Source organism: Flavobacterium ustbae, from assembly GCF_003946915.1.
Classification (GTDB): Bacteria; Bacteroidota; Bacteroidia; order Flavobacteriales; family Flavobacteriaceae; genus Flavobacterium; species Flavobacterium ustbae.
Window position 1 is genome coordinate 1 of the sequence record NZ_RPOC01000013.1, and the last position, 57,671, is coordinate 57,671.

A 57,671-nucleotide genomic window follows, 5' to 3' on the forward strand; every position below is an offset into this window, starting at 1 on the left:
ATATGTTTCTTTGAACTATTTAGACGCGAATGTACTCTCATCCCTTTTCACTTTAATACTGTAAATTTACAAATTGTAAAAACTTATAAAACAACATTACAAACATAGGAGTGCGCTAAGTTTTTTTGTTTTATGTTTAAATAAAGTTCGCAAAGCTTTATCAATACAAAGCTTTGCGAACTTTGCTTTTTTCAATTAATTTATTTTAGAGCAAAAACATTGCGTGCTTTGCGGTTAAATTTTTACTCCAGTTTAAGGCTTTCTTTGTTTTTAATATCGAGATTTCTTTTAGTTGTCTAGCTGAGCGCCCTTCGACTCCGTTTAGGGTGATATTTCGTTGTCTTAAGTTTCAGGTTGGTTTCACGTTCCAACAACTTGAAACTTGAAACTTGAAACTTGAAACAAAAAGAAACTAAACTTTACATTTCGCCAATATCTCTTTAACTTCTGTTTTACAGCTTCCGCAGCCTAATCCGGCACCTGTATTTTTGCATAAATCGGTAAAATCGCAAACCCCGCTTTTAATCGTTTCCTCAATATTTCCAGCTCCGACTTGACTGCAGGAACAAACCAGTTTTCCTAAAACCGGTTTTGCATTTGAGCTTCCTCTGAGCAGTGTATTTCGTTTGTCGGATAATTCGATTTTGCTTTCGATCATGGTTTTGAATTCGGCAAACTCGTTTTTATCTCCCATTAAAATAGCTCCCACTAATAAATCATTTTTGACAATGCATTTTTTATAATAGCGCTGTTTTAAATCGGTAAAAACAATTTCTTCGTAAGAATCATCATTTTCAGGGATTTCGATATCACCAATGCTGCACAAATTAATGTCTTCTAGTTTTAGAATATTCATTAAAATAGAACCTTTGTAATAGCTGCTGATATCTCCGGCTAGAAAATTGGCGAGAATATCGGCTTGTTCTTCAGCAGCAGAAGTGATTCCGAATAGTTTATTGTTGAATTCTGCTATTTCGCCAATAGCAAAAATATCAGGGTTAGAAGTTTGCAAATACTGATTTACTTTAACGCCTCGTCCGCAGGCTAAACCGCTTTCGCGCGCAATTTCGATATTAGGAATCGTTCCAATTGTATAAACAATTGCGTTTGCCGTAATAATTTTTCCACTTTTTAAAGCAATTTCAATTTCATTTGGGTTATCGGTGTCAAAAACCGTACTGACTTCATTATCAAAATAAATTTGAATATCTCTTAATTGTACTTCTTCAGCCAATAGTTTACTCGAAATTCGATCCAATTGACGTTCCATTAAACGAGACGCTCGCTGAATAATAGTCGTTTTTACTTTTTTATGTTTTAATGCGGCCGCCAATTCCAAGCCTAGTAAACCGCCTCCAATGATAACCACATGCTGTTCTTCTGGCGGAAGATTTGTATTATCTAAATGTTTCTTTAATCGGTCGGCATCTTCTTTTTTTCGAACAGTGAAACGACCTGGAAGGTGTAGTTGTGCATTTTCTGGTACAAAAGGACGGCTTCCGGTAGCCAAAATTAAAGAATCGTAAGTGTGTTTTTCGCCATTACTGTCTGTAACAATTTTTTGTTCTGCGTCGATTTTGTTAATCGCAACGCCTACTTTCATTGTTATTTTTAATTTTTGAAGTGATTCACCATCTTTTACCTTTAGTAATTGTTCCCAGCTGAATTCGCCGGTCATATATTCTGGAAGTAAAACACGATTGTAGAACGGATTTATTTCATTAGAAAAAACAATAATTTCGTCTGTAGAATTAAATTCTCGATAGTTCTGAATAAATCGGAAAGAAGCTGCGCCCGCACCGACAACTGCAATTTTTTGAAACGGTTTTACATATTTTTTAATCGAAACGGTTGTGAACTTAAAATCGGGTTCTTTTGAAATTGGATCGACAACAGTATTCGTTAAATTATTGGTTCGGTTTAAGTCATTTTCGAGTTGTTTTCCCCAATGCATGGGCAGGAAAAGTACCTTTTCTTTTATAGTATCTGTAACTTTTGCTTTAACACGGACTTCACCATTTTTGCTGGAAACGACTACGATATCACCGTTTTTAATGTCATTTTTAAAAGCATCAATCGGATTGATTTCTAAAACTGGACTCGGAATATGGGTTAATAATCGTGATACTTTTCCGGTTTTTGTCATCGTATGCCACTGATCGCGAATTCTTCCTGTTGTTAGTATAAAAGGAAATTCGGCATTGGGCTGAACCGATGTGTTTTCTATAGAAACAGGAAGATTAAAAATCGCTTTTCCTGAAGGTGTATAGAATTTTTTATCGGTGAACAATCTCGGCGTTCCGGGATGATTATAATCTGGAACTGGCCATTGGAAAGTGCCTTCGTTTTTTAAACGATTATAGTTTAAAAAAGAAATGTCAATATTGGTATTTTTAGTAAGCGCGCAATGTTCTTTGTAGATTTCTTCGGCACTGTTGAAATTGAATCCGTTGAAATTCATTTTCTTAGCAAAGCGAATTAAAATTTCAATATCTGGCAAAGCTTCTCCTGGGGCATTTATTCCCTTTGGCAAATAAGAAATACGGCGTTCCGAATTGGTCATCGTTCCTTCTTTTTCCAGCCATCCTGCGGCAGGTAATAATAAATCGGCAAATTTTGCTGTATCAGCATTATGCGAAATATCCTGAACAACTACGAATTTGGCATTTTGAAGCGCTTTTTCCACACGACGTGAATCGGGTAAACTAACTAACGGATTAGTGCAGATAATCCAAACGGCTTTCATTTTTCCAGATTCTAAGGCTTCGAACATTTCTGTAGCGGTTAAGCCGGGTTTGTCAGAAATGGCGTCTACGCCCCAGAAATCGGCCACTTCTTTGCGATGTGCAGGATTGGCAATGTCTTTATGCGCAGCTAGAAGTGTTGCCATGCCACCAACTTCACGTCCGCCCATAGCGTTGGGCTGACCCGTTAAAGAAAATGGCCCTGAACCTGGTTTTCCAATTTGTCCCGTTAATAGAGATAAATTCAGTAAAGCCGTATTTTTATCAACACCAACAGCACTTTGATTCAATCCCATTGCCCAAAGCGAAATAAATCCTTTTGCTTTTCCGATAAGGTCGGCGGCAAGTTTGATGTCAGGAACAGAAATACCGCAAAGTTTAGAGGCTTTTTCAAGCGAAGTTCCTAAAACTAAATCTTTATATTGTTTAAAGTTTTCGGCATTATTTTTCACAAAATCATGATCTACATATCCTTTTTCTATAATTCGTTTGGCAATGGCATGATAGAGAATAATGTCTGAGCCAGGAATAATCTGTAAGTGTAAATCGGTAAAAGCAGCTGTGTCTGTTCGTCTCGGATCTATACAAATGATTTTTGTCTTCGGATTTTTTTCTTTGTGTTTTTCAAGTCTTCTGAATAGAATAGGGTGGCACCATGCAGGATTTGCTCCTGTAATTAGAAAAGTATCTGCCAATTCAATATCATCGTAAGCAATTGGGACAGAATCTTCTCCAAAAGTCTTTTTGTATCCTACTACTGCAGAACTCATGCAAAGTCTGGAATTGGTATCGATATTGTTGGTTTTCAAAAACCCTTTAACCAGTTTGTTGACTAAATAATATTCTTCCGTTAAACATTGACCCGAAATATAAAAACCAACGCTGTCTGGACCGTGCTTTTTAATTATTGAAGCAAAAACAGCTGCGGCGCGGTCTAGAGCTGTGTCCCAGCTTACGCGTTCCAGCGGATAAGATTTACTTCCTCGCATTTCAGGATATAAAATCCTATCAGAAGTGTCGTTAACTACGTAGTGTAGGTTCATTCCTTTAGAACACAACATTCCCTTATTTACAGGATGATCTTTGTCGCCTTCGACCATTACACCGTTTTTAGCATCGTTGGTTACTATTATACCACAGCCAACGCCACAGTAGGAACAGGTAGTTTTGATCTTCGTAGTTTGCATTTCGTGTTCTATTTTGTGATACTACTTTTATTGAATGGTCTGACTTTAGAAAAGTACTTACGCAAAAATAAGTATTTTTACGTATTAATACGTATTTTTTGAATTTATTTTTTTATTTTTGATGAAAATAAATGAGGAACAACAACTTAGTTTTTAATGTGCTAAAATTAGAACTCATGAAAGAAGAACAAACCATCTGTTATTCCTGTACCAACGAAAATTGTTTTATTAAGAAGCATCTGCATTTAGAGAAGATGACAAGTTATATTTCTAAAAAACAAAATATTACCTGCAAAAAAACACATCGTTTTATTACAGAAGGAGCACCTCTTAACGGACTTTATTTTATTTGTAAAGGAAAAGCAAAAACGGTTAAAACAGGAATTAACGGTCGTGAACAAATAGTGCGTTTGACAAAAAATGGCGATATCATAGGTTTTCGCGGATTTGGAACCAGTAAACGGTATTTAATTGGGGCATATGCTCTGGAAGATACTGTTTTGTGCAATTTTAGCAACGAAATTATGCTGGAAATTCTACAGCAGATTCCTGAATTTACATATGCGTTGATGTTATTTTATGCTGAAGAATTAAACAAAAGTGAAAATAATATCCGCAAGATCGCCCATATGAATGTTCGCGAACGTGTGATAGACTTATTACTTTACATTCATCGCAAATTTGGACAAGTAAATGGTTTAATCGATATTGAGCTTTCGCGAAAGGAAATTGCCGACTTTGCGGGAACTACAGAAGAACAAGCGATTCGTATTTTATCAAGTCTTAAAAAAGAAGCTTTGATTAAAACGGAAGGTAAGCGCGTTGGGATTCTGGGAATTTCAGAATTACGATCTGAAATTATGGAGCATAAGTATTTTTGATTTTTAGAGGTAGAGGTTTAAAAGGGCAAATGGAAAAGGGGTTTGATTATTATATTTTTAAAATTTTCTTATTTGTATTTTTTTAAAAGCTGTGAAGTTGTTTTATATCTTCCATTTTTGAAATCTTCTTCAGATTTAGTTATTCTTTTATTTAACTCTTCAATTGAAATTGTTTTTTCTGTACTTCTAAATTTTGCTTCCGTTATATTTATTGTCTTTTTAATGCTTTTCATTTTCTAATATTTTTTCAAAAACTAAAACTCTATTTCTTAGCTTTTCCTTATTTCTTATCGGATTATACAAAACGGAATTTTTTAGCATGGCTATCAAACTTAATAATTCCGTCTTATTTAATTGATTAATGTTTTTCTTGAAATAAAACTTTGACGCATTTTCAATCCCTTTATTATCATATCCAAAATCATAGTGTAATAACAAGAATTTTAAACATTCTTCGTGAGTAAAATCTTTTTTTATTTTGAAATGATACAAAGCTTTTTTAAATAATGATGAATGGGAATTTGTCGGTATATTATTAGAAACAAATTGACATGGACAATCATTTTCTTCGATTCTTTCATATATTTTATTATGAATCTCAACGATATGATTTAAATTTTCTTTTTGAGAATTCTTGACCTCTTTAGTGATGAATCTAAAATCTTCATTTTGATAAAGAGGATTAAAATCACTTAGTAAATAAAGAATTAACAATACCAAAAGGATTATTACGCCAAGAAAAATTCTAATTGATTTTTTGATCATAAATAAAAAATATTACTTTTTCTTTCCCACAAATCGAATCACAGAACCAGTTCCATTATGAAATAAACCTTCGTTGAGTTCGATTTCTGTCTCTTCTAATTCGATGATTTCGTAATCAGGAAAATCGGCTTTTATTTCTTCGATTGAAAATAATGATTCAATGTCTTTTGGACCGCCAACTTTATCGTTTATTGCTAGGTATTCTAAATGTTTTTTGCTGAAAGCTTCAAAAATGATAATGCCGTCTTTCTTTAGAAGTTTATCCAATTCTTTGTGCATTTTAGATTTAATTGTTGCGGGAAAATGCGCATAGATTAAAGCAATTGCATCAAATTGTGCGGAATGAAAATCTAAAGTTTTCAATTCTCCAACCTGATAATCAATAGATACATTATTGTTTTTGGCGAGAAGAAGTGCTTTATTTCTGCCTTCTTCGCTAATATCAAATGCCGAAACTTGCCAGCCTAATTTTGCTGCAAAAATGGCATTTCGTCCTTCGCCTTCAGCAGGAAAAAGAATAGTGCCTGCATTTAGTTTTTCGATTTGTTCTTTTAGGAAATTGTTGGGTGCTGTGCCGTACGCAAATTCTTCGCTTTTATAGCGATCGTCCCATCTTTGAGTCCAGGTGTTGTTCATTGTATTTATATATTGAATTTGATTATTAAAGGTTTATGATCACTGTACATTGTCCAGTCATGATAACTCCCAATTTCGACATTTTCTAAAGTTTCAATAAAATCATTTGAAGCAAAACAATAATCAAGATGATAGGGCTTATTTTCATGTCTATATAAGTACCATGTTGGATGTTCTTCTTTGCCTTGAATTTGATTAAAGTATCTATGATAAGTGCTGATAATATTTTTTTCTCCCAATTTATTTACGACTGTAGTATGATTTCCTTCTCTTCGTGGTTTGTCCCAAATGGTATTGCTATTAAAATCCCCAATCAAAATGGTTTTGGTTTCTTTAATTAAATTTTCATAGAAATTTATTGCTTTCCAAACTTGAGTTACATAAGCGCCGTCTTTATCTCCTGGATTATTTGCCCAGATGGCAAACAAGGTAAAATCAATTTTTCCACCTGTTACGGCTATTGGAAGAATATTTTTAAAATCAGGATTGTGGCAATCCATTAATTTAAAACGATAATCTCCGTATGAAAAAATACCAAGTCCTTTATTCGCATTTGTACCGTACCAGAGAATATCTGATGGTAATTTGGTGTTGCTCGTAAATTTGAGTTTTTCAGGACTTTCACACTCAGAAATTACGGCAATATCAGGATTAAAAGCTTGAATAAAAGAAGCTTTTTTTCTAAAGGCCATATTGCAATTCCAAGCGATGAGTTTCATACCTATTAATTAAAAAAATAATTATAAGTGAAATCAAATATACTATTTATAAATTTTTAAAAGGTTCTATTTTATAACAAAAAGCCCTTTTTCAAAAACTGAAAAAGGGCAATATCATTTGATTAATATCGCTTTGTAATTTTAGCCAACTAATGTTGTCAAACCACTATTTACGTCAATTTCTGCAAAGTGATGTTTTCCCATAACGATAAGTAGTTTGTCAGAATTATAGCCAACATATCTTATTTCAGGATGCCCATTTTTTGGTTTTCCGCAAACAGAAATGACATTGGTTTGCCATTTCAATTTCTTCCTTTTGTAGGCAGAGATTGTTTGTAAATCATTTTCAACATAGTAAACAATGTTGTTTTTTTTAATGCCTCTTTTTTGCGTTTTCGCAAAATTTATTTCTGAGCCTTTTGAAATCAAGGCATCATTAAATTTTTGGGCAATACCAGTTTGGGTAACCAAAAAGGTTAACATAGATAATTTTAGAAATGGTTTCATTAGGATAGAATTTGGGGTTCTTAATCGGCTCAAATATAAATAATTAAATCATATAATAAATTATTATATCATCAAAAAAAATACCCTTTTCCGATTTTGGAAAAGGGTAAAATTTATAAGTTAATTTTGTGAAAAATTTATTTTTTCCAGCTAAAAATTTTCGGATCAACAGAAATCATTAACCACGCCCAATTGTTGGTATGGCTGGTATCTCCGCCTTTAACAAATTCCATTGTTTTAGATCCAAACATTTGAGAATAACCTCCAGTTACGGTTATATTTTTCTTGAAATTATATCCAAAAGTTGCATCGATCTCAGTTCCTAAGTACGAATCTAATTTTTCATCTACAGGCGTAACAACATCAGCAGCAGTTAAAAATACATGCGGAATTAAAGCAAACTGCCATTTGTTTACATTATAATTTAGTTTGATAAAAGCATCCTGTAAGCCATAGCTATTGGCGTAATTTCCAACATAAAAATAATCCATATAACCGTTAAATCCGTGGTTGGTTCCAAAAAGTGGATTAAAAGATTTGATTACTGTACTTCCTTCATTTAAAGTTTTTCCAGATAAAAATTCGTAACCTAAATCTACTTTAAAAGCTTCTGTTATGTTGTATCCTAAATTTGCCGCAGCATTCCAAGCGCTTACTTGCTTATCGTTACTTTTTCCAGTTTGTCCATACAGCCAAAAGCTAGTATCTAATTTGTCTTTTTTATAAGTCAGGTAAGATCCAAAAGTTTGTTTGTAATTTACCAGAATTTTACTCTCGGGAGTATTTGCATTACGAGTAAATTCGTAACCTGTATTCAATACTAAAAAGCTTGCACCTAAATTTTCGCTAAATTGATTATGGTACCAAGCATATTGCATGTTTTTATACATATTAGGTACTGTATAAGCGGTTTGAGCAAGATTTTCTGCATCTGAATTGTATGCGCCTCCGAAATCTAACTTTTGAGTTTTATCATGATAAGACACCGTTAATGCATCGTGGCTTTGTCCTTGTTGTGCCCAATCCAATCCTCCAAGGATACGTTGATTATCATAAGAAAGCACTTGACGTCCCATTCTGGCACTCCATTTTTCAGTAAAATTATATTGTGCCCAAGCCTCAAAAACTGCTACTCCGTTTTTATCTGCAGAAGCTGTCGTTGGTACATCACCCCAAGTTCTGGTATTTTGTAAAGTCAGTTTTACAATAAAATCGTCTTGTTTGTAATTAATGCCTAAGCGAGAACGCTGTGAAATTTGCGATGTTCCTTCTTGACCATAATTCAGCGGTTGTTTAAATCCGTTTCTATACTCAAAACGTGGCCTTATTTGTAAATTAACATCTAGTTCCTGTGCTTGGATTTCGAAACTTAATCCTACGATAAGTATTAAAATTAGTTTAAGTTTTTTCATAAAATTTTTTGTTTTTTATCGAAGGTAAAACTATAAGAAAAAGATTTCATTTAACATGATTTTAGTCATGTTTTTAATTTTTTTTTAATCTGATTCTAATAAGCTGGCTCCAATTTTATCTTACTTAACTTAATTTCTTTATTCTTAATTATTTGTTTTATAGCATAATGCATCCAAATTAAGCAAAAAGTTGAGAATATTAAAATAAAAATCCATGAACTTGACCAAATTCCAGTTGCAGTTAATAAATACCCGAAGATAATTGGTCCAAAAAATCCTCCTAATCCGCCAATCATTCCGACCATGCCACCGACAACGCCAATTTCATTTGGAAAATATTCAGGGATATGTTTGTAAACAGCGGCTTTCCCAATTCCCCACGAGATTCCGATTAGAATTACTAAAACTAAGAATACCCACATATTTGCATCAAATTTTATTACTGTAATGCCTTTTGCAATTAATTCTTTTTTAGCAACACTTTGATTGTGCGATACTACAACATTCTGCCAGCTCGTAGAAGTGGGGAAAATTGCATTTTCGCTTGTAGTAGCGGTTTTTTGTGCAATTGGATACTCTTTATCTCCTATTTTTACGGTTTGACTATTTATTTGATTTACAACTCCTTTTTTTGCAGCCAATATTCCTGGGCCCGAAGTCGTAATTTCCATTTTAGGAATTGATAATAAAGCACTTAAAATTACTGAAGTTCCCAAGACCCAATACATTACTTTTCTGGCGCCAAATTTATCAGACAAATAACCTCCAAAAGCTCTAATTACACCAGAAGGCAAACTGAACATTGTAGCAAATAATCCGCCCATTACTAGACTGGTTTGATATACGTTCATGAAATTGGGTAATAACCATTGTGAGTACGCAACAAAACAACCAAATACTAAAAAGTAATAGGCACCAAAACGCCAAACTCGTTGTGATTTTAAAGGTGTAAGCATTTGCGAAATTGTTTTTCCGCTACTTTCTATCTTTTTGTTTTTGGCGAAAATTAAAAAGGCGATTCCGATTATTACTAATGAAACAGCATAAATAATAGGAAGCGTTTTCCAGCCATTTTGCGGATCGGCTACAGAAAAATGATTTAATAAAGAAGGAGCTAAGAATGTTGTAATAGCGGCTCCGGCATTTCCCATTCCGAAGATTCCGAGTGCGCGGCCTTGCCATTCTTTCGGGTACCAGATTGAGGTATAGCCAATTCCAACTGCAAAACTGGTTCCTACCATTCCGAATAAGAAACTCAATAAAGCAAACATAGCAAAGCTGTCAGCGTAGGGAAGGAGAAATAGTGGAATTGAACATAGTAATAGCAAAAGAGAATAAACATATTTTCCGCCAAATTTATCCGTCAGGATTCCGATTGGCAGACGCATGATCGAGCCTGTTAAAATCGGAATGCCAAGTAGCCATCCGACCTGAACTACGCTCCAGTTGAAAATTCCGTTATCGACCAAAAAGGTTACTAAAACGCCGTTTAAAGTCCAGCAGGCAAAACACACTGTAAAAGCCAATGTGTTTAAAAATAAAATTTTGTGTGATTGCGATAGTGAGTTTGTATTTTTCATAGCACTTATATTTTTATGTAAAAATAAGTACTATAACTTAGTTAAAACCTGCTAAAACGCAGTTTTAGAAAAATAATTACGTATTTATACGTATTTTTTTAAATTAAAGAATATTCTGTGGCTTTATTAGAAAGTTCCATTAAGTTTTTTACTTTTAGTTTTTTCATCAAATTGAAACGGTGTACTTCTGCAGTTCTTTTACTAATTTCTAATGCTTCGGCGATTTCTTTGTTTCCTTTTCCAGATAATAAAAGTGTAAGTATTTCTTTTTCTCTTTTGGTAATCATCATTTCTTCGCCCAATGCTTGTTTAGGTTCTAATGATGTAGTAGAATTTGTTAATTGGCTAATCAAAATAGACGAAATGTCACCGCTGAAATATTTTCCCCCAGAAGAAACAGCATGAAGTGCTTTTAAGAATTCTTCTTTGCTTGAACCTTTAAGTAAGTATCCGTCAGCTCCAGCTTTAATGGATTTTAATACGTATTCTTCAGACTCATGCATAGAAAGCATAATAATTTTTACATTATTGTTTTCGCTTCTAAGTTTTTCTACTACCTCAATTCCAGTTAAGTTTGGCATACGAATATCTACTATAAGTAAGTCGGGTTTGGTTTCTGCAACTACTTCTAGCGCATCTGCACCATCAATTGCTTCGCCGACAACCTCAATGTTTGCTTCGTTTTCTAGTAAAGATTTGATTCCGTCTCTTACAAAAACGTGATCATCTGCTAAAACAACTCTTATGGTATTACTCATGGCTTACTTACTTTTTAATCTATTTTTTTACGTATATTCATCTACAGCGAAGACGCTAATATACGTACTTTTTTAAAAATAAATTCCATTTTTTTTAAATTCCAAATTACAAGATTAAAAAATCATTAGAAATTTAAATTCCAAACTTTAAAATTCCAAATTCCAATTTCTCATAGTTTTGTCAGGCTGAGCTTCTCCCGATCCTGAAACTTCGGGACGGGACGCTCAGCCTAACAAACGTTGTACAATTGGAATTTGGAATTTAAAAATTGGAATTTTACTTAAGTATTGGAATATTAAAAGTAATCCTCGTTCCTTCGCCAGGGATGGAATTCATAAAGACGCGGCCGTTGATGTATTGAATTCTTTCTTTCATGAACAAAAGTCCCATTCCAGATTCGCTGTTGCGTTTTTTGTCGACGGCATTGACGTCGAAACCTTTACCGTTGTCGTCTACTATTATACTTAAAAGTGTTTCACTGTGAGAAAGTTGTACTATAATATGCGAAGATTCGGCATATTTGATAGCATTGTTAATCGCTTCTTGCGTGAGACGGTAAATGTTGATTTCTATTAACGAATCTAAACGCTTGTCAAAATCGGTTTTGTTGTAGAAAAGGATTTCTTTTCCGGTTAATTTAGAAAGTTCCTGTGTGAGTTTTGAAAGTGACGAAACGATTCCGTGATCACTTAATTCGGGAGGCATCAGGTTGAAAGTTGCCGTGCGTACACCTTTTATAATATCAAGAGAAAGTTTTTTTAAATACTCAATTTTTTGTTCTGATTTTTCTCTGTCGTCCAGATTAATGCTTTCTAAACTGAATTTTAATCCCGTAAGCATTTGACCAATTCCGTCATGAATTTCTTTGGCGATTCGGTTTTGTTCGTTTTCCTGATTTTCAACAATTTTACTTGAAATAATCTTTTGCTGATTGATTTTTTCGGTTGTATTTTCAAGGTTTAAGCGTTCTACTTCGCGCTGGGCTTTTTTGCGCTCGGTAATGTCAAAACATACGATTAAAAGTTCGAGTTCGTCTTTTTTGATCATAACGGGAACCATCGATAAATCGAGCCAGATTTCTTTTCCGTCTTTGTTGATTATTTTGAGTTCGCCTTGCCAGCCGCTTCGTTGTTTTTCGAAAATAAGACGATCAAAATTAACCTGTTCTTTTTCGTCTTCCGTTAAGACTTCTGAGAATTTTTTGTTGGATGAAAATTTGGTGTAATTAAGCAATTTTGCGAACTTTTCTCCGATATGAATAATCGAGCCATCAGGCGCAATTCGGCAATAGAGCAATGTATTTTCCATCGCATAATTGAGCGATTTAAGTTCTTTTACCGAATTTTCTTTGATTTCGCTGATAATTTCGGTGTCGTATGCGAGTTTTAAAGCTTTTTTTTCTGAGGATAAAAGTTGGGCAATTAACCGTTCTATTTTCTTGTTGGTTGGCTTAAAGATAAAGAAGAATTCGAGAAGTAAAACCAATAACGTAAAACCGAAAATCCAATACTCTATTCGGCGCTGTTCGGTTACTTTTTCGTGCGCTTCGAGATCGTATTGTGTTACAATCTCGTTCATTTTAGAAAGGAAAAGACCTTCGTTTTTTAAAATGGTCTGAACGAATTTTTGATTTTCGGCAGCTGATTTTTTCTGTTGTAGATTGAGCAGAAAAGAATCTGTTGTTTGCGCAATTTTATTGAAAATCGGATTGATTTCAAGATATAAAGTAGAGAGTGTTGCAGATTTTTCTTTTGGAAAAGCCAAACTGTCATTTCCATTTTGCAATGCATTTTGGTTTTTTTTCCAAAGATCTAAAACCTCTTTTAAATGCGATATTTGATTTGCTGTCGCGGTTTCAGAAACGTAATGTAAAATCAGAACTTCTTTGACGATTTTCTGACTTAACATTCTTTGTTTTCCCGAAAAGTTTATGATTTTGGAATCACTCAATTGCTGATTCAAATTATATTGAACCAAAAATTGACTGATAATTATGGTTAAGGCAATAGTAAGAAGCGCAAAAAAATACAGTCGTCGTAAATTTTTGAAAGTGATTTTTTCTGCAGCTTCCTGATTGCTTTTTTTCATTTAAATCTTTTTACAACCCTAAAGAAGCTTTTATAAGGTTTAAATTTTCTTCAGAATAGTTGATTTTTAGCGCTTCGGCATGTCCTTTCTCCGACATTTTATCCCAGGTTTTTTTAATGATGTTTTTTAATTTTTCTTCATCATGTTTTTGTACGAAAGGTTCTAAATAATAATCTAAAAACACCAAACAGATTACATCTTCAAGCAATTGGGTTTCGGCGTCTTTTTTGAGCAGTTTTTTTTCAATTAAGAAAGAAACGCGATCTATAAAAGTTTGATCGTAACCTGCTTTTTCAAGAATTTCAGCGGTAGTTTTGGCGTGGAATTTTTTTAATTCTTCTCTCCATTTTAAATATCCAACGCGATCCATCGGGTAAGATTCGCGCGCTACTTTCCATCGACAGATGTGCTGTGCCTTTGAAGCAAGCTGAACTTCTTCTGAAGCGTTTGGTTCAAAATGCATCAGTTTTTCGTACATCCTGTTGGAATACAGTAATTCTTTGGGATATTCTTTGTTTTGATCGATTTCGATATTTGGATCTTGCGCATTTTCAGCATCAATCCATTCGCTTGCTTTTTGGAAAGGTGTTGTCATTTTTTGGTTTAGTAATAGATTTCAAAGATACGGAATTATGAATTTTTTTCTGCCACGAATTTGCGGATGAATGTTTTTTTGCCACAGATTATGTAGATTAAAAGGATTTTTCCGCCACGAATTCACGAATTATTTTTTCTCCCGCAGATTTAGCAGATAATGCAGATTTTTTAAGTGAGTAAAGATTTACACAGATTTTGAAAAATAATCTGCATTATCTGCTAAATCTGCGGGAGACTTTTTAATCCTTATCGATTGTGATTAAACTAATCCGCAAAGCCAACAAAAACTTCGTCCTCCACAATCTTTACAGGATAAGTTGCAATTTGGTAATCGTCGCCGTTTAAATTTGAGCCGTCAACAAGAGAAAAAGTTTTTTTGTGCATTGGGCAAGCAATTTTTGGAATCTCGTCTGCAGAGCCCGTCATTCCTCTTGAAAGCACCATTTCCATTTTGTGAGGACAGGCGTTTTGGCACGCGTACCATGCGTTACGGCGTGCAAAATTGAAAATCGCAATCTGTTTGTTTTTGTATTTAATGCATCCGCCTCGGTTGGTTGGAAAATCTTCTACTTTACCCGCTTTGAACCAAATGGTAGCATCGCTTGCGTGCACTGTTTCGTATAAGTTTAAAATTTCTTCCATAATATTTTTTGTTTTATTTCCTGTTTCTTAGCCCTCTTTTTACAATCATGAGAGTTATGATGGCGCAGTAAAAAAGAGGGTAAGAAGGACAGCAAACGTTTAATTTATTTTTTTTTTTTGAGCTTATTGTTTTTGCTACAAATGCGCAAAGTTTTTTTTCTATTCTATGTCTTTTTAATCTCGCAAAGACGCAAGGGCGCAAAGTTTTTTTTTCTTAAGCTTTGCAATTAGCTTTGCGACTTTGCGTCTTTGCGAGATTATTCTTTTCTAAGACCAGGCTTTTGGCGCTTTTTGATCTCTTAACGGAACAAAAACAGCATTGTCGTCTTTTTCGTCTGAGTTCACAAAATGATTGAAACGTTTCAATAATCTTGGTTTTTCGAGCACTTGTTTCCATTCGCATTCGAAGGTATTTACCATTGTCTGCATTTCTGCTTCTAGCGTTTCGCAGATTCCTAAGCTGTCTTCTATGATTACTTCCTTTAGATATTCTAAACCTCCGTCTAGTTTTTCTAACCAAGTTGAAGTTCGAATCAGCGGACCTGCAGTTCTTATGTAATACATTAAGAAACGGTCCATATATTTTATTACAGTTTCTTTGTCGATCTTTTCGGCTAATAATACCGCGTGTTTTGGATTTGCACCACCGTTTCCTGCGATGTATAAATTCCATCCGCCTTCAACTGCGATAAGACCGAAATCTTTTCCTCGGGCTTCTGCGCATTCGCGAATGCAGGCCGAAACGCCGCCTTTTAATTTATGCGGCGAACGGATTCCTTTATAACGGTTTTCAAGTTCGATGGCAAATCCAGCGCTGTCGTCCATTCCGTAACGGCACCAAGCATTTCCGACACAGCTTTTTACGGCACGAAGTGATTTTCCGTAAGCGTGACCGCTCTCAAAACCATTTTCGATTAAGATTTTCCAGATTTTTGGCAAATCGCTCAGATGTGCTCCGAATAAATCGACTCTTTGTGCTCCAGTAATTTTGGTGTATAAATCGAACTGTTTGGCTACTTCGCCAATTACAATTAGTTTCTCAGCAGTGATTTCGCCTCCCGCTACTCTTGGAACCACAGAGTAGGTTCCGTTTCTTTGAATATTAGCCAAAAATCTATCGTTTGTATCTTGAGTAGTTACATGTTTATTTGCGGTGTCATTGTAAATACTCGAGAAAATAGAAGCGATAACTGGTTTGCAGACTTCGCATCCGTCGCCTTTTCCGTGATGATCGAGAACATCATAAAAGTTTTCGTATTTATTGATTTTTACCAAATCAAATAATTCTTGACGCGTATAGCTGAAATGCTCACAAATAACTTCTTTTACTTCTTTTCCTAAAGATTTTTGAGCCGCTTTTACTAAATCTGAAACCATTGGTTTACAGCCTCCACAGCCTGAAGTAGCTTTGGTTTCTTTTACAATATCTGAAAAAGTTGCACAACTTTCGTCTAAAATTTTACAGCAGATTGCGCCTTTTGTAACATTTTCACAAGAACAGATTACCGCAGTATCCGGCAGATCCATAACACTTCCTAAAGAAGAACCTTCAGAGCCATCGCGCGAACCCAGAATCAAATCTTCCGGATTTTTGGGCAATGCCATTTCGTTAATATAAATCTGAAAAAGTGAATTGTAATCGCTGGAATCACCAACTAAAATTCCTCCTAAAAGCTTTTTAGAGTCTTTGGTAACATTGATTCTTTTATAAACGCCACTTAATTTATTTTCATAAATGATGGCGGTTACGTCATTATTTTCAATAAAAGGGTCGCCAAAACTTGCTACTTCTACACCAATTAATTTCAATTGAGTCGACATGTCAATGGTTTCTCTCATGGTTTTGTCGCCATTTAAGATTTGCTCCGCCGCTACATCGGCCATTTCGTAACCTGGAGCAACCAACCCGTAAATGTTGTGATTGTAAAGCGCAGCTTCACCAATAGCAAAAATGGAAGGATCTGATGTTTGCATTTGATTGTTGACCACGATTCCGCCTCTTACGCCGACTTCCAATCCAGAAACTCTTGCCAGTTCGTCGCGGGGTTTGATTCCGGCAGAAATCACCAGCATGTCAACTTTAAGTAATTCGTCGTTGGCGAACATCATTCCGGTGATACATTCTTTTCCGTCAATGTATTGTGTTACTTTATTAAGATGAATTCCGATATTTAATTCCTCAATTTTAGACTGAAGCATATCACTCGCTCCCTGATCCAATTGTCTCGGCATCAAGCGCGGAGCAAATTCCACCACATGCGGATTCAATCCTAAATCGCGAACCGCTTTTGCGGCTTCTAAACCTAATAATCCGCCTCCTAAAACAGCAGCTTCTGTAGCGCCTTTTTGTTTTATTTTTTTAGCATAAGCCATAATCGCGTCCAGATCTTCAATAGTTCTGTATACGAAGACACCTTCTTTTTCTACACCATCAATTGGTGGAACAAATGCAGAAGAACCTGTGGCTAAAACTAAGTAATCGTACGTATATGTCTTGCCAAGATGCGTATGTATTGTTTTGGCTTCACGATTAATATCTGTAATTAACTCTGAGGTATTTAAAGTAATATTGTTTTCTGCGTACCATTCTGTTGTAGATAATGATAAATCGTCTGCCGTCTTTCCTCCAAAGTATTCACTTAAGTGTACTCTGTCATAGGCGCGTCTTGGCTCTTCGCCAAAAACGGTAACCTGATACTTTTCCTGTCCTGATTTTGCAGCAAACTTTTCGCAAAATTTATAACCAACCATGCCGTTTCCAACTACTATTACTTTACTCATGATTTCTTTAATTAAGTATTACTACGCAAATATAAGTATTTATACTTATAAAAATACGTATTTAATTTATTTTTTAATGAAACAAAAAGAATGTTTACTACGTATTTTGTTCTAGGTCTCTGATTTTACAAGGGATTTTGTGAAATTTGAATTTTAAGTTTTATTCAAATTTGAATACATTCTAAATAAGAATTTCAGAAAAATGTTGTAAATTCATAAGAATTTTACATGTTTTTTAGTCGAAATGAATATTCTAAAATAGGAACCTCATGAAAAATATATTCGCAATCTTGCTATTATTAGTTGTGCTAACGAGCTGTAAATCGACAGCAGGCAAGGATTCTAACACAGCTTCTTCTGGAATTTCTACAGAAGAAGATTTACAATATTATTTTAAAGCCACTGGAAATGAACCGTTTTGGGGAATTAAAATTGGCAGAGATCAAATTGTTTTTACATCTTTAATTCCTGGAAAAGAAAGTATAACTTTTTCTCATACAGAGCCTATTAAAGCAATGGATGCGAATGTGAAGATGTATAAATTAAGTAACGAAAAAACTACTGCAACGGTTTCGATTCAGCAGTTGGAATGTCAGGATTCTATGTCGGGCGCGATTTTTCCATATAGTGTTAAAGCGGAGATTAAAAATAATTCGGAGCTGGACACTCAAAAATTGAGCGGATGCGGTAAATATTATACCGATTACCGTTTGCATGATATTTGGGTGCTGGAAGAATTAAACGGCTATAAAGTTTTTGCAACTGATTTTCAGAAGGAAATGCCTAGAATCGAAATTAATTCAGCAGAAAATAGATTTATGGGATACGGGGGCTGTAATTCAATTACAGGGCAAATTTTTTACGAGAAAGATTTACTGCGTTTTAGCAAAGTGGTTTCGACTTTAATGGCTTGTCCGCAAGGAAATAAAGAAGGTGAATTTTTGAAGGCATTGCAAAGCAGTACAACTTATAGTTTGGAGAACAATCAATTGATACTTTCTAATCCATCAAGTAGATTGATTGTTTTTAAGAAAGTCGATTAATTCTACCTTTTAATATGTCTTATTATGGCTTAAATTTGGCTTCTAGTAGCCTGTAGCGCATTGCCCTTGAGATATTTTTGTAAAATAAAACTTATATTATTTATTTTACATGAAAAAGATTTTAATGTTGTTTATTGCAGTATCATTAGCATATAGCTGCAAATCAGGCAAGGGGACAAATTCGACAGCTACTGTTAGCGAAAATTCGGCAGAAAAGAAATTACAGCAAACTTGGATTTTAGAGAATTTAAACGGGAAAGTGATTACAGAAAAAGATTTTTCAAGTTCGCCTAAGGTAGAAATGACTTCATCAAGTTTTTCTGGTACTACAGGATGTAATGCAATTAAAGGAAATTTGCTTTCATCAGGCGCTGGAAAACTTCAGTTTCAGAATATTACTTCGGAAACTAAAAAATGTGATGCAAAAAAAGAAGCTGAATTTATTCAATTATTGAGAACCACTTCTGGTTACTCTATTGAAAATAATAAGCTTTTCCTTTCTAATCAGTTTGGATTGACAATGTCTTTCAAAAAAGGATAATTGTTCAAAAGGTTATTTAAAAAAAATTGTAATAAAAATGGGATCTTATGATCCCATTTTTTTGTTTTATTACCTCAGTTTTCTTTTTTTTGTCATTTCGACGAAGGAGAAATGATAAGATCAAATGGTTATTCAAACAATTCCTTAGGTTCCTCATTCTCTTCATCATCACTTTCAATAAAATCCAGTTCCAAAGCTTTTACGCTCTGAACCGCATTTCCGGCAATTCCTCGAATAGAACCATACATTCCTAAAGTATTATGAACCACTTTTTCGATTTGTTTTTCGCGTTGTTTCCAGATTCGCTGCATTGCTCTTTTTTCAGATTCTAGATCGTTTTGCATTTGAGTAAAACCTTCTACAATACCTTCAATCTGCAAACGGAATTCGTTGCTTGTAAGGAAATCATACAACATAGACATTTTGTCCCCTTTATTTTCCTGTGCCTGAACGGCCTGATTAATCTGAATTAACGACTGACGTAAAACAGCACTCAATCCTTTAAATTCTTCATAAGTACAAATCCAGATTCCGTCGCGCATTCCCATACGTTCCATTCCGGCAGGCATAACTTCAGTAACCAAAACCCCAATATTGGCTCTTTTGGTTCTAATATCGTTTTTGAACTTCTCAATCCAAGAAGGCTGAAATGCTTTTGTTCTTTTGCTTTCGTAATAAATAGAACCGCAGTTTTGGTGTTCGCGTGTATTTACAATCTGAAGACAATCTGCACCATTGGCACCTTTTTTAACCTCGTCAATGCTATCTAATGGAAAATTATTCGCCAGCCATTCTTCAATAGCCAATTCCATTACTTCGCCTTGTAGCTGCATAGAACCTTGTTCTTGCTTGCGTTTCATTTCTTCCGTTAGCTTTTTTTGCTCTTCAAGCTGTTTCTGAAGTTCTTTAAATTTCAGCTCGTTTTTATCGTCTTCCTGTTTTCTAATTTTTTCGCGTTCCAAAGCCAGTTGTGCATTCAACTGCTTTTCGGCTTCGGCTTGAATCGCTTCTTTCATTTCCAGTTTCTCGCGTTGTAATTTGGCGATTTCACCTTCCATCTTATTCAATTCTCTGATTTTTTCTGATTTTTCAGAGAGTTCTTTTTCCATCAAAAGCAAGCGGTCTTTGTTTTCTTCTTCGAGTTTGGCTTTTAGTTTTTCGCCAATTTCTTTTTCAGCCGTTTTTTTCTCGCGTTCCAAACGTTCAGCAAAAAGTTCATTTTCCTGTTTTTTTTTGGCTTCAAATTCCAATCTGGCTTTCTCCAATTGTTCGTTTTTAAGTTCTAATTCCTTATTTTGAACATTAGCTTTTTGTTGAAATTCTTTACGAATGCTATCTTCCAACTGATGTTTTAAAACATCATTGACATCGATAGGAGTTCCGCAGTTTGGACACTGAATTGAAGATTGCTCAGCCATTTTTATTGAATTGTATTATTGTAGAATTATAATTTGCTAAGATATTTAAAAGTTCTCTTTTTCTAATGTGGATTTCTGTACTAAATTGTAACGAATTTTTGTTATAGCCACGAATCTCACGAATTGGCATTATTTTTTTTTATGCCACAGATTAAAAGGATTTTATGGATTAATTTGCAAAGTTGGGGAGACGCAAAGTTTTGTTTCACGAAGATTTTATAGGATTTAAGCAGATCAATAGAGGATTTATTCGATTTATTAAAAATGAAATTTGCTAAATCTGCGTAAAAAAAATCCTTAAAATCTTTTTAATCTGAGGCAAGAACCACTTTGAGCCTTAGCGTCTTTGTGGCAACAAAAACGCAACAGCAGATTGCGTAATTTTTGAATGATCATCTTTTAAGGTTATTAAAGAAACATTTGTAAACAGATTTACCCTTTTTAATTCTATAAATCCAATTTCCGAATCGGGATTATTTTGGGCAATATTCGAAGGTACAATCGAAATTCCTAAGCCATTTTTAACCAATTGTACAATCGAATTGATATTATTCGCCTCATGAATGATTTTTGGCGTAAAGCCATAAAACGCACAAAGTTCTAATAAAACTTCATGATAATGAGGAGCGTAATCTTTATTAAAGAAAACAAAAGTTTCGTCTTTCAATTTTAAAATCTCGTTTTCAGATTTTATCTGAACCGATTTTTTATTGTAAACTAAAGAAAAACCATCTTTAAACCATAAATGCGATTTAATTTTTGGTGAATGAATGGGCGATCTGATAATTCCCATTTCGATTTTTCCTTGTTCTAAAGCATCGATTTGTTTAGAGGTTGAGATTTCGAAAAGTTTGAAATTTACATACGGAAACTGCGCCTTCAAATGTTTGATCAAATCTGAAATAACAGAAGAATAAATCGAACTGATGTAAGCGATTCTGAATTCGCCCGAAACGTTTTCTGCGATCTTTTTGGTTTTTACTGAAATGTGTTCTAGATTTTGAAAAAGTGCTTTTACTTCTTTTTCAAAATATTTCCCTGCTTCGGTAAGTTCTACTTTTTTGTTGTTTCTAATGAAAAGTTTTGCCTGAAGCTCTTCTTCCAATTCGGCTATTTGTCGGCTTAACGGCGGTTGCGAAATAAAAAGTTTTTCTGAGGCTTTGGTGAAGTTCAGTTCTTCGGCTACAGCCAGAAAATATTTTAGGTGACGTAATTCCATGATACTTTTAAAGTATTATTAATTGATAAAAATAGTATTTTTAAAGTATATATTGAAGTGCTAGTTTTGAAGTTAAGAGTTAGGAGTTAAACGTTAAGCGTTAAACGAACAAGACTCATAACTTCTAACCAATAACTTTTAACCTAAAAATAAAAATGAAAAAATCAACTATTGAAGAAATCAGAGAACGTTTTGACCATGATGTCGAGCGATTTGCCAATTTAGAGACAGGTCAAGTTGCAACTATCGATGCGACAATTTCATTGGAATTAATTACAGAAGCCTGCAAAAGAATTAAGCCGAATGCCGAAAATGTTTTGGATATTGGTTGTGGAGCAGGAAATTATACCTTGAAAATGCTTTCGAAAGTTCCGAACTTGAATTGCACTTTGGTCGATTTAAGTAAACCGATGTTGGATAAGGCTTTAGAAAGAGTTTCGGCAGAAACGTCGGGTAGAGTTGAAGTGAAGCAGGGAGATATACGCGAAGTAGATTTACCAGAAAATCATTTTGATTTTATTTTGGCGGGAGCGGTTTTGCATCATTTAAGAGATTACGAGGATTGGGAAACAACTTTTGCTAAATTGTTTAAATTGTTAAAACCAGAAGGTTGTCTAATGATTTCTGACTTGATTACGCAGGAAACTGAAATATTAAACGATTACACTTGGAAAATCTACGGTGATTATTTAGAAGGAATTGGCGGAGCTGAATACAGACAAAAAGTTTTGGATTATATAGAAAAAGAAGATTCGCCAAGATCAATGAATTACCAATTAGATTTGATGAAAAAAGTGGGTTTTTCTAAAGTCGAAATTTTACACAAAAATATGTGTTTCGGTGCTTTCGGAGGAATTAAGTAAAAAAAATAGCCACGAATTCACGAATTATTTTAAATGCTATGCGTATAGATTTTAAAAAATGAAATTCGTGAATTCGTGGCTATAAAAAATCTAAGCATCAACGGGCATTGGAAATTTGGTTCTTAAATCGAAAACCAATTCTGACGGGCCGTTTTTCTGCAAGTAATCTAATTTTTCAACTGCTTCTTCCATTGTTGGAATTTGTCCTTTCGGAATCCACCACATGGCGGTGTGCGCTTTTCCGAATTTTTGAAACCACTCTTTTCTGCGTTTGAGAAATTCGCTGTGGAATGTTTTATACATATAATATTCCAGAGTTTCGATACTTTCCCAAACAGAAACATTGATGATAATCTGCTCATCATTATACGGATTCAAACTTGTAGCATTGTAACTGTCGGTATCGTCTTTTAGTCTCCAGACAAAACCTTCGCTTTGTTCGGCTAAAGCATTTACAGTATCTAAATTGTCTACAAATTCTTTCATGATTGGGTCATTTATGTCGACGCCTTTCATTTTGGCAATATTAATTTCAGCAAGATGGTAGTTGCTCATAATTGATATAGTTCTGATTTTGTGGTAAGTTAGTTTTTTATTCGCCACGAATTCACGAATTATTTTAAAAACTTTGCGTATAGATTTTAAAAAATAAAATTCGTGAATTCTTGGCGGAAAAACTTATAAAATCTGAGCTGTTTTGTAAACCTGAATTGGGCTTGAAACTAAGTTTTCTGTTTTTTGAATAAACTCTTTTAAATAATGCTGTTCATTATGTAAATCTAAACCAATCTGATCTTTCCATTCTTCCCAAAGAATAAAAACATTTTCTGAAGTATGTAAATCGTAACGAATACAAGCGGCTTCTTTTCTCGTTTCGGTTACCAGATGCGTCAGCATATTTTGAACTTCAATTAAGTTCTCAGGCTTGCTTTTTAAGATGGCAGTAATTGAAATCATAATTATAAGTATTTAAAAGTTTCTTCTAAATGTTTCGTGTAATTCTCCTTAAAGATAACGATATTTTCTGGGGTAGCGCCTTTTTCGACATCATGAAAATGAAATCCGTTTATGCGTTCCATTCCGGTGAATTTGTTCATTTTGTGGAAACCAAACATTACGCCGTCATCAACAGAAGTTTCGTCGAAGAATTCTCCCGGAAGCGTAAAAGCTGTTGCGGGTGCGTTCCAGCTTGTGGTCAGCATGTATTTGCGTCCGTGCAGTAATCCGCCGGTTCCGTAGTTGATGTCGGGATTTACACGGCTTCTTCCGTCGCTTTTGTAGATTCCGTTGTTGTGTCCTTGTGTGAAAACGTCGTCGATGTATTTTTTGAAAAGGTTGGGTACTTGAAACCACCAAACTGGTGTGTGATAGATAATTAAATCTGCCCAAACGAATTTTTCGACCTCTTTTTGAAGATCGATTTCGTCTTCTATGTGGGTTGTTTTTATTTCGTAATTGTTGTTTTTAGAAAGGAATTCAACTGTCCAATCCTGAACGGTTTTATTGAATTGTCCTCCTGAATGGGCAAATTTCTGCCCGCCGTTTATAATAAATATCTTTTTCATTTTTAACTGTTACTTCTTTTGAAAACGGATGTGTGAGGGATAGAAGTGGAAATCCTTTTGTGGCGGGGTTCGCCACAAAAGATTGTAACGGATAGCCCGACCCTTGGGACACACCCAAATTATTTTAATTGTTTGAGATTTTTTTAAACACATAGAAACATAGATTTTTTTCTCCCTCAAAAAAAAGGGAATTGAAAGAAACTAGTTTCTAACACATAGTCCCGAAGCTTCGGGATGAATTGATGCAAGTGAAACGCCTTTAAGCGCAAAGCAAACCTATGTTTCTATGTGTTTAAAATATTAAAGAAAAGTATTATTTTACTTTTGAAATTGCCTGATTGATGAAGTCTAATTCTGAAGCGGAAAGATCAAAATCTAATGCTTTGGCGTTTGAAATAGCTTGTTCTGCGTTTCTGGCTCCGGCTAAAACTATCGAAATTCCTTTTTGTAAAGTTGTCCAGCGCAGCACCAGTTGGGAAATCGAAATGTGTTTGTCGTTGGCTAAAGAACTCAATTCTTCGATTAAAGTTTTTACCTGTTGCAAATCGAATTTTCCGAAGTAGCCGTTTCTATGATCGTTTTCTTTTAGTTTGCTATCGGTGAAATATTTCCCGGTTAATAAACCTCTTTCCATCGGACTGTAAGCAATGATTCCGATGTTTTCTGCAACTGTAAACGGAATTAAATCGGTTTCGATTGAACGGTTTAGCATGCTGTACGCCACTTGATTTGAAGCAATTTGAACTGTTTTTTGCGCTTCCTTAATTTGGTCAATATTGTAATTACTAACTCCAAAAGCTTTGATCTTTCCTTGTTGAATTAGTTTTTCTACCGCTTCCATAGTTTCAGAAATTGGTGTTGTAGCGTCTGGCCAGTGAATTTGCAGTAAGTCGATATAATCGGTTTGAAGGCGTTTTAAGCTGTCTTCGATTTCTTTGATTACATTTTCTTTGGATGAATATTTATAAATCGGAACTTTTTTACCGTTGTCGTCGGCGTCGAAAAAGAAATCGCCTTTCCCGTTATTGCTTCCGTCCCAAACTAAACCGAATTTAGTTAATAACTGCACTTTAGAACGATCTACGCTTTTAATGGCTTCGCCAATCATTTCTTCGCTTAAACCAAATCCGTAAAAAGGAGCGGTGTCGATTGTGGTAACGCCATTGTCGATAGAAGCGTGAATTGAGTCGATTGAATCTTTCTTTTCGGTTCCGCCCCACATGGTTCCGCCAATGGCAAATGCGCCATATGTTATAGCTGATAATTCTAGTTCTGAGTTGCCTAATTTTCTATATTCCATGATTGTGATTTTTTCTGTTAAAAATTGATAGGGCAAAATTATACCGTTTTTATGAGTTGTATTTGGTATATATTTGTCTCTTTTAGGTATATTTGCATCTTCAAATAATTTCGACATGAAAAAAGAAAATTTATATGAGCCTTTTACGGTTTCGTTTGAAACGCTGAGTGAATATCCAGATGTTGGGGATCGTCATAATTTTTTTGAACTGGTTTATATTTTAGAAGGAACTGGTTCTCAATGTATCAATAAAAATATTTTTACGTATGATCCAGGTCATTTGTTTTTATTGACGCCAGAGGATTGCCATAATTTTACGATTGAAACGAAAACGAAATTTTTCTTTTTAAGATTTAATGATATTTATTTGAAAAATTCGAGTCTGCAGAATGAAAATATTCAGCGATTAGAATATATTCTTCAAAATGCGAATCATCAGCCGGGCTGTATTTTAAAAAATGATCCTGATAAATGTCTGGTAAAAGTGATGGTTGAAGCCATTTGTCGTGAACATCAGGATAAAGATGTTTACAATCAGGAATTGATTCAGCAGTTGGTGAATACGCTGATTATTATTGTGGCGAGAAATATTGCTAAATATCTTCCGGAGCAGGTTTCTATTAGTACGGAAGCTAAAGCGATGGATATTCTGCAGTATATTCAGAACAATATTTATTATCCTGAAAAGATTAAAGCGGAATCAATAAGTGATTATTTCGGGATTTCGAATACGTATTTAGGACGTTATTTTAAGAAACATGCGAGCGAAACGATGCAGCAATATATCAGTAATTATAAAACGAAACTGATTGAACATCGACTGCAGTTTAGCGATAAGCGAATTAATGAAATTGCGTATGAATTTGGTTTTACGGATGAAAGCCATTTTAATAAATTCTTTAGAAAACAAAAGGGATATAGTCCTTCTGAATTTAGGAAAACGATTCGGTTGAGTGCTTGATTTTTTATTCGCCACGAATTGCTCGAATTTCACTAATTTTTTTGCCACAGATTAAATTAATTATAGAGGATTTTCTTGTGACTTGATAATTTTTTCTCCCGCAGATTTAGCAGATTGTGCGGATTTATTCTAAAAAAATCTGTTTAATCTGCTAAATCTGCGGAAGAAAAAAAAAAATCAGTAAAATCCGCCTCTTAGCGAAAGCTAATTCGTTTTATCAGCGTACTTTATCTTTCTTTTCCAATAATAAAATCAAAATGTTCGGTTTTGCCGTTTTTAAGATTGTTAATTTCGTTTTGAATTAATTCTTCTAGAGAATTGGCTACGATTTCTCTTGACCAAGATTCGTTTTGTAGTTCGATGATTTGGCCGTATTTTCCTTTTGAAGCGGGATCTGTATCAAAAACCAGATAATCGCCGTTTCTTCCTGTAGCAAAAGGAATCCATTTTGGGTTGGCGTAATTGTCGGTGTTGATTTTTTCGAAATCTATTTCTTGTTCTGGAAGATCGTCTTCGTCAAATTGTAAATCTTGTATCGAAATCCATTCTTCTGCAATGTCTTCAAACGGAATTAAATCATAACTCCAATTATTAACTCCAAATTGAAAAACGGCAGTTACAGCATCGTAATCGACATTTTGAACTTTATAAAAATTTAATAGAGCAGGAGGGATGACTATTTCGTCTTCGATAACCGAATGATTTTTTATATCCTCTTCTGAAATTCCTTTTGCAAGATTATAATAATCATTGTTTTCAGAAACAATTTTATTGATTTCAGAAATCCATTCTTTCCAAAGAGGCTGAAAGAATTGGAATGTTGGATCTACAGGAGCAGGGATTTTTTTCTCTTCTTCTTTTTCTTCTTCGCGAGGAGAAATACTCAAACTTGTGATTTTACCATTTTCTTTATCAAACCAAACGCTGATTCCATTTAGGATAAAAGCACCGCTTCTGTCACCTTTAAATAGTTTGACAAGCTGTTTTTTATTGTTTTCGTAGTAGTGAAATAATTCTTCTCCGTCGAAAATAAATTCTCCACTAAAAATGCTTTTTGCGCAATAATCATATTCCCTAACTTCAAATTCGACAGCAAGACTTTCTATTTGATCTCCTTCTTTAGAAAAAGCCATAATGCCTTGATTGTCCCAAGTGTAAACGTGATTATACTTTTTTTGAATGTGTCTAGAATCTCCTAAAGCTTGTTTTAAAACTGTGATATCAATTGGGAATTCGATGTTTATATTGTTAATCTGAAAGCCGGTTTTGGATAATTCAATTTTTGTCATTGCTGCTTTTTTGAGGAGTTTAAACTAGATGATTTTCTTAATTACGCGTAGATTATGTGTGTGTTTATTTAATTCAGGATTGTAAATTCCGGAGTGATCCAAACGGTCAATACGAACTTTTCCGCTTGCATGAATGATGTAATTATTTTCCATAATGATGCCGACGTGAATGATATTTCCTTCGGCATTATCAAAAAAAGCTAAATCACCTGGTTCGCATTCTTCAATAAAACTTAAAGGTTCGCCTTCAAGTGCCTGCTGTGACGCATCACGATGAATTTTATAGCCGTTTAATTTGTAAACCATTTGAGTAAAACCAGAACAATCGATTCCGAAAGGCGTTTTTCCACCCCATAAATAGGGTGCGTTTAAGTACATAAAGGCAGTTTTGATGAGCGCGCTTTTAGGTTTTATGCCACTTGTTTTGGTTCCTTCAAAATCAAAACTAGAAGTGTTTATCTCGTTATTGTTTAGAAAAGACAACGAAGCTCCCAACGGAATTGGAAGTAAAAGATTATTTGGAGCTGTTATATAATCAATTAAATCGGCATTTAAGATTATGGCCTCTTTGCTTAATTGATCAAACTGCTCTTTTGAGATTACCTGATATTGTTTAGAATCGACCCAGCCTTCGTAGTCGTCAAACTGAATCCGAATTTTAGCCCATTGGTTATGGCGTTCTAAAATTTCGATGTGTTCTCCAAACAAAAGCTGTGTTACGATTTCGCTTCTATCACTAGCTTCAGCTCGAACGGGTACTATGGCAAGATTGCAGATTCCGAACATGTATGGAAATTTATAAGTTGAAAATCAGGAATTATATAGTATAACTCCTGATTTTTATTGATATTGTTTTAAGCTCTTTCGATAACAATTGCTGATGCTCCACCGCCACCGTTGCAGATCGCTGCAGCTCCAGTTTTAGCATTGTTTTGTTCTAAAACGTTTAACAAAGTAACAATGATTCTTGCTCCAGAAGCTCCAAGAGGATGTCCAAGAGAAACAGCGCCACCGTTTACGTTTACTTTATCGTTATCAAGATTTAATATTTTTGCATTAGCTAATCCAACAACAGAGAAAGCCTCGTTGAATTCGAAATAATCCACATCTGAAATTGAAATTCCGGCTTTGTCTAATGCTTTTGGTAATGCTTTTGCCGGGCTTGTAGTAAACCATTTTGGTTCCTGAGCAGCATCGGCATAGCCTTTTATGTAAGCTAAAGGTTTTAATCCTAAAGCATTTGCTTTTTCTTCAGACATTAAAACTAAAGCAGCGGCTCCGTCATTGATCGTTGAAGCGTTTGCGGCAGTAACAGTTCCGTCTTTTGTGAAAACTGCACTTAAAGAAGGAATTTTATCTAGTTTAACGTTGGTATATTCTTCGTCTTTCGAAAAGATAATCGGTTCACCGCGTCTTTGCGGTACTTCAACAGGAACAACTTCGTTGTCAAATTTTCCGGCATCCCAGGCTTTTGCACTTCTTTCGTAAGACTGGATGGCGAAAGCATCTTGTTCTTCACGGCTGATTTTATATTCAGTTGCACATAAATCAGCGCAAACTCCCATTGCGTTGTTATCGTAAGCATCTGTCAAACCATCTTTCTGCATTCCGTCAAGCATTGTAGCTGGGCCAAATTTGTTTCCGGCACGCATTTGCACGTAATGCGGAATCAAACTCATGCTCTCCATTCCTCCAGCAACCACAATTTCTGCGTCTCCGCAAGCAATTGCCTGAGCAGCGAACATTACAGCTTTCATTCCAGATGCACAAACTTTGTTTACTGTTGTAGCAGCAACTTCTTCAGATAATCCGGCAAAAAGAGCTGCCTGACGCGCTGGAGCTTGTCCTACACCTGCCTGAATTACGTTACCCATAAAAACTTCATCAACTAATTTTGGGTCTAGGTTAATTTTTTGAAGTGCGCCTTTAATAGCAGCAGCTCCTAATTTTGGTGCGGGTACGGTAGATAACCCTCCCATGAAACTTCCGATAGGTGTTCTAACGGCAGAAACGATAACAACTCTTTTGCTCATGTTCTGTGTAATATTAGTTAATATAGTTAATAAGCAAATTTACGGTTTATTTGAATAAATTCAAATTTTGGTTGAATTGGAACAAATTTTAAATTAACATGAAATTTTTATTAATTCTATTTGTTTGATTGTGAACTCTTTTTGAAAAAAGATGAAAAAAAGTTTAAAAAAAGCGCAAAAATACTTGTGAGATATGGAATGTTGTCTTACATTTGCAACCGCAAAACAGAACACGTTTCTTGAGCTTGGAGAGGTGCCAGAGCGGTAATGGAGCAGATTGCTAATCTGTCGACGGGTAACCGTCGCCAGGGTTCGAGTCCCTGTCTCTCCGCTTAAATTTTGCCTCGGGGTGTAGCGTAGCCCGGTTATCGCGCCTGCTTTGGGAGCAGGAGGCCGCAGGTTCGAATCCTGCCACCCCGACAGAAACTTTGCCATAAGTTTTAAAACAAATGGTTCCATAGCTCAGCTGGATAGAGCAACGCACTTCTAATGCGTAGGTCGAAGGTTCGAATCCTTCTGGGATCACAACAAAAGCCACTCAATTTGAGTGGCTTTTTTGTTTTAACAAATAAAAAAAAACTCAATGTTTACGGGTGTTTCTGGCTTTTTAAAAGTATTTTGCAGTAAATTGCATCTTCATTTAATTCTAATAACAAATAAAAAATTTTACTGCGACCCATGAATGAAGAAACAAATTTGTACAGAAATGTTAAGAAGACCAGAAGCTTACTTTTGTATGCTAGCGGAATCAGTGTTTTATTAGCGATCACAGTTTTATACGGCATCGGGACTTTTGATGGAATATTTAAAATAAAGCTATCGATTGCCTCTGGCGCAATTCTTTTGATAATGCTTCTTTTGACATTTAAAATGCTTGCAAGCGTAAAAGATAAATCTCCATTAATTCATATAGATCCAAGTGGCTTTTCTGGAAGAACGACTCCAGTGGCTAAAGCTTTTGGAAGAATAGAATGGCAAGATGTTACGGATGTGCAATTACAGAAAGTAGGAGGTGACACTTTGGTTGCTGTTACAATTGACAATGTAGCAAAGTATGATGGTCGTGTTTCTAAGTTTTTTTGGAAAATGGCTTATGATGAGCAAAATTCTAAATTGAATATAATGTACTCCGCTTCAGAAATTGATATTGATGCAAAAGCTTTGTATGATCTATTTTTAAACTATTGGAAAAAATAAAAAAGTAAAGCGCCACTATATTAAGTGGCGTTTTTTTATGCATTTTATCTATGTTTTTTATTACTTTTTTTCGGCAGTCCAAAAAATAGAATTTCGAAGCAGAGTAGTGTAAGCTTCGTTTTCAAATAATTCTGGCGAGTGTCCCATAAAAATATAAATATTTCGAGAAGCAAAATTATTGTTTGTCCATACTACAGGGTGATCTCCCATTTTTATTTTCGAATCCGGCACGTAACTAGATTCGTCTACCGAAGCTAGAACATGAACATTCGGACGCGGACTTTTATCATAAATATACCATTCTTCTTTTTTGATGAGAAAATCAGATGGAAGACCTTGCGTCACGGCATGCGATTTATCTTCAATAGTAACTTTACCACTTGCAAAATCTGGAATGTAATTCTTAAATTTGATTCCACCCATAAAATCAGAAAACCATTTCCACATTGGATATCCGTCAAACTCTCCGAGTAAAGTTGCATGGTGTAAGCCAATCCAGCCGCCTTGCCCGCTACTCATGTATTCCTGAAAAGCCTGCATCGATTCTTCGCTCCAAGTGTAAGGAGGATAATCTAATTGTATCAAGACTTTGTATTGTTTTAGAAGCGCTTTATTTATTGTTTTTGTACTTTCAATATAATCAATGGTAAAACTGCTGTCGATTGCGAGTTTGTTAAGCCATGGTTTTGCTGCTTTTGTAAAATCAAGATGATGTCCGCCATTTTCATATAAAACCAAAGCTTTAAAACGTGATTTTGTTTGTTTTTGAGCCAGACAATCCTTTGTCAAAATACAGCTCGAAACAAGTAGAATATAAAATAGGGAGTTTTTCATGAAAAGCTTTTTTAAACTCATAGTAATGCAAATTACAAAAAAGAGAAATTTTCTTAAGCTAAATAGTTTGAGATAAAAATTATTGATGTACTAGATTGGGTTTTTGTTAGTAAACCCAATCTAAGTGATTATTTTTTTTACATATTTCATTTGATTGAAACATTTGGAATGGATCTCAAGACCCTCTTTATATTGCTCTAAACTCATTCCGTATTTGAAAGGTGAGTTTTCTAAATTAGTTTTGTTTAAAGGTGAAATTTCAAATTGCTTTTGAATGGAATCTGATTGGCTGGTTTCTTTTCTATTGGCGTTTTGAGTTGTCATAAATTAAAACTTGAGTTGAATGGTTTTACACTATTTATCGGTTTATGAGGTCAAAAGTTTTATTTTTTCAATTGCCTGCTTGTTTTCATTTGCCACTTCTACCAATGCAAGTAAAATATCGTTTCTGGATATTGTTTTATTTCTAACGTTTCTAATTAATGCTTTGCTTGGAGCTGGTTTGCCATTTTTGACAATACAAGCAATAGTAAGATCTACATAGGTTGCTGGTAAATGCTTATCTATAAATTCATAAGCTTTTTTATTGTGAGAATTATCTTCTTTAAAATTGCTATTATTGATTAATTTTGACATATATTTGTTAATTATTATTTACATAAATTTGGTTTGGATAAATGTAAGATTATTATTATATTTATTATTCTTTTTAATGTTAAAAAATATATTTTAGCTATATTTTGTTTGAATTTTAATGATGATGTATAACGAGAAACTAAGCAAATTCTTTAAGGATAAAGGATTAAAGCAAAAAGAAGTGGGGGCAATCTTAGGATTTAGCCCTGCAATGATTGGAAGATATTTACATGGAACGGCTAATATTGGCTCTGAATTTATTATTAGCCTAAGTAAAAATTTTCCAGATGTGGATTTGAATGATCTTTTTGCTCCCGATGAGCAGAATATGGTTAATGAAGCTGAAGCAGTTTATGAAAAGCAGACTATTTTGAATGATTTACAAGAGATAGAAAACCGTATTCATAATATAAGATTGCGTTTGGCAGACAAAAAGTTTGAGGAATAGTCCAAATTAGATTCCAAGAATATCTAACAATTCTAATTTTACAGTATTAATTAAACCACTTTATTAGAGTGGTTTTTTCGTTTAAACAAGCTGATTTTTAACTAAGTCATTGCTAAGATGTTAAGCTTTTTTTTATTAAATTTGGTTAACAATTTCTAGCAGTAACCAATATGGAAAAATTAAAACGACCGGTTTATGTTAAACCAGAAGCGGATGATTTTTTTAAAAAGATGCGTTTAGAAGTGAATGAAACGGTCTTAAAAAACTCGTCCTTGTACATGTTAAATGTTGTGAAGTCTTTAGGGCTTCTGGCAGTGTTTTTTTTGTTCTACGCCTGTATTTTAATTTTCGGGAACCAGACTCCCTTATTATTTCTTTTTTACATCTTGTCTGGCATTACAATGATTGTTTTATTTATAAATGCTTTTCATGATGCTGCACACGGAGCTTTGTTTAAAAAACCAAAGCATAATGAATGGTTCCTATATGTTTTAGAACTCTTTGGGAGCAATCATTGGCTATGGATGCGCCGTCATATAAGCCTGCATCATGCCTATCCAAACGTACCCGATTGGGATGTCGATATCAAGCAAAGTGATATTATTCGAATATTTCCCAACAGTCCACTGTTTAATTATCACAAATACCAACATATTTACATGTGGTTTATTTATCCCCTTTATAGTCTAAACTGGCTTTATATAAGAGATTTTAAAGACTTCTTTGGTAAAAAAGATAATTATGTGAGAAAAGTGGTAGATAAGATTCCAAGGCAGGAAGTTTACAGGCTTTTTGTGGCTAAAATTGTGAATCTTATTTATTTACTATTTATTCCGATGATGCTTTTAAACCAGCCTTGGCATATGGTTTTGTTTGCTTGGCTGTCTATGCATATGTGTGGCAGTGCAATTGGTGTGGTGGCATTGGTTTCGACTCATGTCGATGAAGATGCTCATTTTCCGAATACAGATGAAGAAGGAAATCTTTCTGATACTTGGGTTGTGCATCAAATGATTGTTACAAAAGACTTTAGTACAGAAAGTAAGCTTGCTAATTTTTTATACGGTGGGTTTACCCATCACGTTGCACATCATCTTTTTCCAGCTGTTGGACATACTTATTATCCGTATATAACGCCAATTATAAGACGCTATGCAGAAGAATATAATTTGCCTTATACCTCCTATCCGTTTTATCAGGCTGTTCGTTCTCATTTTAGAATGCTGAAAAACAAAGGAGTGAAAGAAAATATATTAGTTACAGGTGAAATATAATCATAAAAAAAGCGGTTTTTTAAACCGCTTTTTTTATGATTATACTATTTTTTAATTTCAGCATTTTGCTTTTTTCTCTTCAGATCTTTTAAAAACGTATCTTTAATTTCAATATCAAAATTATCTTCTTTAAAAACCGTCAATTTAGATTCTGAAAATTTATAGACATTAATTTTATTGTTTTTTACAGGAATCGGTTTTTAATATTTTTTGTTTAACTTCAATTTTTTAAATCATATGGCAATGAATCGCACATTAAAAACTTTACTATTTTTTATTTTAGGAATTAGCTCTCTGCAAGCTCAAAACGAAACTTATACAGCTCCAGCAGAAATCAAAATCTCAGATACTACATTTGTAAACCTACGAGATTATAGCAATGATTTTGTATATGATATGAAATATGCGACCGAAGATAATTTTCTAAAAACTAAAGTTTACGATTGTGCTGAATGCATGCTTCGTTTAAAAACTGTGAAAGCATTAATTGCTGCCAATAAAGATTTTTTGAAAAAAGGCTACAGAATCAAAATATTTGATTGTTATAGACCTTTAGATATTCAGAAAAAAATGTGGGAAATCGTTTCGAATCCTATTTATGTAGCAGATCCAAAAAAAGGCTCCATCCATAATAGAGGAGGAGCCGTAGATATTTCTTTAGTTGATATAACAGGAAAAGAAGTGGATATGGGAACTTCTTTTGATTTTTTTGGAATCAGAGCCAGTCATAATTTTAAACAGCTTTCCAAAGAGATTCTTTCGCAAAGAGCGTATCTAAAAAAGACAATGATTAAAAATGGCTTCAATTCGTTTGATTCGGAGTGGTGGCATTATAATTTAAAAACAGGTTTAAAAGATAAAGTGTCCAACCAGAAATGGAAATGCGATTAATTATTCAATGCATCGAATGTTTTCCATGAAATAGGTGTTAGGATTTGTAACCTTTCCAGTTAACTCAGAGGTAAGTTCTCTTTTAACAATGTAATCTTCAATATTGGTTAGATATTTTACACGCATAATTGAGATAGGCGACTTTTTTAGTTCCTCGTAATTATCTTTCATAAACATAAAAATTCCTGTATTTACACGATTGTTAAACCCTTCTTTTTCATCACGAATTAAAGTTCCGCAGTTTTCTTGATCAATATGCATCAAGGTTACAATTTTTCCGTTTTCTAATTGTAGAAAGATTTTCGAATTTTTATCAAAACAATTGGCTTTAATAAAATCTTTACTTTTTTGAATGCTCTGTAAGTTTAAAGTAGGCAGTCCATCAGTTTGGGCTAATGAAAAGAAGATATAATTAAAGTTTCCTCCAAAATATTTCTCGCTCATAAGATACTCATTGGTTACTTTATAGCTTCCAATTGAGTCATTTACATTTGCACTATATTCACATGGTTTTTGTGCAAATGCGGTAAAAGTCAATAAAAAAAGAGTTAGTGTAATTAGTTGTTTCATTGTATTAGTTTATTTTGGTGCAAATTAAAACTATTTTGTTATCTTTTAAATCAGTTGTAAAAAAACAATACAAATTACCTCCATTTTTTATTTTCCACTTTTTTCTAATGTTTTCTACCGTTTCGGGAAAATTTCGAGTGGTAATATTCGCCTGTTTATTGGCCAATTCGTTTTTCATTTCATTTTTATTGTACGAAATGACTTTTTGAATTTCAAATTTTCTTCCGGGAAAATCAATTAAATCATCTGAAGTATATAAATGCGAATGTCTGTGAAGTTTATCAATTTGAAAAGTGCTGCTTACTTCGTCAAAACCTCCCGATTTCATAATAGCAGCATTTGGCTCGTACAGATATTTTTTAGGTAAGCCATACGATAAAGACGAGGTTTCTCCGCCTAAAACAAACTCAAAAGTTTCTGTTTTTTCTTTTAAAATATTAGCGGTTTTTAAAGTTATTTCGCCAGAATAATTTTTGTGAATTTCAAAAAGCAGTTCTTTAACTTCATTTTCTAAAGCGACAATATGAATGTTTTTTACATTTTTTAATTCTGATAATCCTGCTGAAATATCTAATAAAGGAGCTGTTTTAATTAAAATTTGATCTGACTTTTCGAAATAAAAATCAAGCAATTCAGGAACATTTGGCAGACAGTCTTTCAGCATGAAAACTTTGCCTTTGCTGTCATTTCTTCGCGAAGGATCAATATAAACCCAATCAAATTTCTGATTTTCTTTTTCTAATAAATGAATAGAATCGCCAGCAAAAAAGGTGCAATTTTCAACTTCTAACTGTTTAAAATTGTGCGAGACAATTGCTGATAAATCTTCATTTATTTCACAATGTGTTATCGATTTAAATTGCTTCGAAAAATAATAATCATCAACACCAAAACCGCCTGTTAAGTCAATTAAGGTTTGTCCAGAAATTAAAGATGCTTTGTAAGCTGCCGTCTTTTCTGAAGAAGTTTGTTCTACAGAAATTTTACTTGGATACATAACGTTTTCTGTAGCAAACCAAGTCGGGAGTTTTTCCTTTGCTTTTGTTCGGGCTTCAATTTGATTTAAAATCAAAATCCAATCCACTTCTGGAAACGGATTTTTTTGGAGCGCCAATTTTGTTATATCTGCATCAGTATTTTTTTTAATAAATTCCTGTATATCTTGATGCAAAATAGAAGTATTCAATTTTTAGATTCTTTCGGTTAATACGGATACAATTTTATTGTTTGGAAAAAATTCTTTTAAAATCACTTTAATCATCGTAAAAGCCGGAACTGCGATGATCATACCGACAATGCCGAATGTAATACCGCTAATTAAAATAATCAAGAATATTTCTAACGGATGCGAATTTACGCTTTTTGATGAAATTATCGGCTGACTTACATTATTGTCAATCGCTTGAACTACCAAAAAGCCAATAACCACATAAATTGTTTTAGGCAATATTTCAGACTGAAAATCTTGTCCAATCATACTGATCATGGTTAAAATTCCAGCCAGAGTTGTTCCAATAATTGGTCCTAGATAAGGTATAATATTTAGAATAGCACATAAAAAAGCAATTACAAAAGCGTTTTTATTTCCGAAGATTAGCAATACAATAAGATATAGAATGAATACAACAATAAGCTGTAATAACAAACCAATAAAATATCGAGTCAGTAAATGATTAATTTTTGTAATAGAATTCAAAATTTTATCTTCATTTGAATCTGGAAGTATTCTTCTCGCTTGATCTTTAAAAATATCCTGGTCTTTAATAAAAAAGAATGTGATAAAAAACACCGACACCAATCCCATTCCCATATCGGCCATAAAATTGATAATCGAATTTATAAATCTGGTAAAATAGCTAAAATCTAGAACAGACGTAAGTTTAGAATCTTTTATAACTTTATTTAAGTCAATATGTTGAATATTAAAGTATTCTTCAAGATGTTTTTCGGTCTCTATAAATTTATCCTGTAAATGAGCAGTGTCCAAAAGGGCTAAATTATTGGCTTGTGAAATAATTAAAGGAACAAACAATAAGATAAAACCTACTATCAGGAAAATAAACAATATAATTGTACACGTGGCCGCCAGAGAATTGCTGAATTTAAGTTTGTTTTTTAAAAATAAAACCAGCGGATTGGCAATTAAACATAAAATTAAAGAAATACATAAGTATACAATTACAGTTTGAATTTCATATAAAAAATATAAAACGATACCAATTATTAAGATTGTAGCTAAAGCTCTTAAAATTCCGTTCGAAATAGTTTTAGACGTGATCATGTTTAAAATTTAGACTATAAATATAGAAAAAAGCATTTTAAAATTTAGGGTTAAACAAAAAAAGCGAGATCAAATTCATCTCGCTTTATAATTGTATTTTGTTAACAATTATTGTGCAAATGAGGCTCTAGCTCCTCCAGTTGTAAAAATTGCTGAAATTCTGTTTTTCTGCCCTGTTGAAAACATGTACATCGCTGCATCATCAACATAGTCCATATAGTTCATTGTCATTTCTACAGGCGTGCCAGAACAAGTGCTGTAATGTGGGTAAGAAGGAACACCATAGTTTGCAGTATTGTGAGTTGGAGTGTCTGAAACTAAATCACTTCCGCAAGTTGCATCTCCCCAGATGTGACGTAAATTCATCCAGTGTCCTACTTCGTGTGTTGCCGTTCTTCCTAAGTTAAATGGAGCATTTGCAGATCCAGATAAACCGAAATAACGAGAGTCAATTACTACTCCGTCAGTTGAAGAAGCGCCGCCAGGAAATTGAGCATATCCGAGAATTCCGCCTCCAATTGCGCAAGACCACATGTTTAATTTTGTAGTTGGAGAAGTAGGAGCAATTCCGCCTTGAGCAGTTTTTTTCATCGCATCATTTGTTCCCCAAGAAGTTTTAGTCGTCGATTTTCTAATAACTTGATCTAAAACAAATGTAATTCCGATGTTGGCCTTAACTCCTGAAAACAATGCTGGTACATTATTGTAATCTGAGTTTAAAGCATTAAAATCTTTGTTTAAAACATCAATCTGCGATTGAATTTGTGCATTCGAAATATTTTGTGCAGTTGTTCTATACAGAACATTTACTACAACTGGAATTTCGATTTTTCCATTTACCAAACGGCCCGTAAAAGTAGAACCTGCATGATTTACTGTAAAAGTCTCAATCTCGTTCATTCTAATAGCCAATGAAGGATCAGCTTTTAATTGAGCTTCGAGAACTTCTTGTGTTGCACAGCCTCTACGAGAAGCAACAGTTGCATCTGCATCAGCAGATTCTGATTGTTCGTTTTGACAAGCAAATAGCATTAATGCGGCAAATGTGGTAATAATAACTTTTTTCATAATAATTTGGGTTTTTTGTTATAAAAATGTTGATTAGTTAAATATCGTTGCAATTTTATAACAAAAATGAATTGTAGAAAAATATTACAAAGAATAATTTGTGAGAAATTTTACGACACCTTACAAACATTGATTCCTACAAAAATTGAGTTAAAAATATTATGATGTATTTTCTTATTTTGTGTTTTGAAAGAAGTATTTTGACGATGAAATTTGCTTTTCATCGAATTAATAATCAGTAATATGCATTCTCATTTTTAGTATTTGAGAAAAAAGAAAAGATTTTCTATGATAAAAACTAAAGTGAAGTAATCTCGTAAAGCGCAATACTTGCTGCTTGTACTACATTCATGCTGCTATTTTTGCCAAACATATTGATATGCACAATTTGATGCGAAAGTTGTAGAAGTTCATCTGAAATTCCGTTAATCTCGCTTCCGATCAAAAGGGCAATTTTTTTGTTTTCAGGAAGATTAACTTTTTTTAAAGGTTTACTGTTTGAAGCAATTTCTAAAGAAATGATTTCAAAGTTATGATCAATCAAATAAGAGCGAAGTTCGCTAAAGTCTTCAATGACTGAATGCTGCACATGAAGATGGGTGCTGCGAGAAGTCTTATTTATTTTACGAGGCGTAAGCGGAATATCTTTTCCGAAAAAGATAATATTTTCAACTCCAAAAGCTTCAGAAATTCTAAATAAAGAACCAATATTCTGCTGAAAGTAAATATGATCGCATACTAAAGTAATTGGAAATGTTTTTCTTTCAAATTGATTTTCTTCGTGAGTTAACTGCACTTTCTAAAATTTAATTGGTAAAAATATAATTGATGATGTTGGCGCCCATTTTTAGCGCTTTGTCTCTTACGTTCGTAGGATCGTTGTGCACTTCGGCATCTTCCCATCCATCGCCCAAATCACATTCGTAAGTATATAATAACACGAGTTTATTGTCTATAAAAATTCCAAATGCTTGCGGACGCGTTCCATCGTGTTCGTGAATTTTTGGCAATCCGCCAGGAAAAGGAAATGGTTTCTGAAAAATAGGATGATTGGCAGGAATTTCCATTAAATTATTATTCGGGAAAATCTTTTTGATTTCTTTTCGAATAAACTGATCCATTCCGTAATTGTCATCAATATGCAGAAAACCTCCAGCAGTCAGGTAATTTCTCAAATTGGTTACGTCTGCATCGCTAAAAACAACATTTCCGTGACCCGTCATGTGCACAAACGGATACGAAAGCAAATCTGGATTGCTTGGTTCTACAGTCGAAGGTTTGCTTTTGATACGCGTATAAATATTAGCATTGCAAAAAGCGATCAAATTAGGTAATGAAGTCGGATTAGAATACCAGTCACCGCCGCCGCTGTATTTAAGCAAAGCAATTTCTTGTGAGAAAGAGACAGTTGAAAAAAGTAATAATAAGTAAAATATTTTTTTCATTTAATTATATTTTTTGCTTCATTTTCCTTGAGATGCTTTTTGTCATCCTGAGGAACGAAGGATCACACAAGAAACTCCGTACAGAATTTGCCAATCTTTGTCTATTTACGTGTGTGATCCTTCGTTCCTCAGGATGACAAACCTAAATTTTTAATTTTTATTCATTAAAGAAAACCACACTATGGCAAGCTACAACAGCTGCGGTTTCTGTTCTTAAACGCGTATTTCCTAAAGTTACAGGTTTGTAATTGTTTTCTAAAGCCAATGCAATTTCTTTTTCAGAAAAATCGCCTTCTGGACCAATTAAGATAGTAACGTCTTCATTTGGTTTTAAAACTTCTTTTAATGATTTTTTATCGGTTTCCTCGCAATGCGCAATCAATTGCAAGCCATTTTGCTGTTGTTTAATGAATTCTTTAAACGAAATCGCTTCATTCAATTTGGGAAGAAAAGTTTCATTGCATTGTTTCATTGCCGAAAGAATAATTTTTTCAAAACGGTCGCGATTGATTACTTTTCGTTCAGAACGATCGCAAAAAATAGGTGTAATTTCCTGAATTCCAATTTCAGTTGCTTTTTCCAAAAACCATTCAAAACGATCGTTCATTTTGGTTGGAGCAACAGCCAAATGCAAGTGAAATTTTGGTTTTTCGGCATTTTTTATAGAAAGCACTTCAACCGTACATTTGTTGTCGGAAGCTAATGTAATCTGAGTTTCAAACAATAATCCAGAACCATTGGTAACCTGAAGAATGTCTGAATCTTTCTTGCGGAGAACTTTTATAATATGACGGCTTTCTTCTTTATCAAAAGAAAAACTTTCGGTTGTTTCGTCAATATTCGGATTAAAAAATAATTGCATGATTAAAATTCGATTCTTGCTTTAGAAACTACAGCAGAAGTTTCAAAACGATTAGATAAGTATTTTTGGTAGCCTACAATTCCAATCATTGCAGCATTGTCTGTTGTATATTCAAATTTCGGAATAAAAGTTTTCCAGCCGTATTTGTTTTCCTGCAAACGGGTTCTGATTCCTGAATTTGCAGAAACTCCTCCACCAATAGCAATTTGTGTAATTCCGGTTTCTTTTACCGCCAGTTTTAGTTTATCGATTAAAATCTCAATAATGGTATGCTGAATTGATGCACAGATATCGTTAAGGTTTTCGTCAATAAAATTCGGATTTTCCTGTTTGTTTTTTTGAATGAAATACAAAATAGCGGTTTTCAATCCAGAGAAACTGAAATCTAATCCCGGAACTTTCGGTTTTGTAAAAGGAAATGCTTTCGGATTTCCTTCTTTTGCATATTTATCAATCAAAGGTCCGCCAGGATAAGGGAGTCCAAGAATTTTGGCACTTTTGTCAAATGCTTCACCCACAGCGTCATCTGTCGTTTCTCCGATAATTTCCATATCAAAAAAACTATTCACTTTTACAATTTGAGTATGTCCGCCGCTTATCGTTAAAGCCAAAAAAGGAAATTCTGGTTTGTCGTAGCCATCTTCGTCAATAAAATGAGCTAGAATATGAGCATGCATATGATTGACAGCAATTAACGGAATATTTAAAGCTAATGATAACGATTTGCTGAAAGAGGTTCCTACCAGTAAAGAGCCCATTAATCCAGGGCCTTGCGTAAATGCGATTGCGCTTAATTGTTCTTTTTGTACATTTGCTTTACGAAGTGCAGCATCTATTACAGGGACAATATTCTGCTGGTGCGCGCGTGAGGCCAATTCAGGAACAACACCTCCGTATTGATTATGAATTAATTGATTGGCTACAACATTTGACAATACTTTGTCGTTATGTAAAACCGCGGCAGCAGTATCATCGCATGAACTTTCGATGGCTAGAATAAAAACCTCTGGATTTTGCATATAAAGGCACAAATTTTGAATTATATTTGACAAGTCAAATCTTTAGAAATATCTTTGATAGAAGCAGTGCCCAAAATTAAAGAATTTTTATCAAAAACAGCCGTTCTTTGTCTGTTCAAAATAAATTAAAAGAAAACTAAAATTAAAGAAGCTATCAAAAAAGTAAAAAAAATAATATCCAGAACCCTAATTGGGTTGATTTTACTTTTGTTAGCACTTGCTATCATACTTTCTCTTCCTGTGGTTCAGACACAGATTGCCAATTACGTTACCAATTCCTTAAACGAAGATTACAAGGTTAATATTAATGTCGAAAAAACGGCAATCAATATTTTTGGAGGCGTAAAATTGAAAAATGTGATGATTTTAGATCATCATAAACAAACATTAATTTACTCTGACATTATTACTACTGATATTTCGAGCTTCAGCAGATTGTTGGATGGAGATTTGATTTTTGGAGATTTACGCTTAACAGGCGTAATTTTTAATCTGAAAACCTATAAAGGCGAAGACGAAAATAATATCAATAAGTTTATAAAGGCTTTTGAAGTTGAAGATACGCCTAAGAAAAAATCGACCAAGCACTTTTTGTTAACAGCAAAAAATGCGTACATCGAAAAAGGAAGATTTTCTGTTGTTGATGAAAACAAAACAACTCCTAAATTTTTGGATTTTACAAAATTAAACGCTTATATCAGCGAGTTTAAATTGTACGGGCCAGAAGTAAATACAAACATTCACAGGTTTTCGTTTATGGATCACCGCGGTTTGTATGTTTCTAATTTTGCCGGGAAATTCAGTTATACCAAAAAACAAATTAAAGTTGAAAATCTAGCTATAAAAACCAAAAGATCTTCTATTTATGGTTTAGCTATATTGAATTATAAACCGTCAGATTTTCTTGATTTTACCGATAAGGTTCGTTTTAATGTTAAGATAGATTCGTCTTCTATTGCAACAAATGATATTCGCCATTTTTATGATGGTTTGGGTAAAAATCAGCATTTTAAACTGAAAACAAAATTAGACGGTCCACTAAATAATATGACGCTTACAAAATTGAGATTAAGCGATACAAACGGATCGAAAATTAACGGAACAATCAATTTTAGAAACCTTCTTGGCACAAAGGAACAGAAGTTTTCTATGGATGGAAAATTTGATAAACTTCTTTCTAGTTATAATGATTTAGTAATTCTGCTTCCTGTAGTTTTAGGTAAAAGACTTCCGGAAGAAATGAAAAGAATTGGCAAATTTAATATTGTTGGAAAAGCAAAAGTGTCGACTGTGGCCTTAGAAACAGCTTTTAAGATTGCCACCGATTTAGGAAATGGAGAAGTTGATCTTCATCTCAATAATATGGATTTTATTGATAAAGCTTCTTATTCGGGGAATATTATTTTAAACAATTTTGATATTGGCGCCGCTTTAAATCGAAAGGATGTTGGTAAAACGACTTTAAATCTTGATGTGAATGGGATTGGTTTTACTGAGAAATATTTGAATACGGTTATTAAAGGAGATATTTCGAAACTGGATTACAATAAATACACCTATAACAATATAGTTTTAAACGGAAATTTTAAACTTCCTTATTATAAAGGACAAATTGCCATAAATGATCCGAATTTAAATTTAACTTTTGATGGTTTGCTCGATTTGAGTAAAAAAGAAAATCGTTATGATTTCCATATCAATGTCGAAAATTCAGATTTAAGAAAACTGAAGTTTGTTGGCGATTCTATTTCTCATTTTAAAGGAGATGTTGTCGTTCAGTTAACGGGAAATTCTATTGAAAACCTGCAGGGTGATATTTTTATAAACGATGCTGAATACCAAAATCCAAAAGCTACTTATGTTTTTGATCAGGTAAATCTAAATTCAACTTTCGACGCAGATCGTTTAAGAACCATTACCATTAGTTCGAATGATGTGGTAGACGGAAAAATTGTGGGTAAATTTAGATTTGATCAGTTGAATAAATTGGTTATGAATTCTGTTGGAAGTTTATATACCAATTATAAACCTTATAAAGTTAGAAAAGGACAGTTTCTGCGTTTTAATTTCCGAGTTTACGATAAAGTGGTTGAAATGCTTTATCCGCAAATCAATATCGATTCTTCTACGGTTGTAAGAGGAAAAATAGATTCAGATTTACAAGAGTTTAAATTCCGTTTAAGATCTAAAAAAATTACAGCAGCCAAAAATACTTTTGATAATATCCGTATAAATATTGATAATAAGAATACACTTTATAATGCTTATGTCGAATTAGATAGCATTAAAACACCTTATTATAAAATACGTGATTTTAATTTGATTAACGTTACGGCAAAAGACACCTTGTTTGTTCGATCAGAATTTAAAGGAGGAAATAAGGGAGAAGATTACTTTAATCTGGATTTATATCATACGATTGACAAAAGCAAAAATAATATTATCGGAATCAAGAAGTCGGAAATGAAATTTAAGGACTATATCTGGTACTTAAATGAAGATGCTGAAAAAGACAATCAGATTATAGTTGACCAATATTTTAAAAATTTCAATTTTGACAATATTGTTTTATCTCACGAAAACCAGAAAATCGATTTAAACGGAGTTATAAAAGGAAAAGATTATAAAGATTTGGAACTGACTTTTGAAGATGTTGATATCAATAAAATTACGCCTACGAATTCCAAATTTGTGTTCGATGGTAATTTGAATGGAAGTGTAAATTATAAACAGAATAAAAATGTTTATCAGCCCACAGCATCCATAAAAATTGACAATCTTGTTATGAATAAAACAGAATTAGGTACGCTTAATTTTGATATTTCTGGAGACGAAAGTTTTAGAAAATTTACGGTCAATTCATCCATTCAAAATGGCTTTACCGAATCGTTTAGGGCAAACGGAACTTTTGCTGTAGAAAATAAGGAAACCATCATGGATATGAGTCTGAAACTGGAAGGCTTTAATCTGGCTACTTTAGGAACCATTGGCGGCGATGTTCTTTCTAATGTCCGCGGTTCTGTCTCTGGAAATGCTGCTGTAGTTGGGAATTTGAAAAAACCAGAAATCAACGGACGTTTGTATGTGGAAAAAGCCGGAATGACAATTCCGTACCTAAATACCGATTATGAACTGAGTGATCGAACGGTAATTGATTTAACGAATGAAAAATTCTTGTTTAGAAATAATCAGTTGACAGATACTAAATACGGCACAAAAGGTCTCCTTAACGGAAGTATTGAACATAAGAATTTTGGCGATTGGAAATTGGATTTAAATATTACTTCTAAACGATTACTAGCGCTAGATACAAAAGACAGTGATGATGCGGCTTATTTCGGAACGGCATTTATAAACGGAACTGCTAGTATTAGAGGTCCAGTAGAAAGTCTTTTTATTAAGGTAGATGCTAAATCGGAGAAAGGAACAGAGGTTAAAATTCCGATTAATAATGTGCAAAGTGTTGGAGAAAGTAGTTGGATTCATTTTGTAACGCCAAAGGAAAAGTACAATCTCGCAAATGGAATTGTCGAAAAAACAAGAGATTACAACGGACTTGAATTGGAATTTGATTTTGATATTACGCCAGATGCCGAAGTAGAAGTAATTCTAGATCGAAATTCTGGACATGGAATGAAAGGAAAAGGATATGGATCGCTTTTATTCAAAATCAACACTTTGGGTAAATTTAATATGTGGGGAGATTTCCAAGCATACGAAGGAACTTATAATTTTAAATACGGAGGGCTTATCGATAAAAAATTCTCGGTTAAAAAAGGAGGATCGATTATTTGGGAAGGAAACCCGATGCGTGCTCAGCTAAATTTAGAGGCGGTTTATAAAACACAGGCAAATCCGGCAGTCCTTTTAGATAACACTTCTTCATTCAATAAAAAAGTTCCTGTTGAAGTAGTAATTGGTTTGCGAGGTGATTTGTCAAATCCTGAACCAAATTTTGATATTCAGTTTCCTTCTGTAAGTAACGTTTTAAAGTCGGAGATACAATATAAATTGGATGATAAAGATATTCGCCAGACACAGGCGCTCTATTTATTATCTACTGGTTCGTTTATGAGTACCGACGGATTCAGTCAAGGCGATTTTTCTGGAACATTGTCAGAAACAGCCTCAAGTTTGTTGGGCGGAATTATTAAATCGGATAACGATAAAGTAAATATCGACTTAAATTACATTGCTGCCGACCGAAGAACAGGGCAGGAGGTTGATGGTCAATTCGTTGCCAATATATCTTCTCAGGTAAACGAGCGTATTACGATCAATGGTAAATTGGGAGTTCCTGTTGGCGGTGTAAACGAATCTGCAATTGTAGGAGATATTGAAATTTTATATCGTGTAAATGAAGACGGTACAATGAACCTTCGTTTATTTAATAAAGAAAATGATGTTAATTATATAGGGCAAGGAATAGGATATACGCAAGGAGTTGGTATTTCGTATGAAGTAGATTTTGATACATTTAGTGAGCTTGTAAATAAGCTCTTTAAAAGCCATAAGATAGAAAGAGCTGTAAAAGGTTCTTCTTCAGATCAATTGCAGGATTCTTCTCTTAATCCAGATTATATGAATTTTACAACTAAAAAGGAGTCTGAGAAAAACAAGAAAAAGGCCAAAGAAGAGGAAGAGAAAAGGAAAAAAGAAGAAGAAAAGCAGAAAAATCAAGGAAACCAAGCTCCAAACAACAATCAAGGCCTAATTCCCGACAATGATTATTAACACTTTGTTAAAAAATAGACTTTTATAAAACCATTATTCTCATAATGGTTTTTTTGTGCTAAATTTAGGCACTCTAATAAAATTTTCCATGTGAGCGGGGAATTCTGATTTTTATAACACTTCATCAGGGTATTGTTAATTTTGACGATTTAATTAAAAAAATAGCGATTTATTATTTTTAATGAAATTTTTTCCTAGAAAAAACTTATTAACGAAAACGTTTGAATTTAACATTTTTTATTAATTTATGATAATTGAAGCCTGAGAAGTGATGAATGTTTGCTAATTTTACACTTTAATACTTAAATAATGCCAAAAACAATAAAAAAAGTAGGTGTTCTTACCTCAGGAGGAGATTCACCTGGAATGAATGCTGCAATACGATCAGTTGTTCGAACTTGCGCATATCATAATATAGAATGCATAGGAATTTATAGAGGCTACCAAGGAATGATTGAAGGAGACTTCAAAGAAATGGGACCACGAAGCGTAAATAATATTGTAAACAAAGGCGGAACGATCTTAAAATCGGCTCGTTCGGTAGAGTTTAGAACCCCTGAAGGTAGAAAAAAAGCACACGAGAATCTTGTTAAGGCTGGTGTAGATGCTTTGGTTGTTATTGGTGGTGATGGTAGTTTTACAGGAGGATTGATTTTTAATGCAGAATTTGGTTTTCCAGTAATGGGAATTCCTGGTACAATTGATAATGATATTTTTGGTACAAGTTTTACTCTTGGGTACGACACGGCTTTAAATACTGTAGTAGACTGTATAGATAAAATTAGAGATACTGCAAGTTCTCATAACCGTCTTTTCTTTGTAGAGGTTATGGGTAGAGATGCAGGCCATATTGCTCTTAACGCAGGTATTGGTGCAGGAGCTGAAGAAATTCTTATTCCTGAAGAAGATTTAGGTTTAGATCGTCTTTTAGATTCACTTCAAAAAAGTAAAGCATCTGGAAAATCTTCAAGTATTGTGGTTATTGCAGAGGGAGATAAAATTGGTAAAAACGTATTCGAATTAAAAGATTATGTTGAAGCAAATTTACCTGAATATGATGTGCGTGTTTCTGTATTAGGACACATGCAGCGTGGTGGTTCTCCATCTTGTTTTGATCGTGTTTTGGCAAGCCGCTTAGGAGTAAAAGCAGTAGAATCTTTAATTGAAGGAAAATCTAATTATATGGTAGGCCTTCGTGAAGATAAAGTGATTTTGACACCTTTAGAGCAAGCTATTAAAGGAAAATCAGAAATTGATAGAGAATTGTTGAAAGTGGCAGATATTATGTCAACGTAATCAATATAAAAGTTTAAAAGAGGAGAAGTTTATTGTGAGGAAATTAGACTTTGAAATAGTGTAATAAAAACAAAAGCAAAAAATTTAGTAAAATGTCAAAAGTAAAATTAGGAATAAACGGATTTGGACGTATCGGAAGAATCGTTTTTAGAGAGTCTTTCAATAGAGATAATGTAGAAGTTGTTGCAATCAATGACTTGTTAGACGTAGACCACTTAGCTTATTTATTAAAATATGATTCAGTTCACGGTCGTTTTGATGGAACTGTAGAAGTTAAAGAAGGAAAATTATATGTAAACGGAAGAAATATCCGTATCACTGCAGAAAGAAATCCTGCTGACTTAAAATGGAACGAAGTTGATGTAGATGTAGTAGCTGAATGTACTGGTATCTTCACAACTATCGAAACTGCAAGTGAGCACTTAAAAGGTGGTGCTAAAAAAGTAATCATTTCTGCTCCATCTGCAGATGCTCCAATGTTTGTAATGGGTGTTAACCACGAATCTGCAAAAGCTTCAGATTTAGTAGTTTCTAACGCTTCTTGTACTACAAACTGCTTAGCTCCATTAGCTAAAGTGATCAATGATAACTTCGGAATCGTTGAAGGTTTAATGACAACTGTTCACGCAACTACTTCGACTCAAATGACAGCTGACGGACCTTCTAGAAAAGACTGGAGAGGTGGACGTGCTGCTGCAATCAACATCATTCCTTCTTCAACAGGTGCTGCAAAAGCAGTTGGAAAAGTTATTCCAGAATTGAACGGAAAATTAACTGGTATGGCTTTCCGTGTTCCTACTGCTGACGTTTCTACAGTAGATTTAACTGTAAAAGTAGCTAAAGAAACTTCTTACGAAGAAATTATGGCTGTATTGAAAAAAGCTTCTGAAAACGAATTGAAAGGTATCTTAGGATATACTGAAGATGCAGTAGTTTCTCAAGACTTTATCTCAGATAAAAGAACTTCTATCGTTGATGCTGGTGCAGGAATTGGTTTGAATTCAACTTTCTTCAAATTAGTTTCTTGGTACGACAATGAGTACGGATACTCAAGCAAATTAATCGATTTATCTGTGCATATCGCAGGTTTAAAATAATAATATATATTTTTGCAAAATCCCGTTACTTTAAAATAACGGGATTTTCTTATTTTGTTACTTCTATGATTAATGTAAAAAATACACTTTTAAATTAAAAATAGAAAAACCTAATTCCAAAAACTAAACAAATGAAATTAATAGTTGACAGTGGATCTACTAAAGCCGATTGGATTGCTATAGATGATAATGGAAAAGTACTATTCACAACACAAACTTTAGGATTAAATCCTGAAATTCTAGACGGGCCGGAAATTATTTCTAGATTAAACGACCGTTTTGATATTTTACAAAACAAAAAAGAAGCAACTCATTTGTTCTTTTATGGTGCCGGATGCGGAACAGATAGAATGAAAGAGTATTTAAAGCAGGTTTTTCAAGAATATTTTTCTAACGCAATTGTTGATGTTCAGGAAGATACTTATGCTGCTGTTTATGCTACAACTCCAAAAGGGCAGGAAGCAATTGTTTCTATCTTAGGAACAGGATCTAACTGCAGTTACTTTGATGGAAAAGTATTGCACCAAAAAGTTCAGTCGTTAGGATACATCGTAATGGATGACTGTAGCGGGAATGTTTTTGGAAAAGAATTAATTAGAAAATACTATTTTAATAAAATGCCTAAAGAATTGGCGGTTGAATTTGAAAAAGAATACGACGTTGATCCTGATTTTATTAAAAATAAATTATACAAAGAGGCAAATCCAAATGCTTATTTAGCAACATTTGCAAAGTTTTTAATTAAGCATAAAGACACTGAATTCTGCAGAAAAATTATTTTCAAAGGAATGAAATCGTTCGTTAAAAACTACATCAAACAATTTGATAACTGCAAAGAAGTGCCTGTGCATTTTGTAGGTTCTATTGCATTTTACTTGAAAGATGAATTGCAAGAAACGTTTGATAAATACGAACTTCAATTAGGTAATGTTTTAAGAAGACCTATTGATGGATTAATTGCTTACCATGTCGCTAATCAATAGTTCAGGTTTTATAGAAATCGCCATTATTGCTCATGATGGTAAAAAAGCCGATTTAATTGATTTCTTAATCAAAAATGAAGCTATTTTGCACAATGAAAAAATAAGGCTTATTGGTACTGGTACAACAGGAGGAAAAGCAGAGGCAGCTGGATTTAAAACGCAGAGAATGCTTTCTGGACCACTTGGAGGAGATGCGCAAATTGCAGGAAGAGTAGCAGAAGGAATTACGCAGATGGTTTTCTTTTTTAAAGATCCTCTTTCAAGTCATCCGCATGAAGCAGATATTAATATGCTGATTCGAGTTTGTGATGTGCATAATGTGCCGCTGGCAACCAATGAAGCAACGGCACAATTATTATTGGATGCTATTGCACAGCAATTATAGAAATTTCTACATTAACATTTTTTGGCAAACAAGCCACTTGAACCGTTTCACGAGCTGGAGCGGTTTTTTCGTTAAAATAAGATCCGTAAACGGTGTTTATTGCTCCAAAGTTGTTCATGTCCATGATAAAAATAGTTGACTTTACAACGTTCTCAAAAGTCATTCCTGCAGCTTCTAAGATTGCAGCAATGTTTTGCATTACTTGATGTGTTTCATCATTAATGTTCTCAGTAACTAATTCTCCAGACGTAGGATTGATTGCAATCTGTCCAGAAGCATAAAGTGTGTTTCCAGATAATACGGCTTGATTATACGGACCGATTGGAGCTGGAGCTTTCTCGGTAAAAATTATTTTTTTCATAATGAAAGTATTTGGATTCGAAAGTAGTTTATCTATTTGAAACGCTTCTTTTGTTCCATTTGATATCGCTAAGCATACCAGATTTAATTCCGATAAAGAAGTTCCAGTTTGAGTTGTTTCCTAAAGGTTGCCAGTTAAAAGCCATTCTCCAGCTTAATAAATCTCTTTCAAAACGGAATTGTGTAAAGGTAACGCCTTTTTGTACAAAATCGTAACCAGTAGAAACCCCAGCCTTCCATTTAGGAGTAAGATCGGTATTAACAGAAACCATGATAGAGTTTCCAGAAATAGTATTCTCTCGTTTAACGTTTGAATATGTTAACGAATACGCAAGTGTCATATCCCATGGAACTTTAGAATTAAAGAATTCTGTAATTACATCTTCCTTTTCGGGTTCATTGGCAAATTGGCTGTTACGACTGTCATTTAAGTCGGTGTTGGTGCCAAACAAGTCATCGCTTCGTCCTCCATTCCGCTGGCTCTGGGTGTTTTTTTCTTTTCCAGTTCCTTTATTCGAGAAGGAATAATTTACCGTTACATTGGCGCTTGTCATTCTAAATAAACTTCCGCCATTATCAATGTTGAATTTATCAATTTTGTTACCGCCATTGTCAATCGCATACGGATCTAATGTTGCACCAAAATTCATATTCATTTTATTGTCAAAAAACTGAGTTCCACCACTAACTAATACTGGCTGCCATCCAAATGTTGATTTGCCGTCAGCATTGAAATTATAGCTTGTGCTGAAGTTTAAATTGTTTAACAGCATTATCTTTTTAGGCTCTGTTTTTGTGCTGTCTCGGTCTCTTACTTTGGCTTCAAAAGTATTACTCAAGGCAAAACCAACGATGTTCGAGTTATCTTTTCCTGGCGCTCCGTATAATCCGTTTTCAAATCTAGTATATTCAGAAGTAATTCTTCCAGAAGCATCTACAGCATACGTATTGTAATATTTTTCAAAGCTAGGCGTATAAGCATACGTAACACTCGGACGCATTACGTGTCTAATAGATTGAATTCTTTTATCGTCTCCAAAATTGAAAGTTCCATAAATTGTCGTACCTAAATTGGTGCTAAAATTGTATGTTCTAAAAGCATCGAAACCATTTACTGTTTTGTCCACTGCTTTTTCTTCAGCTGGATCGTAAACTTTTTCGATTGTTTTGTTGACCCATGTTTCCTGATAAGTAGTAGAAGCTCCGGCACTGAAATACTTAAAAATTTTGAAGTTGGTGCTTAACGGAATAGTCTGCTGCAAACCTATTCTGGCATCTTGAAACATTTGTGGTTTAAAAAACAAAGAATCTTTTGTTTTAAACTCGTTTTTACCGCTTACATTGTATTGTAAGTTGATGTTTTTAATTAGTCCTTTCTTTACGCCATCTTTCCCAACAAAAGGATAGATACGGTCAATACTTCCTTGTAAAGACGGAAGAGTCATGATAATGTCTTCTGTCTGTGTATTCTGGCTATGAGTTGCAGATAACGAAATACGTGAACCAGGAATAGTATTAAAGGTTTTATTGTATGAAATAGACGAACTTAAAGTATTATTCAAGTTCGATCCAATATTGGCTTGGTTGATAGACTGTTTGAAATATTTACTACTACCCATGTTAACAGAAGCAGAAAAAGTAGAATTTGGATTCGATTTGGTGTCTTTAGAATGCGACCACTGAATGTTGTAAATACTTTGTTTAGAATAATCAGGATAACCTCTCTCGCTGCTAATTAAGTTCTCAAAACGAATATTCACATTTCCTCTATACTTATATCGCGTTGCATACGCCGATTCGAATCGCATGGCATAACTTCCATTGGTATAATAATCACCAAGTACGGTTAAGTCGTAATTATCGCTCAGAGCAAAATAGTAACCTCCATTCTGTAATGAAAAACCTCTTGTGTTAGAATCGTTATAACTCGGAATTATAATACCCGAAACGCTTTTTTCCTGACTCATCGGGAAATAGGCAAATGGTAATGCCAAAGGAGTAGGGACGTCGGCAATAACCATATTAGTTAAACCTGTAATTACTTTTTTTCCAGGGATAAATTTAACTTTGCTGGTTTGGAAATAATATTCAGGATTATCGACATCTGTTGAAGTAGTAAAGCGCGCACCTTTTAAGAAGTAGACAGAATCGTTTTCTTTTTTAGTAACGGCAGCTTTAATTTTAAATTCGCCTTGTTCTGTTCTAGAATTGTAAATTAAAGCTTTTTTAGTTTTAAAATTGAATCGGATAGAATCTGGCTGTACCTCGCTTGATCCTTGTTTAAAGTTAGGATATTGGGTTAGAACCCCTGCAGAATCTTTAATTCGTCCAGCATAAACTTCATCTTTTTCATAATTAAGAACAATTATACCCGATTTTAATTCAACATCTTTATAGTATAATTCTGCTTCATTATATAAAGTAATCAGTTTGTTTTTCTGATCGATCTTAGCATAATCTTTTGCTTTGTATCTTACTTTTCCATCCAAAAAAGTTTTTTTAGGCCTAACAGTATCTAATTTTATAGTGTCTGTTGGAGTTATAGCTGGTTTTTCGACAGAAGTAGTTTTATCTGTTTGTTTTCCAGCAGGTAAAGACTTTTTTTTGTTTTTTATTTCTTGCGAATATAAATTACCACAACCTATAGTTAGGAAAAATGATATTAAAACGATATTAAATAAGTTTGTGTGCAAAGGTTTAAATGCTATTTTTGTAAAATTATGGCTTGTTTTTTGACATGTCAAACTTACATATAATTTTTTGGCAAAAATAATCAATTCTAAAAATTATAACAGCTGCATTTTATTAAAATTAACTTTTAGATTTATGAATAGAATTAACAAATTTAAGGTAATATTTACTTTATTTCTAATGATATCGTCGTTTTGTGCTCATAGTCAGTCAAATGTGTTTAAGGTAACACTTGACGCTGGACACGGAGATCATGACTTTGGAGCTGTTTACAGCGGACGAATCGAAAAGAATATTGCTTTAGCTATTGTTTTGAAAGTAGGAAAGATTTTAGAACTTAATCCTAATGTTAATGTTATTTATACTCGTAAAACGGATGTTTTTATAGATTTGGTTGAAAGAGCGAATATTGCTAACCGAGCAAATTCGAATATTTTTGTTTCTATTCACTGTAACGCAAATAAAAATACAGCAGCCGATGGAACTGAAACCTATGTAATGGGTTTGAGTAAAGTAGCATCAAACCTTGAAGCGGCAAAGAAAGAGAACTCTGTAATTACGCTTGAAAAAGATTATAAACGTAAATACGAAGGATTTGATCCTAATTCTCCAGAATCGATGATTGGAATGACTTTAATGCAAGAAGAATATTTAGATAATAGTATTTCGCTTGCGACTAAAATCGAAGATAATTTTGAGAAATTAGGAAAAAAACTTCGTCAAGGAGGTGTGAAACAAGCTCCTTTCATGGTACTTCATAAAGCTTATATGCCTAGAGTTTTGGTTGAAACAGGATTTGTGTCTAATCCGACAGAAGGTAATATTCTGAATTCTGAAGAAGGCCAAGATGATATTGCAAGAGCAATTGCTGAAGCAATCTTAAGTTACAAACGCGAATATTTTGGTTCAGGAACAGAAACTCCTGAGAGTCGGCCCGTAAGAGATACTACGCCTGCAAAGCCAAAAACGACTACTCCAGTTGCAGTAGCAAAAAATGCTCCAAAGGGAACTTTCTTTAAAGTACAGCTCATTGCAAGTATCAAAAAAACACCTTTGATACCTAAAAACTTCAAAGGGCTAAATAATGTAACAATGGTATACGAAAACAATATTTATAAATATTTTTACGAAGAAACTCCGAGTTACGAAACAGCACAAAAATATCTGCAAGAAGCTAAAAGTAAAGGGTATGGTGCTGCATTTTTGGTGGCAACAAAAGACGGGGAAAAAATCAGTATTCAGGACGCTATTAAATAATAAGCGCAAGTTCGAATATTTATATTAATTTTGTACAAACACTTAGAATTTTGAAACTAACAAGAGAAATTAAAACGGCTATTTTAGTCATCGGGTCTATTTTATTGTTTATCTGGGGATATAGTTTTTTAAAGGGTAGAGATCTTTTTACAAATTATACCATTTTATATGCTGAATATGATAATGTTGAGGATTTATCTCCATCAGCACCAGTAACGCTAAACGGACTTGCGATTGGTAAAGTAAATAAAATTACAATAGACGAAGTTACGGGTAAATTACTAGTCGAACTTCAGCTTAAAACAGATTTTCCAATTACTAAAAGCAGTTTAGCTGCAATTTATTCTCCAGGCTTAATTGCAGGGAAACAAATTAAAATCATTCCGAATTTTGCTGATAAAGAATTAGCAGAAGACGGACAGAAATTAGTTTCTACTGTTGAATTGGGATTAACGGAGTCCTTAGGAGGGAAAATTGAACCAATTCAGCAAAAGCTTGATAAAATGCTTTTGAATATTGATGTTCTGGTTACAGGCTTGAATAATACTTTGGATAAGAATACTCAAGAAAATCTGAAGAAAACAATTGCCGAATTAAGTCAGACAATGACACAATTTCATAAAGCTTCTGGAAGTCTAAACAATATTTTGGATACGAATAAAGGACAGATTAATGGAATGGTTTCTAACTTTAATAAAGTATCTAGCAACTTCAATAAAATTTCAGATTCATTAAATAAAGCAGATTTAGGAAAAACGGTTCGAAACCTAAACCAAACTTTAGCCAAAGTTGATGGCTTAATGGCTAATTTGAATTCTGGAAAAGGAACAGCAGGAAAATTATTAAATGACGATGCATTGTATAATAACTTGGCAAAAACTTCAAAAGAGCTTGAATTGCTATTGCAAGATGTTCGTCTTTATCCAACCCGTTACGTAAACGTTTCTCTTTTTGGAAAGAAAAACAAACCTTACGTTGCACCCACAGAAGAAACAAACTCAACTGATAAAAAATAGTTATAAATGAGTTATTTAGATAATATTTTATTTGCCATACTTCTTATAGTTGGTTTCGGCTTTTTTGCAGCGAGCGTAAAAAAAATCTACCGAAACATTAATCTTGGAGTTGATGTAGATCGAAAAGATAATCCTAAAGCTCGTTGGAAAAACATGGCATTGATTGCTCTTGGGCAATCAAAAATGGTGAGACGCCCTGTTGCAGGAATCCTTCATATTTTTGTATATGTCGGTTTTATAATAATTAATATCGAATTATTAGAAATTATTATTGATGGACTTTTTGGAACGCATAGGGTTTTTGCACCATATTTAGGTGTGGTTTATGACGTTTTAATTGCTTCATTTGAAATATTGGCAATATTGGTAATTATTGCTGTAGTTGCTTTTTGGATCAGAAGAAATTTTATTCGTTTAAAACGATTTATACATTCTGATTTAACTGGATTTCCAAAAAGTGATGCCAATTACATTCTGTATTTTGAAACCGTTTTGATGATTCTGTTTTTATTGATGAATGCTTCTGATTTGCATTTACAAAATGTGCCAGGAGGATATTCTCATTTTCATAAAGCAGGAAGTTATCCAATAAGCCAGTTTATTGCGCCAATTTTTAATGGTGTATCAAATGAAACTGTAGGATTGCTGTTCGAAGTTTTCTGGTGGTTGCATATCGCAGGTATTTTAGTTTTCATGAACTATTTATACTTTTCAAAACATTTGCACATTCTTTTGGCGTTCCCGAATACCTATTTTGCAAATCTGCAGCCAGAAGGGCAATTTGATAATTTAGCTTCGGTTACTAAGGAAGTCAAATTAATGATGGATCCAAATGCAGATCCGTTTGCTGCAGCTCCAGCTGATGAAAATGCTGCACCAAGCAAGTTTGGTGCAAGTGACGTTCAGGATTTAAATTGGGTTCAGCTTTTAAATGCATACACGTGTACAGAATGTGGTCGTTGTACTTCTGCTTGTCCTGCCAATCAAACAGGTAAAAAATTGTCTCCTCGTAAAATTATGATGGATACAAGAGATCGTTTGACCGAAGTTGGTAAAAATATCGATGCAAACAAAGGAACTTTCGTGCCTGATAATAAATCATTATTAAACGATTATATTACACCAGAAGAATTATGGGCTTGTACTTCTTGTAATGCATGTGTTGAAGAATGCCCTGTAAATATTAGTCCGCTATCTATTATTATGGATATGCGTCGTTATTTAGTTATGGAGCAAAGTGCTGCACCGATGTCACTAAATGCAATGATGACTAATATTGAAAACAACGGCGCGCCTTGGCAGTATAGCCAGCAAGACCGTTTAAACTGGAAAAACGAAAATTAAAAAAGTCTAAGTGGTTAATTGTTTTACCATTTAATCGATAATAAAGTATTTAAGGTTTTTAGTAGGTGATCGTAGCGAGTGCGATTAACCAAGTAAACGATTAACCGATTTAACAACAAAAGAAGATGTCAGAAAGTTTAGTAGTGCCAACAATGGCAGAAATGCTTGCCGAAGGAAAACAGCCAGAGGTTTTGTTTTGGGTAGGTTGCGCAGGAAGTTTTGATGATAGAGCAAAAAAAATTACTAAAGCGTTTGTGCGAATTTTAAATCGTACCAATGTTTCTTTTGCAGTTTTAGGTACAGAAGAGAGTTGTACAGGTGATCCTGCAAAGAGAGCTGGAAATGAATTTTTGTTTCAGATGCAGGCCATGATGAATATCGAGGTTTTGAATGCTTATGAAGCTAAAAAAATTGTTACGGCTTGCCCACACTGTTTTAATACTTTAAAAAATG

At 33.9% G+C, this 57,671-nt stretch carries 53 protein-coding genes and 3 tRNA genes (1 of these 56 running past the window's edge); 21 read left to right on the plus strand and 35 right to left on the minus strand.

What is annotated here, in order from left to right:
* Nucleotides 1-412 precede the first annotated feature (412 nt).
* Entirely contained in the window at nt 413-3,931 is a 3,519-nt protein-coding gene (locus tag EG814_RS15375) for a nitrate reductase (RefSeq protein WP_125722786.1), read from the minus strand.
* A gap of 176 nt (nt 3,932-4,107) precedes the next feature.
* Here EG814_RS15375 and EG814_RS15380 point away from each other — a divergent pair, with 176 nt between their 5' ends.
* Nucleotides 4,108-4,812 carry a Crp/Fnr family transcriptional regulator gene (locus EG814_RS15380; RefSeq protein WP_125722787.1) on the plus strand — a complete coding sequence of 235 codons (705 nt, stop codon included), beginning with the start codon at nt 4,108-4,110 and terminating at the stop codon, nt 4,810-4,812.
* 68 nt (nt 4,813-4,880) lie between these two features.
* Here EG814_RS15380 and EG814_RS21045 read toward each other — a convergent pair whose 3' ends face one another.
* The 12 genes from EG814_RS21045 to nirB form a co-directional block, all read right to left on the minus strand.
* Nucleotides 4,881-5,045, minus strand: coding sequence for a hypothetical protein (locus EG814_RS21045; protein WP_164515333.1), 165 nt, complete (start codon nt 5,043-5,045; stop codon nt 4,881-4,883).
* Complete coding sequence (locus EG814_RS15385; protein WP_125722788.1) at nt 5,032-5,577, minus strand: transglycosylase domain-containing protein; 546 nt, start codon at nt 5,575-5,577, stop codon at nt 5,032-5,034. Before EG814_RS15385 ends, EG814_RS21045 begins: the two co-directional genes overlap by 14 nt.
* Nucleotides 5,578-5,589: 12 nt before the next feature.
* A complete protein-coding gene (locus EG814_RS15390; RefSeq protein WP_125722789.1) occupies nt 5,590-6,213 on the minus strand; it encodes a class I SAM-dependent methyltransferase in 624 nt (207 codons plus the stop codon).
* A 5-nt stretch (nt 6,214-6,218) separates the two neighbouring features.
* Nucleotides 6,219-6,932: an exonuclease/endonuclease/phosphatase family protein gene (locus EG814_RS15395; RefSeq protein WP_125722790.1), complete on the minus strand. Its 714-nt coding sequence runs from the start codon at nt 6,930-6,932 to the stop codon at nt 6,219-6,221.
* A gap of 141 nt (nt 6,933-7,073) precedes the next feature.
* Nucleotides 7,074-7,439 (minus strand): hypothetical protein, encoded by a 366-nt coding sequence (locus EG814_RS15400; RefSeq protein ID WP_125722791.1) that lies wholly within the window; start codon nt 7,437-7,439, stop codon nt 7,074-7,076.
* 137 nt (nt 7,440-7,576) lie between these two features.
* Entirely contained in the window at nt 7,577-8,851 is a 1,275-nt protein-coding gene (locus tag EG814_RS15405; RefSeq protein ID WP_125722792.1) for an alginate export family protein, read from the minus strand.
* A gap of 95 nt (nt 8,852-8,946) precedes the next feature.
* Nucleotides 8,947-10,431 carry an MFS transporter gene (locus tag EG814_RS15410; protein WP_125722793.1) on the minus strand — a complete coding sequence of 495 codons (1,485 nt, stop codon included), beginning with the start codon at nt 10,429-10,431 and terminating at the stop codon, nt 8,947-8,949.
* A 98-nt stretch (nt 10,432-10,529) separates the two neighbouring features.
* Nucleotides 10,530-11,189 (minus strand): response regulator transcription factor, encoded by a 660-nt coding sequence (locus EG814_RS15415; RefSeq protein ID WP_125722794.1) that lies wholly within the window; start codon nt 11,187-11,189, stop codon nt 10,530-10,532.
* Between the two features lie 277 nt (nt 11,190-11,466).
* Nucleotides 11,467-13,278, minus strand: coding sequence for a sensor histidine kinase (locus EG814_RS15420; protein WP_125722795.1), 1,812 nt, complete (start codon nt 13,276-13,278; stop codon nt 11,467-11,469).
* Between the two features lie 10 nt (nt 13,279-13,288).
* A complete protein-coding gene (locus EG814_RS15425; RefSeq protein WP_125722796.1) occupies nt 13,289-13,873 on the minus strand; it encodes a DUF4202 domain-containing protein in 585 nt (194 codons plus the stop codon).
* A gap of 266 nt (nt 13,874-14,139) precedes the next feature.
* The gene (gene nirD / locus EG814_RS15430) at nt 14,140-14,517 is read right to left on the minus strand and encodes a nitrite reductase small subunit NirD (protein WP_125722797.1); all 378 of its coding nucleotides are present in this window, start codon (nt 14,515-14,517) and stop codon (nt 14,140-14,142) included.
* 267 nt (nt 14,518-14,784) lie between these two features.
* Nucleotides 14,785-17,298 carry a nitrite reductase large subunit NirB gene (gene nirB / locus EG814_RS15435; protein ID WP_125722798.1) on the minus strand — a complete coding sequence of 838 codons (2,514 nt, stop codon included), beginning with the start codon at nt 17,296-17,298 and terminating at the stop codon, nt 14,785-14,787.
* Nucleotides 17,299-17,567: 269 nt separating this feature from the next.
* Between nirB and EG814_RS15440 the strand changes: the two genes are divergently transcribed.
* Nucleotides 17,568-18,341 carry an META domain-containing protein gene (locus EG814_RS15440; RefSeq protein ID WP_125722799.1) on the plus strand — a complete coding sequence of 258 codons (774 nt, stop codon included), beginning with the start codon at nt 17,568-17,570 and terminating at the stop codon, nt 18,339-18,341.
* Between the two features lie 109 nt (nt 18,342-18,450).
* Nucleotides 18,451-18,882: an META domain-containing protein gene (locus tag EG814_RS15445; RefSeq protein ID WP_125722800.1), complete on the plus strand. Its 432-nt coding sequence runs from the start codon at nt 18,451-18,453 to the stop codon at nt 18,880-18,882.
* Nucleotides 18,883-19,010: 128 nt separating this feature from the next.
* Here EG814_RS15445 and EG814_RS15450 read toward each other — a convergent pair whose 3' ends face one another.
* Together EG814_RS15450 and EG814_RS15455 are read right to left on the minus strand one after the other, a co-directional pair.
* A complete protein-coding gene (locus tag EG814_RS15450) occupies nt 19,011-20,300 on the minus strand; it encodes a DUF2130 domain-containing protein (RefSeq protein ID WP_125722801.1) in 1,290 nt (429 codons plus the stop codon).
* Nucleotides 20,301-20,637: 337 nt separating this feature from the next.
* Nucleotides 20,638-21,519, minus strand: a complete 882-nt coding sequence (locus EG814_RS15455) for a LysR family transcriptional regulator (RefSeq protein ID WP_125722802.1) — start codon at nt 21,517-21,519, stop codon at nt 20,638-20,640.
* Nucleotides 21,520-21,674: 155 nt separating this feature from the next.
* Here EG814_RS15455 and EG814_RS15460 point away from each other — a divergent pair, with 155 nt between their 5' ends.
* Nucleotides 21,675-22,382 carry a class I SAM-dependent methyltransferase gene (locus tag EG814_RS15460; RefSeq protein WP_125722803.1) on the plus strand — a complete coding sequence of 236 codons (708 nt, stop codon included), beginning with the start codon at nt 21,675-21,677 and terminating at the stop codon, nt 22,380-22,382.
* 90 nt (nt 22,383-22,472) lie between these two features.
* Here the strand turns inward: EG814_RS15460 and EG814_RS15465 are convergent, their stop codons facing one another.
* The 4 genes from EG814_RS15465 to EG814_RS15480 all read right to left on the minus strand — a co-directional run bounded on the left by EG814_RS15465 (nt 22,473) and on the right by EG814_RS15480 (nt 25,247).
* Complete coding sequence (locus EG814_RS15465) at nt 22,473-22,937, minus strand: DUF3291 domain-containing protein (RefSeq protein ID WP_125722804.1); 465 nt, start codon at nt 22,935-22,937, stop codon at nt 22,473-22,475.
* Nucleotides 22,938-23,060: 123 nt separating this feature from the next.
* Nucleotides 23,061-23,339, minus strand: a complete 279-nt coding sequence (locus EG814_RS15470) for a putative quinol monooxygenase (RefSeq protein WP_125722805.1) — start codon at nt 23,337-23,339, stop codon at nt 23,061-23,063.
* A gap of 2 nt (nt 23,340-23,341) precedes the next feature.
* The gene (locus EG814_RS15475) at nt 23,342-23,947 is read right to left on the minus strand and encodes an NAD(P)H-dependent oxidoreductase (protein WP_125722806.1); all 606 of its coding nucleotides are present in this window, start codon (nt 23,945-23,947) and stop codon (nt 23,342-23,344) included.
* A 313-nt stretch (nt 23,948-24,260) separates the two neighbouring features.
* Nucleotides 24,261-25,247: an aldo/keto reductase gene (locus EG814_RS15480; protein WP_125722871.1), complete on the minus strand. Its 987-nt coding sequence runs from the start codon at nt 25,245-25,247 to the stop codon at nt 24,261-24,263.
* A 115-nt stretch (nt 25,248-25,362) separates the two neighbouring features.
* Between EG814_RS15480 and EG814_RS15485 the strand changes: the two genes are divergently transcribed.
* Complete coding sequence (locus EG814_RS15485; RefSeq protein WP_125722807.1) at nt 25,363-26,208, plus strand: AraC family transcriptional regulator; 846 nt, start codon at nt 25,363-25,365, stop codon at nt 26,206-26,208.
* Between the two features lie 227 nt (nt 26,209-26,435).
* On the opposite strand, the gene EG814_RS15490 is transcribed toward EG814_RS15485, so the two are convergent.
* The 3 genes from EG814_RS15490 to EG814_RS15500 all read right to left on the minus strand — a co-directional run bounded on the left by EG814_RS15490 (nt 26,436) and on the right by EG814_RS15500 (nt 29,530).
* Entirely contained in the window at nt 26,436-27,497 is a 1,062-nt protein-coding gene (locus EG814_RS15490) for an SMI1/KNR4 family protein (RefSeq protein ID WP_125722808.1), read from the minus strand.
* A 24-nt stretch (nt 27,498-27,521) separates the two neighbouring features.
* A complete protein-coding gene (locus EG814_RS15495) occupies nt 27,522-28,283 on the minus strand; it encodes a C40 family peptidase (protein ID WP_125722809.1) in 762 nt (253 codons plus the stop codon).
* 68 nt (nt 28,284-28,351) lie between these two features.
* Nucleotides 28,352-29,530, minus strand: coding sequence for an acetyl-CoA C-acyltransferase (locus tag EG814_RS15500; RefSeq protein WP_125722810.1), 1,179 nt, complete (start codon nt 29,528-29,530; stop codon nt 28,352-28,354).
* A gap of 247 nt (nt 29,531-29,777) precedes the next feature.
* On the opposite strand from EG814_RS15500, the gene EG814_RS15505 reads away from it, so the two are divergent.
* The 4 genes from EG814_RS15505 (at nt 29,778) to EG814_RS15520 (ending at nt 30,727) form a co-directional block, all read left to right on the plus strand.
* A tRNA-Ser gene (locus tag EG814_RS15505) sits at nt 29,778-29,861 on the plus strand.
* Between the two features lie 14 nt (nt 29,862-29,875).
* Nucleotides 29,876-29,950 (plus strand) — tRNA-Pro (locus EG814_RS15510).
* A 31-nt stretch (nt 29,951-29,981) separates the two neighbouring features.
* Nucleotides 29,982-30,055 (plus strand) — tRNA-Arg (locus EG814_RS15515).
* A gap of 153 nt (nt 30,056-30,208) precedes the next feature.
* On the plus strand, nt 30,209-30,727 hold the full coding sequence (locus EG814_RS15520; protein WP_125722811.1) for an STM3941 family protein: 519 nt from the start codon (nt 30,209-30,211) through the stop codon (nt 30,725-30,727).
* 60 nt (nt 30,728-30,787) lie between these two features.
* Here the strand turns inward: EG814_RS15520 and EG814_RS15525 are convergent, their stop codons facing one another.
* The 3 genes from EG814_RS15525 to EG814_RS15535 form a co-directional block, all read right to left on the minus strand.
* Nucleotides 30,788-31,561 (minus strand): ThuA domain-containing protein, encoded by a 774-nt coding sequence (locus tag EG814_RS15525; RefSeq protein ID WP_125722812.1) that lies wholly within the window; start codon nt 31,559-31,561, stop codon nt 30,788-30,790.
* 120 nt (nt 31,562-31,681) lie between these two features.
* Entirely contained in the window at nt 31,682-31,885 is a 204-nt protein-coding gene (locus tag EG814_RS15530; protein ID WP_125722813.1) for a hypothetical protein, read from the minus strand.
* 42 nt (nt 31,886-31,927) lie between these two features.
* Nucleotides 31,928-32,197 carry a hypothetical protein gene (locus EG814_RS15535; RefSeq protein WP_125722814.1) on the minus strand — a complete coding sequence of 90 codons (270 nt, stop codon included), beginning with the start codon at nt 32,195-32,197 and terminating at the stop codon, nt 31,928-31,930.
* 118 nt (nt 32,198-32,315) lie between these two features.
* Between EG814_RS15535 and EG814_RS15540 the strand changes: the two genes are divergently transcribed.
* The 3 genes from EG814_RS15540 (at nt 32,316) to EG814_RS15550 (ending at nt 34,810) form a co-directional block, all read left to right on the plus strand.
* Nucleotides 32,316-32,645: a helix-turn-helix domain-containing protein gene (locus tag EG814_RS15540; RefSeq protein WP_125722815.1), complete on the plus strand. Its 330-nt coding sequence runs from the start codon at nt 32,316-32,318 to the stop codon at nt 32,643-32,645.
* A gap of 386 nt (nt 32,646-33,031) precedes the next feature.
* A complete protein-coding gene (locus tag EG814_RS15545; protein ID WP_235830987.1) occupies nt 33,032-33,919 on the plus strand; it encodes a fatty acid desaturase family protein in 888 nt (295 codons plus the stop codon).
* A 243-nt stretch (nt 33,920-34,162) separates the two neighbouring features.
* Complete coding sequence (locus EG814_RS15550) at nt 34,163-34,810, plus strand: M15 family metallopeptidase (RefSeq protein ID WP_125722817.1); 648 nt, start codon at nt 34,163-34,165, stop codon at nt 34,808-34,810.
* Here EG814_RS15550 and EG814_RS15555 read toward each other — a convergent pair whose 3' ends face one another.
* The 8 genes from EG814_RS15555 to tsaD all read right to left on the minus strand — a co-directional run bounded on the left by EG814_RS15555 (nt 34,811) and on the right by tsaD (nt 42,055).
* On the minus strand, nt 34,811-35,380 hold the full coding sequence (locus EG814_RS15555; protein ID WP_125722818.1) for a hypothetical protein: 570 nt from the start codon (nt 35,378-35,380) through the stop codon (nt 34,811-34,813).
* 4 nt (nt 35,381-35,384) lie between these two features.
* Complete coding sequence (locus EG814_RS15560; protein WP_125722819.1) at nt 35,385-36,566, minus strand: THUMP-like domain-containing protein; 1,182 nt, start codon at nt 36,564-36,566, stop codon at nt 35,385-35,387.
* A gap of 3 nt (nt 36,567-36,569) precedes the next feature.
* Nucleotides 36,570-37,661 carry an AI-2E family transporter gene (locus EG814_RS15565; protein WP_125722820.1) on the minus strand — a complete coding sequence of 364 codons (1,092 nt, stop codon included), beginning with the start codon at nt 37,659-37,661 and terminating at the stop codon, nt 36,570-36,572.
* Between the two features lie 108 nt (nt 37,662-37,769).
* Nucleotides 37,770-38,729, minus strand: coding sequence for a zinc metalloprotease (locus tag EG814_RS15570; protein ID WP_125722821.1), 960 nt, complete (start codon nt 38,727-38,729; stop codon nt 37,770-37,772).
* Nucleotides 38,730-39,027: 298 nt separating this feature from the next.
* Entirely contained in the window at nt 39,028-39,525 is a 498-nt protein-coding gene (locus EG814_RS15575) for a TrmH family RNA methyltransferase (RefSeq protein ID WP_125722822.1), read from the minus strand.
* Nucleotides 39,526-39,535: 10 nt separating this feature from the next.
* Complete coding sequence (locus EG814_RS15580; RefSeq protein WP_125722823.1) at nt 39,536-40,174, minus strand: DUF4159 domain-containing protein; 639 nt, start codon at nt 40,172-40,174, stop codon at nt 39,536-39,538.
* A gap of 157 nt (nt 40,175-40,331) precedes the next feature.
* Nucleotides 40,332-41,036 (minus strand): 16S rRNA (uracil(1498)-N(3))-methyltransferase, encoded by a 705-nt coding sequence (locus tag EG814_RS15585; RefSeq protein ID WP_125722824.1) that lies wholly within the window; start codon nt 41,034-41,036, stop codon nt 40,332-40,334.
* A 2-nt stretch (nt 41,037-41,038) separates the two neighbouring features.
* The gene (tsaD, locus tag EG814_RS15590) at nt 41,039-42,055 is read right to left on the minus strand and encodes a tRNA (adenosine(37)-N6)-threonylcarbamoyltransferase complex transferase subunit TsaD (protein WP_125722825.1); all 1,017 of its coding nucleotides are present in this window, start codon (nt 42,053-42,055) and stop codon (nt 41,039-41,041) included.
* A 195-nt stretch (nt 42,056-42,250) separates the two neighbouring features.
* Between tsaD and EG814_RS15595 the strand changes: the two genes are divergently transcribed.
* From EG814_RS15595 to EG814_RS15615, 5 genes are all read left to right on the plus strand, one after another.
* On the plus strand, nt 42,251-46,789 hold the full coding sequence (locus tag EG814_RS15595) for a translocation/assembly module TamB domain-containing protein (protein WP_125722826.1): 4,539 nt from the start codon (nt 42,251-42,253) through the stop codon (nt 46,787-46,789).
* Nucleotides 46,790-47,098: 309 nt separating this feature from the next.
* On the plus strand, nt 47,099-48,085 hold the full coding sequence (gene pfkA, locus EG814_RS15600; RefSeq protein ID WP_125722827.1) for a 6-phosphofructokinase: 987 nt from the start codon (nt 47,099-47,101) through the stop codon (nt 48,083-48,085).
* A 92-nt stretch (nt 48,086-48,177) separates the two neighbouring features.
* Nucleotides 48,178-49,182, plus strand: a complete 1,005-nt coding sequence (gap, locus tag EG814_RS15605) for a type I glyceraldehyde-3-phosphate dehydrogenase (protein ID WP_125722828.1) — start codon at nt 48,178-48,180, stop codon at nt 49,180-49,182.
* A 131-nt stretch (nt 49,183-49,313) separates the two neighbouring features.
* The gene (locus EG814_RS15610) at nt 49,314-50,165 is read left to right on the plus strand and encodes an N-acetylglucosamine kinase (protein WP_125722829.1); all 852 of its coding nucleotides are present in this window, start codon (nt 49,314-49,316) and stop codon (nt 50,163-50,165) included.
* 10 nt (nt 50,166-50,175) lie between these two features.
* Nucleotides 50,176-50,550, plus strand: a complete 375-nt coding sequence (locus EG814_RS15615) for a methylglyoxal synthase (protein ID WP_091493358.1) — start codon at nt 50,176-50,178, stop codon at nt 50,548-50,550.
* On the opposite strand, the gene EG814_RS15620 is transcribed toward EG814_RS15615, so the two are convergent.
* Both EG814_RS15620 and EG814_RS15625 read right to left on the minus strand, forming a co-directional pair.
* Nucleotides 50,531-50,911: a RidA family protein gene (locus EG814_RS15620; protein ID WP_125722830.1), complete on the minus strand. Its 381-nt coding sequence runs from the start codon at nt 50,909-50,911 to the stop codon at nt 50,531-50,533. The genes EG814_RS15615 and EG814_RS15620 overlap by 20 nt on opposite strands.
* Nucleotides 50,912-50,939: 28 nt before the next feature.
* A complete protein-coding gene (locus EG814_RS15625; protein ID WP_164515334.1) occupies nt 50,940-53,654 on the minus strand; it encodes a putative LPS assembly protein LptD in 2,715 nt (904 codons plus the stop codon).
* An 82-nt stretch (nt 53,655-53,736) separates the two neighbouring features.
* Between EG814_RS15625 and EG814_RS15630 the strand changes: the two genes are divergently transcribed.
* The 4 genes from EG814_RS15630 to EG814_RS15645 form a co-directional block, all read left to right on the plus strand.
* Nucleotides 53,737-54,858 (plus strand): N-acetylmuramoyl-L-alanine amidase family protein, encoded by a 1,122-nt coding sequence (locus tag EG814_RS15630; protein ID WP_125722832.1) that lies wholly within the window; start codon nt 53,737-53,739, stop codon nt 54,856-54,858.
* 50 nt (nt 54,859-54,908) lie between these two features.
* On the plus strand, nt 54,909-55,874 hold the full coding sequence (locus EG814_RS15635; protein WP_125722833.1) for an MlaD family protein: 966 nt from the start codon (nt 54,909-54,911) through the stop codon (nt 55,872-55,874).
* 6 nt (nt 55,875-55,880) lie between these two features.
* Nucleotides 55,881-57,218: a (Fe-S)-binding protein gene (locus tag EG814_RS15640; protein WP_125722834.1), complete on the plus strand. Its 1,338-nt coding sequence runs from the start codon at nt 55,881-55,883 to the stop codon at nt 57,216-57,218.
* A 125-nt stretch (nt 57,219-57,343) separates the two neighbouring features.
* On the plus strand, nt 57,344-57,671 hold the beginning of the coding sequence (locus EG814_RS15645; RefSeq protein ID WP_125722835.1) for a (Fe-S)-binding protein. It continues 464 nt past the right edge of the window; only the first 328 of its 792 coding nucleotides appear in the window; it begins with the start codon at nt 57,344-57,346; its stop codon lies off the right edge, out of view.

Bases quoted from the DNA above. Each gene is read 5' to 3' on its own strand.
- EG814_RS15465 (WP_125722804.1), bottom strand. From the start codon at position 22,937: ATGAGCAACTACCATCTTGCTGAAATTAATATTGCCAAAATGAAAGGC.
- EG814_RS15390 (WP_125722789.1), bottom strand. From the start codon at position 6,213: ATGAACAACACCTGGACTCAAAGATGGGACGATCGCTATAAAAGCGAA.
- nirD (WP_125722797.1), bottom strand. From the start codon at position 14,517: ATGGAAGAAATTTTAAACTTATACGAAACAGTGCACGCAAGCGATGCT.
- gap (WP_125722828.1), top strand. From the start codon at position 48,178: ATGTCAAAAGTAAAATTAGGAATAAACGGATTTGGACGTATCGGAAGA.
- EG814_RS15520 (WP_125722811.1), top strand. From the start codon at position 30,209: ATGAATGAAGAAACAAATTTGTACAGAAATGTTAAGAAGACCAGAAGC.
- EG814_RS15530 (WP_125722813.1), bottom strand. From the start codon at position 31,885: ATGACAACTCAAAACGCCAATAGAAAAGAAACCAGCCAATCAGATTCC.
- EG814_RS15525 (WP_125722812.1), bottom strand. From the start codon at position 31,561: ATGAAAAACTCCCTATTTTATATTCTACTTGTTTCGAGCTGTATTTTG.
- EG814_RS15485 (WP_125722807.1), top strand. From the start codon at position 25,363: ATGAAAAAAGAAAATTTATATGAGCCTTTTACGGTTTCGTTTGAAACG.
- EG814_RS15480 (WP_125722871.1), bottom strand. From the start codon at position 25,247: ATGGAATATAGAAAATTAGGCAACTCAGAACTAGAATTATCAGCTATA.
- EG814_RS15500 (WP_125722810.1), bottom strand. From the start codon at position 29,530: ATGAGCAAAAGAGTTGTTATCGTTTCTGCCGTTAGAACACCTATCGGA.
- EG814_RS15440 (WP_125722799.1), top strand. From the start codon at position 17,568: ATGAAAAATATATTCGCAATCTTGCTATTATTAGTTGTGCTAACGAGC.
- EG814_RS15445 (WP_125722800.1), top strand. From the start codon at position 18,451: ATGAAAAAGATTTTAATGTTGTTTATTGCAGTATCATTAGCATATAGC.
- EG814_RS15490 (WP_125722808.1), bottom strand. From the start codon at position 27,497: ATGACAAAAATTGAATTATCCAAAACCGGCTTTCAGATTAACAATATA.
- EG814_RS21045 (WP_164515333.1), bottom strand. From the start codon at position 5,045: ATGAAAAGCATTAAAAAGACAATAAATATAACGGAAGCAAAATTTAGA.
- EG814_RS15395 (WP_125722790.1), bottom strand. From the start codon at position 6,932: ATGAAACTCATCGCTTGGAATTGCAATATGGCCTTTAGAAAAAAAGCT.
- EG814_RS15565 (WP_125722820.1), bottom strand. From the start codon at position 37,661: ATGATCACGTCTAAAACTATTTCGAACGGAATTTTAAGAGCTTTAGCT.
- EG814_RS15385 (WP_125722788.1), bottom strand. From the start codon at position 5,577: ATGATCAAAAAATCAATTAGAATTTTTCTTGGCGTAATAATCCTTTTG.
- EG814_RS15585 (WP_125722824.1), bottom strand. From the start codon at position 41,036: ATGCAATTATTTTTTAATCCGAATATTGACGAAACAACCGAAAGTTTT.
- EG814_RS15460 (WP_125722803.1), top strand. From the start codon at position 21,675: ATGAAAAAATCAACTATTGAAGAAATCAGAGAACGTTTTGACCATGAT.
- EG814_RS15570 (WP_125722821.1), bottom strand. From the start codon at position 38,729: ATGAAAAAAGTTATTATTACCACATTTGCCGCATTAATGCTATTTGCT.
- EG814_RS15475 (WP_125722806.1), bottom strand. From the start codon at position 23,947: ATGAAAAAGATATTTATTATAAACGGCGGGCAGAAATTTGCCCATTCA.
- EG814_RS15415 (WP_125722794.1), bottom strand. From the start codon at position 11,189: ATGAGTAATACCATAAGAGTTGTTTTAGCAGATGATCACGTTTTTGTA.
- pfkA (WP_125722827.1), top strand. From the start codon at position 47,099: ATGCCAAAAACAATAAAAAAAGTAGGTGTTCTTACCTCAGGAGGAGAT.
- EG814_RS15535 (WP_125722814.1), bottom strand. From the start codon at position 32,197: ATGTCAAAATTAATCAATAATAGCAATTTTAAAGAAGATAATTCTCAC.
- EG814_RS15375 (WP_125722786.1), bottom strand. From the start codon at position 3,931: ATGCAAACTACGAAGATCAAAACTACCTGTTCCTACTGTGGCGTTGGC.
- EG814_RS15580 (WP_125722823.1), bottom strand. From the start codon at position 40,174: ATGAAAAAAATATTTTACTTATTATTACTTTTTTCAACTGTCTCTTTC.
- nirB (WP_125722798.1), bottom strand. From the start codon at position 17,298: ATGAGTAAAGTAATAGTAGTTGGAAACGGCATGGTTGGTTATAAATTT.
- EG814_RS15380 (WP_125722787.1), top strand. From the start codon at position 4,108: ATGAAAGAAGAACAAACCATCTGTTATTCCTGTACCAACGAAAATTGT.
- EG814_RS15630 (WP_125722832.1), top strand. From the start codon at position 53,737: ATGAATAGAATTAACAAATTTAAGGTAATATTTACTTTATTTCTAATG.
- EG814_RS15450 (WP_125722801.1), bottom strand. From the start codon at position 20,300: ATGGCTGAGCAATCTTCAATTCAGTGTCCAAACTGCGGAACTCCTATC.
- EG814_RS15420 (WP_125722795.1), bottom strand. From the start codon at position 13,278: ATGAAAAAAAGCAATCAGGAAGCTGCAGAAAAAATCACTTTCAAAAAT.
- EG814_RS15400 (WP_125722791.1), bottom strand. From the start codon at position 7,439: ATGAAACCATTTCTAAAATTATCTATGTTAACCTTTTTGGTTACCCAA.
- EG814_RS15455 (WP_125722802.1), bottom strand. From the start codon at position 21,519: ATGGAATTACGTCACCTAAAATATTTTCTGGCTGTAGCCGAAGAACTG.
- EG814_RS15405 (WP_125722792.1), bottom strand. From the start codon at position 8,851: ATGAAAAAACTTAAACTAATTTTAATACTTATCGTAGGATTAAGTTTC.
- EG814_RS15425 (WP_125722796.1), bottom strand. From the start codon at position 13,873: ATGACAACACCTTTCCAAAAAGCAAGCGAATGGATTGATGCTGAAAAT.
- EG814_RS15495 (WP_125722809.1), bottom strand. From the start codon at position 28,283: ATGTTCGGAATCTGCAATCTTGCCATAGTACCCGTTCGAGCTGAAGCT.
- EG814_RS15470 (WP_125722805.1), bottom strand. From the start codon at position 23,339: ATGATTTCAATTACTGCCATCTTAAAAAGCAAGCCTGAGAACTTAATT.
- EG814_RS15550 (WP_125722817.1), top strand. From the start codon at position 34,163: ATGAATCGCACATTAAAAACTTTACTATTTTTTATTTTAGGAATTAGC.
- EG814_RS15640 (WP_125722834.1), top strand. From the start codon at position 55,881: ATGAGTTATTTAGATAATATTTTATTTGCCATACTTCTTATAGTTGGT.
- EG814_RS15610 (WP_125722829.1), top strand. From the start codon at position 49,314: ATGAAATTAATAGTTGACAGTGGATCTACTAAAGCCGATTGGATTGCT.
- EG814_RS15620 (WP_125722830.1), bottom strand. From the start codon at position 50,911: ATGAAAAAAATAATTTTTACCGAGAAAGCTCCAGCTCCAATCGGTCCG.
- tsaD (WP_125722825.1), bottom strand. From the start codon at position 42,055: ATGCAAAATCCAGAGGTTTTTATTCTAGCCATCGAAAGTTCATGCGAT.
- EG814_RS15540 (WP_125722815.1), top strand. From the start codon at position 32,316: ATGATGATGTATAACGAGAAACTAAGCAAATTCTTTAAGGATAAAGGA.
- EG814_RS15410 (WP_125722793.1), bottom strand. From the start codon at position 10,431: ATGAAAAATACAAACTCACTATCGCAATCACACAAAATTTTATTTTTA.
- EG814_RS15555 (WP_125722818.1), bottom strand. From the start codon at position 35,380: ATGAAACAACTAATTACACTAACTCTTTTTTTATTGACTTTTACCGCA.